43 protein-coding genes (1 of these 43 running past the window's edge) are annotated in these 57,671 nt (G+C 62.2%); 26 read left to right on the forward strand and 17 right to left on the reverse strand.

Annotated elements, in window-relative coordinates:
- Positions 1–380: 380 nt before the first annotated feature.
- Positions 381–1,217: a DUF2242 domain-containing protein gene (locus ACL9RJ_RS04635; protein WP_103033022.1), complete on the forward strand. Its 837-nt coding sequence runs from the start codon at positions 381–383 to the stop codon at positions 1,215–1,217.
- A 9-nt stretch (positions 1,218–1,226) separates the two neighbouring features.
- On the opposite strand, the gene aceE is transcribed toward ACL9RJ_RS04635, so the two are convergent.
- Complete coding sequence (gene aceE, locus ACL9RJ_RS04640) at positions 1,227–3,905, reverse strand: pyruvate dehydrogenase (acetyl-transferring), homodimeric type (protein ID WP_422764940.1); 2,679 nt, start codon at positions 3,903–3,905, stop codon at positions 1,227–1,229.
- A 179-nt stretch (positions 3,906–4,084) separates the two neighbouring features.
- Between aceE and ACL9RJ_RS04645 the strand changes: the two genes are divergently transcribed.
- Positions 4,085–4,555 (forward strand): MarR family winged helix-turn-helix transcriptional regulator, encoded by a 471-nt coding sequence (locus ACL9RJ_RS04645; RefSeq protein ID WP_422764941.1) that lies wholly within the window; start codon positions 4,085–4,087, stop codon positions 4,553–4,555.
- A gap of 22 nt (positions 4,556–4,577) precedes the next feature.
- Here the strand turns inward: ACL9RJ_RS04645 and ACL9RJ_RS04650 are convergent, their stop codons facing one another.
- The 3 genes from ACL9RJ_RS04650 to ACL9RJ_RS04660 all read right to left on the reverse strand — a co-directional run bounded on the left by ACL9RJ_RS04650 (position 4,578) and on the right by ACL9RJ_RS04660 (position 8,149).
- Positions 4,578–5,624 carry a transketolase-like TK C-terminal-containing protein gene (locus ACL9RJ_RS04650; RefSeq protein WP_422764942.1) on the reverse strand — a complete coding sequence of 349 codons (1,047 nt, stop codon included), beginning with the start codon at positions 5,622–5,624 and terminating at the stop codon, positions 4,578–4,580.
- 348 nt (positions 5,625–5,972) lie between these two features.
- The gene (locus ACL9RJ_RS04655) at positions 5,973–7,013 is read right to left on the reverse strand and encodes an AraC family transcriptional regulator (protein WP_422764943.1); all 1,041 of its coding nucleotides are present in this window, start codon (positions 7,011–7,013) and stop codon (positions 5,973–5,975) included.
- The gene (locus ACL9RJ_RS04660; protein WP_017127837.1) at positions 7,010–8,149 is read right to left on the reverse strand and encodes a nitrilase-related carbon-nitrogen hydrolase; all 1,140 of its coding nucleotides are present in this window, start codon (positions 8,147–8,149) and stop codon (positions 7,010–7,012) included. Before ACL9RJ_RS04660 ends, ACL9RJ_RS04655 begins: the two co-directional genes overlap by 4 nt.
- Before the next feature lie 211 nt (positions 8,150–8,360).
- Between ACL9RJ_RS04660 and ACL9RJ_RS04665 the strand changes: the two genes are divergently transcribed.
- Together ACL9RJ_RS04665 and ACL9RJ_RS04670 are read left to right on the forward strand one after the other, a co-directional pair.
- On the forward strand, positions 8,361–10,397 hold the full coding sequence (locus ACL9RJ_RS04665) for an NADPH-dependent 2,4-dienoyl-CoA reductase (RefSeq protein WP_017127838.1): 2,037 nt from the start codon (positions 8,361–8,363) through the stop codon (positions 10,395–10,397).
- An 80-nt stretch (positions 10,398–10,477) separates the two neighbouring features.
- Complete coding sequence (locus ACL9RJ_RS04670; protein ID WP_017127839.1) at positions 10,478–11,395, forward strand: 1-aminocyclopropane-1-carboxylate deaminase/D-cysteine desulfhydrase; 918 nt, start codon at positions 10,478–10,480, stop codon at positions 11,393–11,395.
- Here the strand turns inward: ACL9RJ_RS04670 and ACL9RJ_RS04675 are convergent.
- Positions 11,385–11,936, reverse strand: coding sequence for a cytochrome b (locus ACL9RJ_RS04675; RefSeq protein WP_017127840.1), 552 nt, complete (start codon positions 11,934–11,936; stop codon positions 11,385–11,387). The two genes, ACL9RJ_RS04670 and ACL9RJ_RS04675, sit on opposite strands and share 11 nt — an antisense overlap.
- Positions 11,937–12,126: 190 nt before the next feature.
- Here ACL9RJ_RS04675 and ACL9RJ_RS04680 point away from each other — a divergent pair, with 190 nt between their 5' ends.
- Both ACL9RJ_RS04680 and ACL9RJ_RS04685 read left to right on the forward strand, forming a co-directional pair.
- On the forward strand, positions 12,127–12,474 hold the full coding sequence (locus ACL9RJ_RS04680) for an ArsR/SmtB family transcription factor (protein ID WP_017127841.1): 348 nt from the start codon (positions 12,127–12,129) through the stop codon (positions 12,472–12,474).
- A 43-nt stretch (positions 12,475–12,517) separates the two neighbouring features.
- A complete protein-coding gene (locus ACL9RJ_RS04685; protein ID WP_422764944.1) occupies positions 12,518–13,804 on the forward strand; it encodes an arsenic transporter in 1,287 nt (428 codons plus the stop codon).
- Here ACL9RJ_RS04685 and ACL9RJ_RS04690 read toward each other — a convergent pair.
- Positions 13,725–14,765 (reverse strand): DUF1853 family protein, encoded by a 1,041-nt coding sequence (locus ACL9RJ_RS04690; protein ID WP_017127843.1) that lies wholly within the window; start codon positions 14,763–14,765, stop codon positions 13,725–13,727. The genes ACL9RJ_RS04685 and ACL9RJ_RS04690 overlap by 80 nt on opposite strands.
- A gap of 105 nt (positions 14,766–14,870) precedes the next feature.
- Between ACL9RJ_RS04690 and ACL9RJ_RS04695 the strand changes: the two genes are divergently transcribed.
- The 12 genes from ACL9RJ_RS04695 to ACL9RJ_RS04750 all read left to right on the forward strand — a co-directional run bounded on the left by ACL9RJ_RS04695 (position 14,871) and on the right by ACL9RJ_RS04750 (position 27,885).
- Positions 14,871–15,761: an NAD(+) kinase gene (locus tag ACL9RJ_RS04695; protein ID WP_017127844.1), complete on the forward strand. Its 891-nt coding sequence runs from the start codon at positions 14,871–14,873 to the stop codon at positions 15,759–15,761.
- Positions 15,758–16,732 (forward strand): metallophosphoesterase, encoded by a 975-nt coding sequence (locus ACL9RJ_RS04700; protein WP_177116378.1) that lies wholly within the window; start codon positions 15,758–15,760, stop codon positions 16,730–16,732. Before ACL9RJ_RS04695 ends, ACL9RJ_RS04700 begins: the two co-directional genes overlap by 4 nt.
- A complete protein-coding gene (locus ACL9RJ_RS04705) occupies positions 16,729–17,601 on the forward strand; it encodes a rhomboid family intramembrane serine protease (protein ID WP_017127846.1) in 873 nt (290 codons plus the stop codon). The genes ACL9RJ_RS04700 and ACL9RJ_RS04705 overlap by 4 nt, the downstream gene beginning before the upstream one ends.
- Before the next feature lie 31 nt (positions 17,602–17,632).
- A complete protein-coding gene (locus tag ACL9RJ_RS04710) occupies positions 17,633–17,893 on the forward strand; it encodes a YeaC family protein (RefSeq protein WP_017127847.1) in 261 nt (86 codons plus the stop codon).
- A complete protein-coding gene (locus ACL9RJ_RS04715; RefSeq protein WP_017127848.1) occupies positions 17,890–18,720 on the forward strand; it encodes a DUF2797 domain-containing protein in 831 nt (276 codons plus the stop codon). Before ACL9RJ_RS04710 ends, ACL9RJ_RS04715 begins: the two co-directional genes overlap by 4 nt.
- A gap of 12 nt (positions 18,721–18,732) precedes the next feature.
- Positions 18,733–21,402: an aminopeptidase N gene (pepN, locus tag ACL9RJ_RS04720; protein ID WP_178992267.1), complete on the forward strand. Its 2,670-nt coding sequence runs from the start codon at positions 18,733–18,735 to the stop codon at positions 21,400–21,402.
- A gap of 401 nt (positions 21,403–21,803) precedes the next feature.
- Positions 21,804–22,838, forward strand: coding sequence for a WD40/YVTN/BNR-like repeat-containing protein (locus tag ACL9RJ_RS04725; protein WP_370591033.1), 1,035 nt, complete (start codon positions 21,804–21,806; stop codon positions 22,836–22,838).
- A gap of 35 nt (positions 22,839–22,873) precedes the next feature.
- A complete protein-coding gene (locus ACL9RJ_RS04730) occupies positions 22,874–25,249 on the forward strand; it encodes an efflux RND transporter permease subunit (protein WP_017127851.1) in 2,376 nt (791 codons plus the stop codon).
- Positions 25,250–25,442: 193 nt separating this feature from the next.
- Positions 25,443–25,736: a DUF5629 family protein gene (locus tag ACL9RJ_RS04735; protein ID WP_017127852.1), complete on the forward strand. Its 294-nt coding sequence runs from the start codon at positions 25,443–25,445 to the stop codon at positions 25,734–25,736.
- A complete protein-coding gene (locus ACL9RJ_RS04740) occupies positions 25,723–26,898 on the forward strand; it encodes a lactonase family protein (protein ID WP_017127853.1) in 1,176 nt (391 codons plus the stop codon). Before ACL9RJ_RS04735 ends, ACL9RJ_RS04740 begins: the two co-directional genes overlap by 14 nt.
- A 155-nt stretch (positions 26,899–27,053) precedes the next feature.
- On the forward strand, positions 27,054–27,233 hold the full coding sequence (locus ACL9RJ_RS04745) for a hypothetical protein (protein WP_017127854.1): 180 nt from the start codon (positions 27,054–27,056) through the stop codon (positions 27,231–27,233).
- Between the two features lie 445 nt (positions 27,234–27,678).
- Positions 27,679–27,885, forward strand: coding sequence for a hypothetical protein (locus tag ACL9RJ_RS04750; RefSeq protein WP_017127856.1), 207 nt, complete (start codon positions 27,679–27,681; stop codon positions 27,883–27,885).
- Between the two features lie 14 nt (positions 27,886–27,899).
- On the opposite strand, the gene ACL9RJ_RS04755 is transcribed toward ACL9RJ_RS04750, so the two are convergent.
- From ACL9RJ_RS04755 to ACL9RJ_RS04805, 11 genes are all read right to left on the reverse strand, one after another.
- A complete protein-coding gene (locus ACL9RJ_RS04755) occupies positions 27,900–28,517 on the reverse strand; it encodes a glutathione S-transferase (RefSeq protein ID WP_177086768.1) in 618 nt (205 codons plus the stop codon).
- Complete coding sequence (locus ACL9RJ_RS04760) at positions 28,514–32,155, reverse strand: AAA family ATPase (RefSeq protein ID WP_422764945.1); 3,642 nt, start codon at positions 32,153–32,155, stop codon at positions 28,514–28,516. The genes ACL9RJ_RS04755 and ACL9RJ_RS04760 overlap by 4 nt, the downstream gene beginning before the upstream one ends.
- A complete protein-coding gene (locus ACL9RJ_RS04765; protein WP_422764946.1) occupies positions 32,152–33,396 on the reverse strand; it encodes an exonuclease SbcCD subunit D C-terminal domain-containing protein in 1,245 nt (414 codons plus the stop codon). The genes ACL9RJ_RS04760 and ACL9RJ_RS04765 overlap by 4 nt, the downstream gene beginning before the upstream one ends.
- Positions 33,397–33,546: 150 nt before the next feature.
- On the reverse strand, positions 33,547–35,190 hold the full coding sequence (locus tag ACL9RJ_RS04770; RefSeq protein WP_177129295.1) for a BatD family protein: 1,644 nt from the start codon (positions 35,188–35,190) through the stop codon (positions 33,547–33,549).
- Positions 35,187–36,953: a tetratricopeptide repeat protein gene (locus ACL9RJ_RS04775; RefSeq protein WP_212809887.1), complete on the reverse strand. Its 1,767-nt coding sequence runs from the start codon at positions 36,951–36,953 to the stop codon at positions 35,187–35,189. The genes ACL9RJ_RS04770 and ACL9RJ_RS04775 overlap by 4 nt, the downstream gene beginning before the upstream one ends.
- Positions 36,950–38,026 carry a vWA domain-containing protein gene (locus ACL9RJ_RS04780; RefSeq protein WP_017127862.1) on the reverse strand — a complete coding sequence of 359 codons (1,077 nt, stop codon included), beginning with the start codon at positions 38,024–38,026 and terminating at the stop codon, positions 36,950–36,952. Before ACL9RJ_RS04780 ends, ACL9RJ_RS04775 begins: the two co-directional genes overlap by 4 nt.
- On the reverse strand, positions 38,019–38,513 hold the full coding sequence (locus ACL9RJ_RS04785; protein ID WP_017127863.1) for a DUF4381 domain-containing protein: 495 nt from the start codon (positions 38,511–38,513) through the stop codon (positions 38,019–38,021). Before ACL9RJ_RS04785 ends, ACL9RJ_RS04780 begins: the two co-directional genes overlap by 8 nt.
- A complete protein-coding gene (locus ACL9RJ_RS04790; RefSeq protein ID WP_017127864.1) occupies positions 38,510–39,454 on the reverse strand; it encodes a DUF58 domain-containing protein in 945 nt (314 codons plus the stop codon). The genes ACL9RJ_RS04785 and ACL9RJ_RS04790 overlap by 4 nt, the downstream gene beginning before the upstream one ends.
- A gap of 8 nt (positions 39,455–39,462) precedes the next feature.
- Positions 39,463–40,422 (reverse strand): AAA family ATPase, encoded by a 960-nt coding sequence (locus tag ACL9RJ_RS04795; protein ID WP_017127865.1) that lies wholly within the window; start codon positions 40,420–40,422, stop codon positions 39,463–39,465.
- Positions 40,423–40,633: 211 nt separating this feature from the next.
- Positions 40,634–41,386, reverse strand: a complete 753-nt coding sequence (locus tag ACL9RJ_RS04800) for a CDP-diacylglycerol diphosphatase (protein WP_177086780.1) — start codon at positions 41,384–41,386, stop codon at positions 40,634–40,636.
- Between the two features lie 103 nt (positions 41,387–41,489).
- Positions 41,490–41,846, reverse strand: a complete 357-nt coding sequence (locus ACL9RJ_RS04805) for a hypothetical protein (protein ID WP_177086782.1) — start codon at positions 41,844–41,846, stop codon at positions 41,490–41,492.
- A gap of 306 nt (positions 41,847–42,152) precedes the next feature.
- On the opposite strand from ACL9RJ_RS04805, the gene ACL9RJ_RS04810 reads away from it, so the two are divergent.
- The 8 genes from ACL9RJ_RS04810 to ACL9RJ_RS04845 all read left to right on the forward strand — a co-directional run.
- Entirely contained in the window at positions 42,153–43,073 is a 921-nt protein-coding gene (locus ACL9RJ_RS04810) for a glycosyltransferase family 2 protein (RefSeq protein ID WP_281367731.1), read from the forward strand.
- A 168-nt stretch (positions 43,074–43,241) separates the two neighbouring features.
- Positions 43,242–44,570, forward strand: coding sequence for an ABC transporter ATP-binding protein (locus ACL9RJ_RS04815; protein WP_422764947.1), 1,329 nt, complete (start codon positions 43,242–43,244; stop codon positions 44,568–44,570).
- Positions 44,571–44,615: 45 nt separating this feature from the next.
- Positions 44,616–45,470 (forward strand): ABC transporter permease, encoded by an 855-nt coding sequence (locus tag ACL9RJ_RS04820; protein ID WP_422764948.1) that lies wholly within the window; start codon positions 44,616–44,618, stop codon positions 45,468–45,470.
- Positions 45,460–46,776 (forward strand): polysaccharide ABC transporter ATP-binding protein, encoded by a 1,317-nt coding sequence (locus tag ACL9RJ_RS04825; RefSeq protein ID WP_422764949.1) that lies wholly within the window; start codon positions 45,460–45,462, stop codon positions 46,774–46,776. The genes ACL9RJ_RS04820 and ACL9RJ_RS04825 overlap by 11 nt, the downstream gene beginning before the upstream one ends.
- A 24-nt stretch (positions 46,777–46,800) precedes the next feature.
- Entirely contained in the window at positions 46,801–47,538 is a 738-nt protein-coding gene (locus tag ACL9RJ_RS04830) for a glycosyltransferase family 2 protein (protein WP_422764950.1), read from the forward strand.
- Between the two features lies 1 nt (position 47,539).
- On the forward strand, positions 47,540–51,043 hold the full coding sequence (locus ACL9RJ_RS04835) for a glycosyltransferase (protein WP_422764951.1): 3,504 nt from the start codon (positions 47,540–47,542) through the stop codon (positions 51,041–51,043).
- A gap of 383 nt (positions 51,044–51,426) precedes the next feature.
- Entirely contained in the window at positions 51,427–56,289 is a 4,863-nt protein-coding gene (locus tag ACL9RJ_RS04840; RefSeq protein ID WP_017127874.1) for an NAD-glutamate dehydrogenase, read from the forward strand.
- Positions 56,290–56,558: 269 nt separating this feature from the next.
- A protein-coding gene (locus tag ACL9RJ_RS04845; RefSeq protein WP_422764952.1) for a dermonecrotic toxin domain-containing protein crosses the window boundary here: on the forward strand, positions 56,559–57,671 show its beginning. The gene runs 3,930 nt beyond the window's last position; only the first 1,113 of its 5,043 coding nucleotides appear in the window; it begins with the start codon at positions 56,559–56,561; its stop codon lies off the right edge, out of view.

Genomic DNA, 57,671 nt, shown 5'->3' on the forward strand with positions numbered 1-57,671 from the left:
AGCGGTAGTTCAGTCGGTTAGAATACCGGCCTGTCACGCCGGGGGTCGCGGGTTCGAGTCCCGTCCGCTGCGCCATACAAGGCTTCGAGGCCCTTGAACTCCTCGAAGCAACGAAAAATGCCCCGGCTTGCCGGGGCTTTTTTTTGCCGATGAAAAAGTGCTGTCGCCGGTCGACGATCCGCAGGGCAGTGGAACTTCTGCCAGTCATGGCCGTCCAGTCCTCATGCCCCTGCAAAACTGCGGGTACTGATCGAACCTCCGGGCGAAGGTCTTTTTCCTGAAAAATCGCTGTCGTAGAGTAGTTAAGACACTAAAGCGTGCGCTCTGGCGTGGCGATCTGATGCACAATACGCCCCGGACCGTTTTACTCAGGATTATCAATGTCGACATCATTCCACTTGCGTGCCGTGGTACTGGCCCTGGTGCTGGCGGGCGCCGCAGGCTGCTCCTCGCCCAAGACCGCCGTTTATGAACACGAAAATTTCGACGACTCCGGAACCTTCTCGCGCAATTACGCGGTGAGCGATACGGCGTCCTGTGAAGCGGCCCGTCGTGCCTTGCTCAGCCAGGGCTACATCATCACCAGCAGCGATCCGAAGCTGGTGGCCGGCAACAAGAGCTTCCAGCAGACCGGCGATACCCACCTGCAGATCAGCTTCAGTGTCGTGTGTGCGGCCGATGGCAGCGCCGATCATCGCTCGACGATGTTCGCCAACGCCCTGCAGGACCGTTACGCACTGAAGAAGGTCAACAACTCCGCCAGCCTGGGGGTGGGGGTGTTGGGTTCGGTGTCGATGCCGATCGGCTCGACCGATGATTCGATGGTCAAGGTAGCCAGTGAAACGGTGTCCTCGGCCAAGTTCTACGACCGTTTCTTTACCCTGGTGGAGTTGTTCCTGCCACCTGAAGTGAAGAAGGAAAAGCACACTGACGAGAAGCCCAAGGCCGATCTCGGCGTGCCTGAAACCGCTCCGGCGGCGATCAAGCCGGAAGCCGCAGCGGAGCCGGCAAAAGCCGCCGAGCCAAGCCATGTCGAGCCTGCGCATGTCGCTCCGGCCCTGACGGCTCCGGCTATTCCCGAGCCGGTAAAACCATTGCCGGAAGTCGCTCCGGCGACCCCGGCCGAAACGGCACCGGCGACGCCGGCCGCCAGTGACAAACCGGCCGAGCCGACACCGGCGCCGACCCCTGCCGAGCCGGCCACGCCGGCTCAGTAAACGCTCCCTTCAGATCGCCGCGGGATCGGGTTTGTCGACCTCGATACCGTAGCGGCTGATAGCCTGGGCCACGCTGCTGCGCGGGACCTGTCCATCATCGGCCAAGGCCTTGAGCGCGGCCAGGACGATAAAGTAGCGATCCACTTCGAAGAACTGCCGCAGGGTTTCACGGGTATCGGATTGCCCGAAACCGTCGGTGCCCAGGGCCACGAAACGCCTGCCGCTGACGAAAGGGCGAATCTGGTCGGCGAAGATCTTCATGTAGTCCGTGGCGACCACCAGCGGCCCGGCCCGGTCCTTCAGACAGCTTTCCACATAGCTGACCCGCGGTTCCTCCTGGGGATGCAGCAGGTTCCAGCGCTCCACCGTGTGCCCCTCGCGACGCAACTCGGTGAGGCTGGTGGCACTCCAGACATCACTAGCCACGGCGAAGTCATCCCGCAGCAGTTGGGCCGCCGCCATCACCTCGCGCAGGATCGAGCCGCAACCCATCAATTGCACGCGAGGTCGCTCCCCGGTCTGCGTGTCGTCGTTCCCGAGCAGGTAGAGCCCCTTGAGAATGCCTTCCTCTACACCGTCGGGCATGGCCGGGTGCGGGTAGTTCTCGTTGAGCAGGGTGATGTAGTAATAGATATCCTCCTGTTCGACATACATGCGGCGCATGCCTTCGCGGATGATCACCGCCAGTTCGTAGGCGAAGGTCGGGTCATAGGACACGCAGCAGGGGATCACCGACGACAGCACATGGCTGTGGCCGTCGTCATGCTGCAGGCCTTCGCCCATCAGCGTGGTGCGGCCCGAGGTGGCGCCCAGCAGGAAGCCCCGGGCCCGTGCATCGCCGGCCGCCCAGGCGAGGTCGCCGACCCGCTGGAAACCGAACATCGAGTAGTAGATATAGAACGGCACGGTCATCAGGCCGTGATTGCTGTAGGAGGTGCTGGCGGCGATCCAGGAGGAAATGCCGCCCGATTCGTTCAGGCCTTCCTGGAGAATCTGGCCGTCGCGGCTTTCCTTGTAGTAGCTCAGTTGCCCGGCGTCCTGCGGGGTGTAGAGCTGGCCCACCGCCGAGTGGATGCCGATCTGGCGAAACAGGCTTTCCATGCCGAAGGTCCGTGATTCGTCGGGCACGATGGGAACCACCCGCTTGCCGATATGCGGATCCTTCAACAGTGTGCCGAGGATGCGCACGAAGGCCATGGTGGTGGATATCGAGCGTTCACCGGTGTCCTTGAGCTGTGCGGCGAAGGTTTCCAGCGGTGGGATCCGCAAGCTCTCGCAGGCCGTGTTGCGCGCCGGCACATGGCCGCCGAGCTGTTGTCGGCGCGCGGCGAAGTAGTGCGCTTCGGGGCTGTCGGCGGTGGGCTTGAGGTAGGGGATTTCCTTGGCCAGCTGCTCGTCCGAGACCTCCAGGCCGAAGCGATCGCGGAAGGCCTTGACCGCGTCCAGGTCCATTTTCTTCAACTGGTGGTTGATATTCTGGCCTTCGCCGGCCTCGCCCATGCCGAAACCCTTGACGGTCTTGGCGAGAATCACCGTCGGCTGCCCGCTGTGGCGCATGGCGGCGGCGTAGGCGTTGTAGACCTTGTCCGGGTCGTGGCCACCGCGGGACAGCTTCCAGATATCGTCGTCCGTCATGTCGGCCACCAGCTCCAGCAGGGCCGGGTACTTGCCGAAGAAATGCTCGCGCACATAGGCGCCGTTCTGCGACTTGTAGTTCTGATACTCGCCATCCACGCATTCCATCATGCGTTGGCGCAGCAGGCCGCTGCGATCCTTCTCCAGCAAGGCATCCCAGCCGCCCCCCCAGATCACCTTGATCACGTTCCAGCCGGCGGCCCGGTACAGGCTTTCGAACTCCTGGATCACCTTGGCGTTGCCGCGTACCGGGCCGTCCAGGCGCTGCAGGTTGCAGTTGACGACGAAGATCAGGTTATCGAGCTTTTCCCGTCCGGCCAGGGAGATCGCCGCCAGGGACTCGGGTTGGTCCATCTCGCCGTCGCCGAGAAAGGCCCAGACCTTGCGGCCCTGGTGCGGCTTGAGGTCGCGATATTCCAGGTAGCGCATGAAGCGCGCCTGGTAGGCGGCGGTGATCGGCCCCAGGCCCATGGACACCGTGGGGAACTGCCAGAAGTCCGGCATCAGCCGCGGATGCGGGTAGCTCGACAGGCCGTCGCCGCCGGCTTCGCGGCGGAAATTGTCGAGCTGGGCTTCTCTGACGCGTCCTTCGAGATAGGCGCGACCATAGATACCCGGCGAGGAATGGCCCTGGATATACACCATGTCGCCCTCGAAGTTGTCGGTGCGACCGCGGAAAAAGTGATCGAAGCCAACGTCATACAGCACCGCCGCCGAAGCATAGGTGGCGATATGACCGCCGACTCCCGAATGCTTGCCGGCCCGCAGCACCATGGCCATGGCGTTCCAGCGGATATAGGCGTTCAGCCGGCGTTCGATGGCCAGGTTGCCGGGGTAGGGCTGCTGGCGGTCGACGGCAATGGTGTTGACGTAGGGCGTGGTGACCCGACCGTGGAAATCGCCATGGCGGGCGACATCGAAGTCCAGTAGCTGGTCGATCAGATAGTGCGCGCGCGGGCGTCCTTCGGTGGACAGAACGGATTCGATCGATTCGAGCCACTCGCGGGTTTCCTGCGGATCATCGTCGAGAATCAGGGCGTTGGGGTGAGTCATGCCGGGCTCCTGGGGCTGCCGATGGGCAGCGTGATGGCGGGACGGATGCGACGCGCAAACCTTGTGGGTGGGCGTCGGCAGCGCGTTGAAAATATAGTTGCAATTGCAACTACAAGGTCGAATCTATCCCGCCATGGGTTACCATTGCAACCCTCTTGATTTTTCTGCGGATGGTTTTCATGGCTGCCAACGAGCCCGATGTATGGTTCCGCTTCGTCAGGGCTCACCGTAGCGTTATCCGCGAGATAGAGCGGCGCCTGGCAACCGCGGGGCTACCACCCTATGCCTGGTACGATGCCCTGTGGGGATTGGAAAGCGGGCCGGACGGTACTCGGCGGATGCATGAGCTGGCGGATGTGCTGGCGATCGAGCGCTACAACCTCACCCGGCTGGTCGACCGGCTGGAGAAGGACGGCCTGGTGGTGCGCTCGCGTGCCGAAGGCGATGGGCGCGGGGCATTTGCCTCGATCACCGAGGCCGGCCGGGTCTTGCGCAAGAGGATGTGGGCAATCTACGAAGAGGCGGTCGCCGAGCTGTTTCTGTCGCAACTCGACGACAGCCAGCGGCGCGGTTTCGCCGACGCCCTGGAGCGTACCGCCGATCTGGCGCGCAATGCCGGTAGCGAGTCGCGGGGGCGTGGCAAGGCCTGACAGGGCGATAGCCGCGCGACGATCAACATAGCCCATAACGCGCAAGCGCCTGCCTGGCGAGCCCTGATGCGATCTGTTGTTCATCCGCCAGGGCACCAAGGGCCAGCGCGGCGATCCAGTGGCGATCAGGCGCCCCCGGCCCCATCGAGCCGGCTCCCAGCCCGACAAATCGTGCCGCGACATACCCGCCCAGGGGATCGACCACGGCCTGCGGGTAGCCGGTCACCGCGACGATCGGGGCGTTGCTGTCGCCCAGGCACTTCTCCAGATGCGAGCGGCGCTTCGTTGCGCCCGGGTGCAGGCGGTTCCAGCGTGCTGTACTCGCGGCGTTCCGCGCCAGCCGGGTATAGCTGGGACAGCTCCAGACCTGTGCGGTGATTCCCCAGTCCTGCTCCAGCAAACCGGCAGCCGCCTGCACTTCCTCGAGTGCCTGGCCGGCCCCCAGCAGACGGATGATCGCCGGGCGTTCCGGCGAGAGGCGGTACATGCCGTCGAGGGCGTCCTGTGTCTGCTCGGCAGTCAACGCCGGACCTTGCTCCCGATCGTGCAGGGCCAGGTAATAGAACCCCGGAGCGCCTTCGACATACAGCCGCTGCAAGGCGGCCAGGACAATCGCCCGGGCTTCGGCGCCCGAGGCGGGGTCGAACGGCTGGCAGCGCGGATTGCCCGCCAGCCACAAGGGCAATGAAGGCTGCGCACCCTTGGGCCAGCGCGAGGGCAGGGTCTCGATATCGTTGCACAGGATACCGCGTTGTAGGATTTCGTCGGCCACTGCACAGAGTCCGGCGGAATGGGCGGCGCTGAGCAGGTACAGCAAGGGTCTTTGCGCACGATGACGGGAGAAACGCATCGACCAGGCACTGATCCGGGTCGAACGCGGCGCATCGGGATGCCGATGATTGCGGATGACCCAGGCCCCATGGTTCGCGGCCATGCCGTGCTCCAGCCGCTCGGCGATCTCCAGCACACTGGACAGCGGTGATCCCGCTGTCGCGGGGGCGGCCTGCAGGGCCTTGATGCAGGCAAGGGCGGTGGCCCGGCTTGAGGGGCGGGGGGAGAGTGCGGTCATGGTCGGGTTCGCCTGGACGGGGTTTTCAACCCTAGATCAGTCGGGCATATGATTGCAAATGCAATTACATTTCAAGTGAATAAAAAATGACTGGAAAAAAACCTGACCCATCTGCTAGTTTTTCTACTCAGGAGAACGTCTGGTAAGAGGGCGCTTCATTTTTCCTTAACACGGGCAACTTAAGCTGGCCCTGCAGGTCAGTTGCACAAGCGCTTTTACCCACGAGCAAAAGGAGTTTCACAATGGACGATTATCAAGAAGAGCTGCTGGAGTTCCACGCTTTCGAGCTGGATCCGGTCGAACCGGCTGATGACGCTACCGAGCTGTAAACGGTGGCGTTTTTTTTGCTCAGGCGGAATGTCGCTGACTGCGGCGGAACTCGCCCGGGGTCTGGCCGTTCCAGCGCTTGAAGGCCCGTTGAAAGGCCTCGGCTGAAGCAAAGCCGAGCAGGTAGGCGATTTCGCCAAACGCCAGCTCAGTATCCCGAATGTAGGTCATCGCCAGGTCGCGGCGGGTGTCGTTGAGAATCGCGCGAAATTGCGTGCCTTCCTCGGCGAGTTTGCGACGCAAGGTCCAGGTCGGCAGTTTCAGGCGTGCCGCCACTTCTTCCAGGTCGGGTTCCCGGCCACCATTGAGCAAAGGCCCCAGCAACTGAGTGATGCGCTCACGCAGGCTGCGGGTGCGGGTCAATTGTTCCAGTTCCCGTTCACAGAGTTGCAGCAGGTGCCGCCAGGTACTCGGACAGTGTTCCGGGTTGCGCAGGCCGAGGCTGGCCTGGTCCAGGCGCAATTGATTGATCTCGGCACCGAAGTGCACCGGGCCGTCGCCGAGCAGCCGGTAGTCGGCGGCATAATCCGGCTCGCTGAACTCGATATCGATTCGTTCGGCCCGCAGGGCCTGGCCGGCGACGCTCGATAACTGCCTGAGCCAGCCGGCAATGATCGAGTCGACCACAAAACGGTTGTAGGCGTTGTACGGGCTGATGGAATAGAAGCGCAGCCAGGCTCCGCCGGCATCTTCGTGGAGGCTCGATTGACCACGGTAGTTGGAACCGTAGAGGGCTTCGAAGCGGGTCAGGGTCCGTGCCGCCTCGCGCACGGTCGGCGCCTGGGCCGCGGTGATGCCGGCCAGTCCGGCCTGGCTCAGGCGGCTGAGGCGACCCATGTGCAGGCCCAGCGCCGGGTTTCCGGTAAGCTGGATCGCGGCGTGGCCCAGGCGCATGTAGCGCGGAATCGACAACCGCGCCCCGGGCTCGGCCAGGCGCGCCGGGTCCAACCCGTACTGTTCCAGCAGTGCCTGGGGATCGGCGCCCGATTCACGCACCGCGTCGGCCAGGCTGTGGACGAAGCCGACGGACAAGTCGCCGAGGCGCATCGGCAGCGGCTTCATGGCAACCACAGGTTCAGCAGGCGGGCGCCACGCCCACCGGCGTCGTCCTGGGTGAGGGTCTGCCCGTTGTAGCTGATGAAACTCTGCCCCGAGCTGCGCTGGTCCCAGAGTTGACCACGCAGGAACACGCTGATCCCGGCGATGGACTGGCTGCCCGGAGCGCGACTGATCAGGGTCAGGCGGTGCCAGGCCTCGCCTTCGCTGAGTTCGCCGGGGCGCAGGCTGACATCAGGCGGGGTGACCGCGTTTTTGAAGCCGCGCCAGGGTTTGTCCCAACTGCCCTTGCCGGCGACAAAGGCCGGCACGGCAACCAGCTTCACCCCCAGGGCGTCGAGTTGGCCGTAGGCGCTCGGATACCAGCTGTCGCTGCCGATCAGGATGCCCAGGCGACCGGCCGGCGTGTCGACGACATTCAGTGGCTGGTCGGACGCCCCCAGGACATAGCCGCGTTGTTCGAAGGTCGGGTACAGCTGGCGTTGCGGCTGGCCCATGGGGCGGCCGTCGGCACCGAAGGCCAGGCTGGCGTTGTACAGCGAGCCACGGCCGACTTTCAGCGTGCCCTGTTCGACGATCGGCGTCGGCAGCAGGATCGAGCCCGCCACCAGGGTGATGCCGAACTCTTTCGCCAGGCCGCCGAAGAGCGCCTGGTAATCGCTGGCCATGGTCCGCGCCTTCATGCGCAGCCGGGCGTCGTCCAGACGGCTGCGGCCCTTGGCCTTGAACACCGCGCCGGTGAATTTCAGCGGGTTGCTGACCATCAGCCAGTTCATCGCTTCCTGCAGGTTGATGGCCTGGTAGAGGTCGTCCTTTTCACCGCGCAGCACCAGCCAGGTGCCGACATGTTCGGGCAGGACCACCACTGTCCTGGCGTTGAGCAGCCCCAGGTTGCGTGCCTGTTGCAGGTAGGCCGCGAGCTTGCGGTGCAGGCGCGGCAGGCTCTGGTAGTCGCTGGGGAACAGCTCCGGCTGGATGCCGAGCAGGTTGCCATGCTCGCCGGGAACCCCCTGGTTCACCGCGAGTTTGATGCGCAGGTCCGACAGGTAGTGGCCGGTCGTGCGCTGTTGGGTCCAGACGCCGTAGCTGGTGAGCGCGGCGATCAGGGCGATGAGAAAGGTGCCGACAAGAAGTTTGCGCATGGAAGGTAAAACGAACGGCCATTGGCGGGATTCGCCGACTAGGGTAGGGCGCACGACGGCGCTTGCCAAGGGGCGCTGCACATTTGGATCAATAAGTTGTCAGTTTCAGTCATTGAGCAGGGGTCGGCGGCTCTTTAATGTGCCAGTCATACAACTGACGGGAGCCGCAGAGCTTCCCGCATTCCGTGATCTAGCCTGTCCTGGAGTTACCATGACCGCCACTTCGTATCCGCACCTGCTGGCCCCGCTCGACCTGGGTTTCACCACGCTGCGCAACCGCACCCTGATGGGCTCGATGCACACCGGCCTGGAGGAAAAGCCCGGCGGTTTCGAGCGCATGGCGGCCTATTTCGCCGAGCGTGCCCGGGGCGGTGTCGGCCTGATGGTCACCGGTGGCATCGGCCCGAACGACGAAGGCGGGGTGTACTCCGGCGCCGCCAAGCTGACCACCCGCGAGGAAGCGGACCAGCACCGTATCGTGACCCACGCTGTGCATGAGGCGGGCGGCAAGATCTGCATGCAGATCCTCCATGCCGGGCGTTATGCCTACAGTCCGAAACAGGTGGCCCCGAGCGCGATCCAGGCACCGATCAATCCGTTCAAGCCCCGGGAGCTGGACGAGGAAGGGATCGAGAAACAGATCGCCGATTTCGTCACCTGTTCGACCCTGGCCCAGTACGCCGAGTACGACGGCGTCGAGATCATGGGTTCGGAAGGCTACTTCATCAACCAGTTCCTCGTGGCCCACACCAACCAGCGTACCGACCGCTGGGGCGGCAGCTACGAAAACCGCATGCGCCTGCCGGTGGAAATCGTCCGCCGGGTGCGTGAAGCGGTCGGACCGCATTTCATCATCATCTTCCGCCTGTCGATGCTCGACCTGGTGGAGGGCGGCAGCACCTGGGAAGAAGTGGTGCAACTGGCCAAGGCCATCGAGCAGGCCGGCGCGACCATCATCAATACCGGCATCGGCTGGCATGAGGCGCGGATCCCGACCATCGCCACCAAGGTCCCGCGGGCGGCCTTCAGCAAGGTCACGGCCAAGCTGCGCGGCGCGGTCTCGATCCCGCTGATCACCACCAACCGCATCAACACCCCGGAAGTCGCCGAGCAGATCCTGGCCGAGGGGGATGCCGACATGGTGTCCATGGCGCGCCCGTTCCTGGCCGATCCGGACTTCGTCAACAAGGCTGCCGAAGGTCGTGCCGACGAGATCAATACCTGCATCGGCTGCAACCAGGCCTGCCTCGACCACACGTTCGGCGGCAAGCTGACCTCCTGCCTGGTCAACCCGCGGGCCTGCCACGAGACCGAGCTCAACTACCTGCCGGTCAAGCAGATCAAGAAGATTGCCGTGGTCGGCGCGGGGCCGGCGGGTCTGGCCGCAGCGACCGTGGCGGCCGAGCGCGGACACCAAGTGACGCTGTTCGATTCGGCCAGCGAGATCGGCGGCCAGTTCAACGTGGCCAAGCGGGTCCCGGGCAAGGAAGAGTTCTTTGAAACCCTGCGCTACTTCAAGCGCAAGCTGCAGACCAGCCATGTCGAGTTGTGCCTGGATACCCGTGTGGATGTCGCGCAACTGGTGGCCGGCGGTTACGACGAGATCATTCTCGCCACCGGTATCGCGCCACGCCTGCCGGCGATTCCCGGAATCGACAATGCCAAGGTACTGAGCTACCTGGACGTGCTCCTGGAGCGCAAGCCGGTCGGGACCCGGGTCGCGGTGATCGGTGCCGGCGGGATCGGTTTCGACGTCTCCGAGTTCCTCGTGCACCAGGGCGTTGCCACCAGTCAGGATCGCGAAGCGTTCTGGCGCGAGTGGGGCATCGACACCCGGCTCGAGGCGCGTGGCGGCGTGGCGGGGATCAAGCCCGAACCCCATGCACCGGCACGCCAGGTGTTCCTGTTGCAGCGCAAGGCCTCCAAGGTCGGCGATGGCCTGGGCAAGACCACCGGCTGGATTCACCGTACCGGCTTGAAGAACAAGCGTGTGCAGATGCTCAACAGCGTCGAATACCTGAAGATCGACGACGAGGGGCTGCATATCCGCATCGGCGAGGGTGAGCCGCAGGTGCTGCCGGTGGACAATGTGATCATCTGTGCCGGCCAGGATCCGCTGCGAGAGCTGCAGGACGGCCTGGTGGCCGCCGGGCAGAACGTGCACCTGATCGGTGGGGCCGACGTCGCGGCCGAGCTGGATGCCAAGCGCGCGATCAATCAGGGTTCGCGGTTGGCCGCCGGGCTTTGAGGGCTGCCGATCGCCCCGGCGCGGAGCGTGGGGGCGATCGAGGGCTGGTAGACTGGCGGTTTCTCTCGATGGATGCGCCGATGCTGGCCCCGCTCGACTGGCGTCCCCACGCGCCCCTTGAACCCCTCCATTTCGACTGGCTGGCCCGGGCCGGCATCGAAGTGGCGATCCTGCGCCTCGACCGGATCGACCCACTGATCTGCGGCAACAAGTGGTTCAAGCTCACCGAATACCTCACCGCCGCCCGGCAAGCCGGGGCGGAGGGCCTGATCAGCCTGGGCGGTGCCTACTCCAACCATCTTCACGCCCTGGCCGCCGCCGGCAAGCGCTTCGGCTTCGCCACCGTCGGCCTGCTGCGCGGTCATTGCGTCGAAACCCCGACTGTCGACGATCTCCGGGCTTTCGGCATGGAATTGCACTGGCTCGGCTACGAGGGCTATCGCCAACGCCATGCGCCGGGCTTCTGGACGTCGTGGCAGGCGCGTTATCCGGGTTTCCACCCGGTACCCGAGGGTGGTGGTGGCCTGGCGGGGGCGCAGGGTTGCGGGATCTTGGTCGATCGGGTCGGCGAGCAGCTCGCGGCTATCGGCTGGACGGACTATCACGGTTGGTGGCTGGCGGCGGGTACCGGCACCACCGCCGCCGGGCTGGTGCTGGCCGAAGCCGGCCGGCGGCCGGTGTATGCTGCCCTGGCGGTGCCGGGCGATCATGGCGTGGCGCCATTGATGGCGAGGATTCTCGCCGAGGCCGGGGCCGCGGACGGTGGCTATGAGCTGATCGATGCCTGCCGGGGTGGTTTTGCCAGGGTCGATCCGGTATTGCTGGCGTTTATCGCCGAGAGCGAGCGGCAAAGCGCGGTGCCACTGGAACCGCTATATACCGGCAAGGCCCTGCTGGCGCTGCGGGAGCAGGTGGGGGCGGGACGCTTCGCGGCGGGGACGCGACTGGTATTCGTGCATACCGGCGGTTTGCAGGGCCGCCGGGGGTTTAGCGGTTGAGTCTGGGCATGATCCGCGCCAGGGTGTTGTCCCGCACGACGTAGTGATGATACAGCCCGGCCAGCGCATGCAGCCCGATCAGCCAGTAGCCGGTGGTGCCGGCCAGTTCGTGCCATGCCTTGATTTCCTTGGCCAGGGGCTTGTTCTCGGCGATCAGGAGTGGCAGGTCGATCCCGTAGAACATCACCGAGTGGCCCATGCCGCTGACCACCAGCCAACCGAGCAACGGGGTGCCGATCATGAACAGGTACAAGGCCCCGTGCATCAGCGTCGACAGCAGCCTCTGCCAACCCGGCGGCGTCGGCACGATCTTCGGCGCCACGCCGATGGCCCGGGCCAGCAGCCGAAGCCAGACCAGCACGAACACGGTCAGCCCGAGCATGTAGTGGGATTCCACGATCAGGGTGCGACCGCCGCTGCCCTTGGGAAACTGGCCGCGAAATTCGATGCAGCAGTAGACGAGGATCAATAGCACCAGCATCAACCAGTGCAAGGCGATCGACATGCTGCTGTAGCGGCTGTCGGTGTTCTTCCAGGGCATGGGCCGTTCCTCACTCATCAGGGCGTGAAGCTCCGTTCTTGAGCGACGGAGTCATTCCTACACTCTAATACGCTTTTGAACCCTCTGCCCGGGATAGGGCTGTCGACAGGAATTCGTGCGTGCCGAGAGTGGTTGCTGATATATATGGAAATACGTATATTCGACTTTCCGTATGTAAAGGCTTTTTATCATGTCCCATGCGATCTCTCCCGTGGAGCTCTTCAAATGCCTGGCCGACGACACCCGCAGCCGGATTGCCCTGCTGGTGCTGCGCGAGGGCGAGTTGTGCGTGTGCGAGCTGACGGCCGCCCTCGAACTGAGCCAACCGAAAATTTCCCGCCACCTGGCGCAATTGCGCAGTTGCGGCCTGCTGGCCGACCGGCGCCAGGGGCAGTGGGTGTTTTATCGCCTGCATCCGGAATTATTGCCCTGGGTCAGCACTCTGTTGCAGGGCACTCTCGTGGCCAACGAGGCCTGGCTGGCGGCGGATATCCAACGTCTGCAGGGCATGGGCGAGCGCCCGGCACGTTGCTGCTGATGACTTTCCAGAACCGTTCCGTCGAGCTGACAGGGTATTGTCCATGTTGATTGCTGCACTGATTTTCCTCCTGACCATCACCCTGGTGATTTGGCAGCCCAAGGGCCTGGGGGTTGGCTGGAGTGCCGTGCTGGGGGCTGTGCTGGCCCTGTTGAGCGGAGTGGTACAGCTCAGCGATATCCCGCTGGTGTGGCAGATCATCTGGAACGCCACCGGGACCTTCATCGCCCTGATCATCATCAGCCTGTTGCTCGACGAGGCCGGTTTCTTTGCCTGGGCCGCACTGCATGTGGCGCGCTGGGGACAGGGCAGCGGACGCAAGCTGTTCGCCGCCTTCGTGCTGCTGGGGGCACTGGTTTCGGCGCTGTTCGCCAACGATGGCGCGGCGCTGATCCTCACGCCGATCGTGATCGCCATGCTGCTGGCCCTGCGCTTTTCCAAGGCGGCGACCCTGGCCTTCGTCATGGCCGCCGGCTTTATCGCCGATACCGCGAGCCTGCCGCTGGTGGTCTCGAACCTGGTGAATATCGTCTCGGCGGACTATTTCGGCATCGGCTTCAACGCCTACGCGGCAGTCATGGTTCCGGTGAATCTGATCAGCGTGGCGGCGACCCTGGGCATCCTGATGTGGTTTTTCCGTCGCGACATCCCGGTGCAATACGACCCGGGACAACTGGATGTGCCGGCCAGCGCGATCCATGACAGGGCGACCTTTATCGCCGGTTGGTGGGTGCTGGGCATTCTCCTGGTCGGGTGTTTCGCCCTCGAGCCGCGGGGCATTCCCATCAGTGCCATTTCGGCGGTCTGCGCCGCGCTGCTGCTGGGGATCGCCGCCCGCGGCCATCGGATTTCCACGCGCAAGGTGTTGCGCGAGGCGCCCTGGCAGATCGTGATTTTTTCCCTGGGCATGTACCTGGTGGTCTACGGCCTGCGCAACGCCGGGCTGACCACCTGGCTGGCCGGCTGGCTGGACTGGTTCGCCGGCTATGGCATCTGGGGCGCGGCCATGGGGACCGGTCTGCTGACGGCGTTTCTGTCGTCGATCATGAACAACCTGCCGACGGTACTGATCGGCGCCTTGTCCATCGATGCCAGCCATGCCAGCGGCGTGGTCAAGGACGCGATGATCTATGCCAACGTCATCGGCAGCGACCTGGGGCCGAAGATCACGCCGATCGGCAGCCTGGCGACCCTGCTCTGGCTGCATGTGCTGGAACGCAAGGATATCCGCATCGGCTGGGGCTACTACTTCAAGGTCGGGATCGTCCTGACCCTGCCGGTGCTGCTGGTGACCCTGGCGGCGCTGGCGTTGCGCCTGTCCGTGGGCTGATGGCGACCCGGTCGAGGGTGCCCGGCACATTCGGCCAGAGGTCGGCCACCAGGAACAACCGCTCGGCTTCCTCCCAGTCGCCCTCGCTGTTTTTGCTCAGGCGTACCAGCAACTGGGCCGGGGCCAGGGGATCGAGCTGGTCCAGCCAGTCGTCCAGTCGTTCCTCGGTCCAGGCCTGGTCCTCGCTGTAGTGCGCCGGCGCCAGCCAGGCATGGCGGGGCAGGGGTTGCCAGCGTCCCGGCGGGCTCTGGGTACGAAAGTCGGCCCAGTCGCGCTGATGCAGCCAGCGCCCGTGCAGATGCTGCGGGTGGGCGCCGCGCGGCGCACGCGAGGTGCCGGGCCAGGGATAGAGCAGGTAGCCGCCGAGCCACAATTGCGCGCTGAAGGCCTGGATGCCCAGTGCCGCCAGGGCTTCGCGGCTTTCCGGACGGGCGGAAATCGGCAACTGGTGCTGGCTCAGGTGGGCCAGCTTGCGGTCCAGTCGATCATGGCAACCGGGGCCGAGCCAGTGCGCGGCGTCCTCTCCCTGGCCCTGCTGTGGCCCCAGGTAGAGTTTGATCGCCAGTTCCAGGTGATGCACGCCATCACGGTCGCGCAGCAGCATGTCGAGTTCGCCCAGGGTATGGCCTTCGCGCCGGATCGGCAGGTTGGCGCCGATCAGTTCGATCCCCGGGGCTTGCTGCACCGCGAATTGCCAGAGCCGTTCGTAATACAGCCCGAGCCGGCGCGTGGCCCCCAGGGCCAGCCAGTGCTGCAGGGCGCTGCTGTCGCGGTCCAGCTGCCGCAGCCAGTGTTCCAGCTGTTGCGGCGCCTCGACCCAGTCGCTGCCGGCCAGCGGATGGCGCTGCGGCCAGGGCGTATCGAGCAGCATCGGCGGCGCGAGGATGACCCAGGCCAGGTCGCGCACTTCGGGGTGGCGCAACTGTCGGGGAAGGTTGAGCAAGCCGGGGAACAGGATCATCCTGCGAGCATAGCCGTTTGGCTCGTGGCTGAAAGGATTTTGTCTCGGGCCGGCTTTCGCCCATAATCGTTCTTTTGCCTGCAGCAGAACCTTTTCAGGAGCCCCATGGAGCAATTTCGCAATATCGGCATCATTGGCCGACTGGGCAGTTCGCAGGTGCTGGATACCGTTCGCCGCCTCAAGCGCTTTCTGCTTGAACGGCACATGCACGTGATCCTCGAAGACACCATCGCCGAAGTCCTGCCGGGCCACGGCCTGCAGACCTCGTCACGCAAGATGCTCGGTGAAGTCTGCGACATGGTCATCGTCGTCGGCGGCGATGGCAGCCTGCTGGGCGCCGCCCGTGCGCTGGCGCGGCACAACGTGCCGGTGCTGGGGATCAACCGCGGCAACCTGGGCTTTCTCACCGACATCCGTCCGGACGACCTGGAAATCGAAGTGGCCAAGGTCCTCGACGGGCACTACCTGGTGGAGAACCGCTTCCTGCTGCAAGCGGAGGTGCGCCGCCACGCGGAAGCCATCGGCCAGGGCGACGCGCTGAACGACGTGGTGCTGCACCCCGGCAAGTCGACCCGGATGATCGAGTTCGAGCTGTATATCGACGGCCAGTTCGTCTGCAGCCAGAAGGCCGACGGCCTGATCGTCGCCACCCCCACCGGCTCCACCGCCTATGCGCTGTCCGCCGGCGGCCCGATCATGCATCCCAAGCTCGATGCCATTGTGATTGTGCCGATGTACCCCCATACCTTGTCCAGCCGCCCCATTGTGGTGGATGGCAACAGTGAGCTGAAAATCGTGGTGTCCAAGGACATGCAGATCTACCCCCAAGTCTCCTGCGACGGGCAGAACCATTTCACCTGCGCGCCGGGCGATACGGTGACCATCAGCAAGAAATCGCAGAAGCTGCGGCTGATCCACCCGCTGGATCACAACTACTACGAAGTCTGCCGGACCAAGCTCGGCTGGGGTAGCCGGTTGGGTGGTGGAGGCGACTGATGCTCGATCCCGCGCGTGGCTACGATCTGATCGGTGATGTGCACGGTTGCGCTCATACCCTCGAACATCTGCTGGACATGCTCGGCTATCACAAGCTGGGCGGCGTCTGGCGCCACCCGTCGCGCATGGCGGTGTTCCTCGGCGATATCATCGACCGTGGCCCGCGCATCCGCGAGGCGCTGCATATCGTCCACGACATGGTCGAGGCCGGGCAGGCGCTGTGCATCATGGGCAACCATGAGTTCAACGCCCTGGGCTGGACCACCGCGGCACCGCCGGGCAGCGGCAAGCAGTTCGTGCGCGAACACACGCCGCGCCATGCGCGCCTGCTGCAGGAAACCCTGACCCAGTTCGAACAGCATCCGGGTGACTGGCATGATTTCCTGCAGTGGTTCTACGAACTGCCGCTGTTCCTCGATGCCGGGCGTTTTCGCGTGGTGCATGCCTGTTGGGATGCCGGCCTGATCGAGCCGCTGCGCCCGCAATATCCGGACGGGCGTATCGACGAACATTTCCTCCAGGCCTCGGCGGTGCACGGCAGCTTTGCCAGCACCGTGTTCAACCGCCTGTTGCGCGGGACCGACATGCGCCTGCCGGACGGGCTGACCCTGACCGGTGGCGACGGCCTCACCCGTGCCTTCTTCCGCACCAAGTTCTGGGAAGACGATCCGCAGACCTATGGCGATATCGTGTTCCAGCCCGATGCGCTGCCCGAGCGGGTGGCGAGCAAGCCGTTGTCCTCCACCGAAAAGAACGCCTTGCTGCGTTACGGACTGGATGAGCCGATGCTGTTTGTCGGCCACTACTGGCGCAGTGGCAAGCCGGCGCCGATTCGCCCCAACCTGGCCTGCCTGGATTACAGCGCGGTGCTCTACGGCAAGCTGGCGGCCTACCGGCTGGACCAGGAGACCCGTCTCGACCCGAACAAATTCGTCTGGGTCGACGTCGAACGCCCCGAGGTCCTGAAATGAGTGCCACCGCTGTCCTGCGCCTGCCGTTGACCACCGACCTGAGTGGTTTCGTCCAGTTGCTGCAACGCCTGCAGGTTCCCCACCGGGTCAGCGAGGAGGGCGGCGAGCAGGTGCTGTGGGTGCCGGAGGCGGTCGGCGCCGATGTGTTGTCATTGTACCAGCAGTTTCCCCAGGGCGACCCGCACAACCAGCTGGAAGTGCCGCCCAGGGCGCTGGCGGCGAAACGCCCGAGCTTTATCCAGCAGGTGCGCCAGAGTCCGGTGACGGCGTTGCTCCTGCTGCTGAGCCTGGTCGTTGCCGCGCTCACCTTGCTCGGCGACAACCTGGAGACGCTGCACTGGTTCACTTTCCTCGATTTCCAGGTGCGCGGCGACTACATCCAGTTCACGCCCCTGGCCGACGGCCTGGCGGCGGGGCAGTGGTGGCGCCTGGTGACACCGATGCTGATCCACTTCGGCTTCCTGCATATCGCCATGAACGGCATGTGGTACTGGGAGCTGGGCAAGCGCATCGAGTTGCGCCAGGGCGGGATCAACCTGCTGGGGCTGACGCTGCTGTTCAGCCTGGTGTCGAACTTCACGCAATATTACGTCAGCGGCCCGACCCTGTTCGGCGGTCTGTCCGGCGTGCTCTACGGCCTGCTCGGACACTGCTGGATCTACCAGGTGCTGTCGCCGAACCCGGTCTATCGCCTGCCGCGTGGCGTGCTGGCGATGATGCTGATCTGGTTGCTGGTGTGCCTCTCGGGGCTGATCTCGCTGATCGGCTTCGGCGAAATCGCCAACGGCGCCCATGTCGGCGGACTGCTCATCGGATGTTTCACCGGTTTGTTGGGCGGGCTGTGGTCCCGACGTAAACTGGCCGCCTGATTCGAATGTCTTGAAAAATCTGGAGACTTTAATGTCCTCTTTCATCGAAATGATTGAAAACATCACCCCCGACATCTACGAGAGCCTGAAACTGGCGGTGGAAATCGGCAAGTGGTCCGATGGCCGCAAGTTGACCGCCGAGCAGCGCGAGCTCTCGCTGCAGGCGATGATCGCCTGGGAAACCCAGAACCTGCCCGAAGACGAGCGGACCGGCTACATGGGCCCGCAGGAGTGCGCCTCGAAGTCGGCACCGGTGCCGAATATCCTGTTCAAGTCGGATGCCATCCATTGATCGAGATTGGCCGTGGTGCAGTCAGCAAGATGTCGGTCCGCCTGGACGAACCGACTGCGCAATACACGTTTCGCCTGGGTGACAGCGAGGTGCCGGTCAATCCGCTGATCGGCCACAAGCTGCGCCTGGAGTTTCTCGGCGCCATCCATTGCACGCACTGCGGGCGCAAGACCAAGACCAGCTTCAGCCAGGGCTATTGCTACCCATGCATGACCAGGCTGGCGCAGTGCGACACCTGCATCATGAGCCCGGAGCGTTGCCACTACGACGCCGGGACCTGTCGTGATCCGGCCTGGGGCGAGCAGTTCTGCATGACCGACCATGTGGTCTACCTGGCCAATTCGTCGGGGATCAAGGTCGGTATCACCCGGGCCACCCAGTTGCCGACCCGCTGGCTCGACCAGGGCGCCAGCCAGGCCCTGCCGATCGTGCGCGTGGCGACCCGCCAGCAGTCCGGTTTCGTCGAGGACCTGTTCCGCAGCCAGGTGGCCGACAAGACCAACTGGCGCGCCTTGCTCAAGGGCGATGCGCCGGCGGTTGACCTCAAGCAGGTCCGCGACCAGTTGTTCGAGTCCTGCGCCGAAGGCCTGCTAGCCTTGCAGGAGCGTTTCGGCTTGCAGGCGATCCAGCCGGTCCGGGATATCGAGCCGCTGGAAATCCGTTACCCGATCGAGTCCTACCCGACCAAGATCGTCAGCTTCAATCTGGACAAGAACCCGATTGCCGAAGGCACGCTGATGGGGATCAAGGGCCAATACCTGATCTTCGACACCGGCGTGATCAATATCCGTAAGTACACGGCCTACCAGCTCGCCGTGCATCAGTAGAAGGACGCACCCATGCGCACCGAACAACCGAAGATGATCTATCTGAAGGACTATCAGGCCCCCGAGTACCTGATCGACGAGACGCACCTGACCTTCGAGTTGTTCGAGGACCACACGCTGGTCCATGCGCAACTGCTGATGCGCCGCAATCCCGTGTACGGTGAGGAGAACGCAGGCGGCCTGCCGCCGCTGGTGCTCGACGGCCAGCAACTGGAACTGCTGTCGGTGAGCCTGTCGGACCGCGAACTGGCCGCCGCCGACTATCAGTTGAGCGAGAGCCACCTGACCCTGCAGCCGACCAGCGCCAGCTTCACGGTCGATACCAGCGTGCGTATCCACCCGGAAAGCAACACCGCCCTGGAAGGCCTGTACAAGTCCAGTGGCATGTTCTGCACCCAGTGCGAGGCCGAAGGCTTCCGCAAGATCACCTATTACCTCGACCGCCCGGACGTGATGAGCCGGTTCACCACCACGGTGATCGCCGAGCAGCACCGCTACCCGGTCCTGCTGTCCAACGGCAACCCGGTGGGCAACGGCCCGCAGGAAGATGGGCGGCACTGGGCGACCTGGGAAGACCCGTTCATGAAGCCGGCCTACCTGTTCGCCCTGGTGGCCGGCGACCTGTGGTGCGTCGAAGACAGTTTCACCACCATGACCGGACGCAGCGTGGCGCTGCGGATCTATGTCGAGCCGGAAAACATCGACAAGTGCCAGCACGCCATGAACAGCCTGAAGAAGTCCATGCGCTGGGACGAAGAAACCTATGGTCGCGAGTACGACCTGGACATCTTCATGATCGTCGCCGTCAACGACTTCAACATGGGCGCGATGGAGAACAAGGGCCTCAACATCTTCAACTCCAGCGCCGTGCTGGCCCGCGCCGAAACGGCCACCGACGCGGCCCACCAGCGGGTCGAGGCCATCGTCGCCCACGAATACTTCCATAACTGGTCGGGCAACCGCGTGACCTGCCGCGACTGGTTCCAGCTGTCGCTCAAGGAAGGCTTCACCGTGTTCCGCGACGCCGGGTTCTCCTCGGACATGAACTCGCGCACCGTCAAGCGCATCCAGGACGTGGCCTACCTGCGTACCCACCAGTTCGCCGAAGACGCCGGCCCCATGGCCCACGCGGTACGTCCGGACAGCTTTATCGAGATCTCCAACTTCTACACCCTGACCGTCTACGAGAAGGGTTCGGAAGTGGTCGGCATGATCCATACCCTGCTCGGTGCCGAAGGTTTCCGCAAAGGCAGCGACCTGTACTTCGAACGCCATGACGGCCAGGCCGTGACCTGCGACGACTTCGTCAAGGCCATGGAGGATGCCAACGGTATCGACCTGACCCAGTTCAAGCGCTGGTACAGCCAGGCCGGCACCCCACGCCTGGCGGTCAGCGAAAGCTACGACGCGGCGGCGAAGACCTACAGCCTGACCTTCCGCCAGAGCTGCCCGCAGACCCCGGACAAGCAGGAAAAACTGCCATTCGTGATCCCGGTGGAACTCGGCCTGCTGGATGCCCGGGGCGCCGAAATCGCCCTGCAACTGGCGGGCGAGGCGGCCCCCGGCGCGACCAGCCGCGTGCTGTCGGTGACCGAGGCCGAGCAGACCTTCACCTTTGTCGGCCTCGCCGCCAAGCCGTTGCCGTCGCTGCTGCGCGGCTTCTCCGCACCGGTGAAGCTGAGCTTCCCGTACGACCGCGACCAGTTGATGTTCCTGATGCAGCACGACACCGACGGCTTCAACCGTTGGGATGCCGGCCAGCAACTGTCGGTGCAGGTGCTGCAGGATCTGATCGGCCAGCACCAGAAGGGCCAGGCCCTGGTGCTTGACCAGCGCCTGGTCGAAGCCTTGCGCAGTGTGCTGGGTAACGACCAGCTGGATCAGGCCATGGTTGCCGAAATGCTCTCCCTTCCGAGCGAGGCCTACCTCACCGAAATCAGTGAAGTGGCGGATGTCGATGCCATCCATGACGCCCGCGAATTCGCCCGCAAGCAACTGGCCGAGCAGCTGTTCGACGGCCTGTGGCAGCGTTACCAGGTCAATCGCGAGCTGTCGAAGAAGACCGCCTATATCGCCGAGAACGAGCATTTTGCCCGGCGCGCGCTGCAGAACATCGCCTTGTCCTACCTGATGCTCAGCGGCAAGCCTGAAGTCCTGGCCGCGACCCTGGAGCAGTTCGAGAGCGCCGACAACATGACCGAGCGCCTGACCGCGCTGGCGGTGCTGGTGAACTCGCCGTTCGATGCGCAAAAGGCCCTGGCCCTGGCGAGCTTCGCCGAGCACTTCAAGGACAACCCGCTGGTCATGGACCAGTGGTTCAGCGTCCAGGCCGGCAGTGTCCTGCCCGGCGGCCTGCAGCGGGTCAAGGCATTGATGGAGCATCCGGCGTTCACCCTGAAGAACCCGAACAAGGTGCGTGCGCTGATCGGTGCGTTTGCCGGCCAGAACCTGGTCAACTTCCATGCGGCGGACGGTTCCGGCTACCGCTTCCTGGCCGACCTGGTGATCCAGCTCAACGCCCTCAACCCGCAGATCGCCTCGCGCCAACTGGCCCCGCTGACCCGCTGGCGCAAGTACGACAAGGCCCGCCAGGCGCTGATGAAGTCCGAGCTGGAGCGTATCCGCGGTTCGGGCGAGCTGTCGGCGGACGTCTACGAGGTGGTCAGCAAAAGCCTGGCCTGATCCGATCTCTGTAGGAGTCGGGCTTGCCCGCGAAGCTTTTGGCGCCCTCAAGGCCACCTTCGCGGGCAAATCGGAGCGCCGGGCCGTCGGCTCCTGCAGTAGAGCGCATTCAGCCAGCAGGACCGCCGCTGCTCCGTAGACTTTCACCAAAGGCCACGCTCGTGGCCTTTGTTCATCATCCCTCCTGATGCCCCATCATTCATGCCACCCCTCGATACCCCCGGGTTAACAAAAGATAACGTGGCGTCGATTGTCAGACGATTCCAAAGCCCGATAGGATAGCTCCAGCTTTAGAAGGGGCTCTAGATTGCCGGTTTCAGACGAACCGACAACAATGAAAACGCCCTCGAAGGCGCCCTGAAAGGTTGGATGACCTAACAATAATAATGGGGGAAAGGTCTATGACGGGTTCTTGCCGTCCGCCGGTATGGCGTCGTGTGGTATTGCTGACCTCGCTGTTGTCACTGTCCGGGCTGGCGGCGGTGTCCGCACCGGCCTGCGCCGCCGGGGCAGGCGCTACCGACAGCGTCTATTCCATCGAATCATCCAAATCCGTGAAGGGCCTCCTGCTCGATGTGGTCCATGCCGGTGCCCGCCTGGTCGCCGTGGGGGATCGCGGGCACATTCTCTATTCCGATGACCAGGGCAACTCCTGGACCCAGGCCAAGGTGCCGACCCGGCAGATGCTCACGGCGGTCTATTTTGTCGACGACAAGCACGGCTGGGCCGTCGGCCATGACGCGCAGATCCTCGCCAGCAGCGATGGCGGCGCCACCTGGAGCAAGCAGTTCGAAGACCTCAAGCGCGAAGCGCCGTTGCTGGACGTCTGGTTCAAGGACCTCGACACCGGTTTTGCCGTGGGCGCCTACGGGGCGTTGCTGGAAACCACCGACGGTGGCCAGCACTGGGAAGATGTCAGCGACCGTCTCGACAACGAGGACCAGTACCATCTCAACGCGATTGCCGCGGTCAAGGATTCCGGGCTCTTTGTCGTGGGCGAGCAGGGCAGCATGTTCCGCTCGGGCGACTGGGGCCAGACCTGGGAACGCCTCGACGGTCCCTACCAGGGCTCGCTGTTCGGCGTGATCGGCACCGCCCAGCCGGCAACCCTCCTGGCCTACGGCTTGCGCGGCAACCTCTACCGCTCCAGCGATTTCGGCACGAGCTGGGAGCCGGTCGAACTGAAGGCTGCCCGTGGTGCGCTGGAGTTCGGCCTGTCCGGCGGCTCGCTGCAGGCCGACGGTTCGCTGGTGATCGTCGGCAACGGCGGCAGCGTGATTCGCAGCACTGATGACGGTGTGACATTCAGCGTCTTCAATCGTCCCGACCGTATTTCCTTATCGGCGGTCACCGCAGCCGGCAACGGCAACCTGATCCTGGTCGGCCAGGGGGGCGCCCACGTCACCTCGGCAACGGGCGGCGAGCAGGCCAAGTGAGCTGGGCAAAATAACAAGAAGGCGGGGAGTTTCACATGAGCAGTCATCATCAGGACAAGGCGACGTTTCTCGAGCGCCTGATTTTCAACAACCGCCCGGCAGTGATCGTGATCTGCCTGCTGGTCAGCGCTTTCCTGTTCTGGCAGGCGACGCTGATCCGGCCTTCCACCAGCTTCGAGAAAATGATCCCGCTCAAGCATCCTTTCATTGAAAAGATGATGGAGCACCGCAACGACCTCGCCAACCTCGGCAACACCGTGCGGATCTCGGTGGAGGCCAAGGATGGCGATATCTTCACCAAGGAATACATGGAGACCCTGAGACAGGTCAACGACGAGGTGTTCTACATCTCCGGCGTCGACCGCTCCGGCCTCAAGTCGCTGTGGAGCCCCAGCGTGCGCTGGACCGAAGTGACGGAGGAGGGCTTCGCCGGTGGTGAAGTGATCCCGCAGAGCTACAACGGTTCGGCCGACAGCCTCGAACAACTGCGCAACAACGTGCTCAAGTCCGGCCAGGTCGGGCGCCTGGTGGCCAACGACTTCAAGTCGAGCATCGTCGATATCCCGTTGCTGGAGTCCTACCCGGACCCGCAGGACCAGGGCAAGTTGCTGGCCCTCGATTACCAGAAGTTCTCCCACCAGCTTGAAGAGAAGATCCGCAACAAGTTCGAAGCGCAGAACCCCAATGTGAAGATCCATATCGTCGGTTTCGCCAAGAAAGTCGGCGACCTGATCGACGGCCTGATCATGGTGGTGCTGTTCTTCGGCGTGGCCTTTGTCATCACCCTGGTGCTGTTGTACTGGTTCACCTGGTGTATCCGCAGCACCATCGCGGTGCTGATCACCACGCTGGTGGCGGTGGTCTGGCAACTGGGGCTGATGCACGCCGCCGGCTTCGGCCTGGACCCGTATTCGATGCTGGTGCCGTTCCTGATCTTCGCCATCGGCATTTCCCACGGCGTGCAGAAAATCAACGGTATCGCCCTGCAATCCAGTGACGCCGACAACGCCCTGACGGCGGCGCGGCGGACTTTCCGGCAGTTGTTCCTGCCGGGAATGATCGCGATCCTGGCCGATGCCGTGGGTTTCATCACCCTGTTGATCATCGATATCGGCGTGATCCGCGAGTTGGCCATCGGTGCCTCCATCGGTGTGGCGGTGATCGTGTTCACCAACCTGATCCTGCTGCCGGTGGCGATCTCCTATGTCGGCATCAGCAAGAAGGCCGTCGAGCGCAGCAAGAAGGACGCGACCCGCGAACACTCGTTCTGGCGCCTGCTGTCGAACTTCGCCAGCCCGAAGGTTGCCCCGGTGTCCATCGTCCTGGCCCTGCTGGCCTTCGGTGGCGGCCTCTGGTACAGCCAGAACCTGAAGATCGGCGACCTCGACCAGGGTGCGCCGGAGCTGCGTCCCGACTCGCGCTACAACAAGGACAACAGCTTTATCATCAACAACTACTCCACCAGTTCCGATGTGCTGGTGGTCATGGTCAAGACCGCGGCCGAAGGCTGCTCGCGTTATGCGGCCATGGCACCGATCGACGAACTGATGTGGAAGATGCAGAACACCGAGGGCGTGCAGTCGGCGATCTCCCTGGTGACCGTGTCCAAGCAGATGATCAAGGGCATGAACGAGGGCAACCTGAAATGGGAAACCCTGTCGCGCAACCCCGATGTGCTGAACAACTCCATCGCCCGGGCCGACGGCCTGTACAACAACAATTGCTCGCTGGCGCCGGTGCTGGTGTTCCTCAACGACCACAAGGCCGCGACCCTTGACCGGGCGGTGCATGCGGTGCAGGACTTCGCCAGGGAGAACAACAAGGACGGCCTGGAATTCCTTCTCGCCGCCGGTAACGCCGGGATCGAGGCGGCGACCAACGAAGTGATCAAGGAGTCGGAGCTGACCATCCTGATCCTGGTGTATATCTGCGTCGCGACCATGTGCATGATCACCTTCCGTTCCTGGGCGGCGACCCTCTGCATCGTCCTGCCGCTGGTGCTGACCTCGGTACTCGGCAACGCCCTGATGGCCTTCATGGGCATCGGCGTGAAAGTCGCGACCCTGCCGGTGGTGGCGCTCGGCGTGGGGATCGGCGTGGACTACGGGATCTATATCTACAGTCGCCTGGAAAGCTTCCTGCGCGCCGGGCTGCCCTTGCAGGAAGCCTACTACCAGACCCTGAAATCCACCGGCAAGGCGGTACTGTTCACCGGCCTGTGCCTGGCGATCGGTGTCTGCACCTGGATTTTCTCGGCCATCAAGTTCCAGGCCGACATGGGCCTGATGCTGACCTTCATGCTGCTGTGGAACATGTTTGGTGCCCTGTGGCTGCTGCCGGCCCTGGCGCGGTTCCTGATCAAGCCGGAGAAACTGGCGGGCAAGGTGGGCGGCTCGTTGTTTTCCCACTGAGTGATCGACCTGTGGGAGCGGGCCTGTCGGGATGCCGCTCCGCCGCGAAGGCGCCCTCAAGGGCGCCAGAAGCTTCGCGGGCAAGCCCGCTCCCACATCGCTTCCACACAACCCCGCGCGCAAGAGGTATTGGGCGTTCACTGCCCGGCGATATCGCCTATCATTAGCCCTTTCCCAAATACGATAGAACGTTATGACCGTCGCCACCGACACCCTGCTCAATGCCCTCGCCACCTGTGACATGCTCGAAGTCGACGGCCTGCACGCCTTCGACTTCACCCTCGATGACAACCGCCTGCTGATCGAATGCATGGATGGCCGCGCCGAGAAGCGCTGGAGCTTCACCCAGGCCCAGCTCAAGGCCGCGACCTTCGACGAGACCCGGCAGCTCTGGACGGTGAGCGACGATTCCAGCGAGTACCGGCTGGCCTGCCTGAGCGCCTTCAGCGCCAGGGAACAAGAGGACGAAGAACATGATGATGCGTAAATTCTGGCCGTTGCTGATGGCCGGGAGTGTCGGGGCCATGCCGGTCCTGTCGGCAGCCGCCGACACCGAACAGTTGCTGGTGGGGTCCTACACCCAGGGCAAGAGCGAAGGCATCTATCGCCTGCAGTTCGACAGCCGCACCGGCAAGCTCGACGCCAGGCCGCTGCAGGTGGTCAAGGCCGGGAACCCGTCCTGGCTGACGTTGTCCGCCGACCAGCGCCGGCTGTACGTGGTCAATGAGAACGGTCCTGGCCAGAAAGACCCGGTCGGCCGCGTCAGCAGCTATTCCATCGATCCCAAGAGCCATCAGCTCAAGCTGATCAACCAGGTCCAGAGCCTGGGCAACGAACCGACCCATTCCAGCCTCAGCGGCGACCAGCGTTATCTGTTCGTCGCCAACTATTCGGTGCTGGAAGATCCGGGCGGCAGCCTGGCGGTGTTGCCGGTGGATGCCAAGGGCAAGCTGTCGCCGCCGGTCCAGCTCAGCAGCCATCCGGCCAGCCTGGTCAACCTGGAGCGCCAGGCGTCGGCCCACGTGCACTCGGTGGTGTCGTCGCCGGACGGACGCTTTGTCTTCGCCAACGACCTGGGGGCGGACAAGATCTTTGTCTACCGCTATGACCCCAAGGCCAACCCGGAAATGCCGCTGACACCGGCCGAACCGGCCTTCGTCCAGCTGCCGCCGGGCAGTGGACCGCGCCACCTGCTGTTCAGCGCCGATGGCAAGCACGCCTGGCTGACCACGGAAATGAGCGCGCAGATCACCGTGTTCGATTACCAGGACGGCAAGCTGACCCAGAAACAGCGGGTCGAACTGGCGGACCAGCAGCCGCTTTCGGACAAGGCCGCCGCAGCGCTGCACGCCTCGAAGGATGGCAAGTTTCTCTATGTCAGCAATCGCGGTACCGCCAACCAGTTGCTGGTGTTCGCCATCGACCCGGCCAGCGGCGAGTTGAAGGAAGTACAGCGGCGTTCGGTGGAAGGCGATCATCCGCGGGAGTTCACCCTGGATCCGAGCGGAAAATTCCTGCTGGTGGCCAACCAGAAGAGCAACGAGATCGTGGTGATCGAGCGTGACAGCAACACCGGCCTGCTCGGCAAGACCGTGCAGAACCTGCCGTTCGATGCCCCGAGCTACCTCGGTTTCCTGCTGCGACAATAGACCGCGGTCCCTGTGTTATCAGGGACTTGCACTTCTATTAATGACGCTGATATCCGCTACTGCTGCAATGAATTTCAACGAGGTCACCCTCGGATGTACTTTTGACTCACGGCCTGAAAGGGCAAGCAAGCCAACTGACATTCGAGGATTTACCCATGAACTTCAATCTCTTCTCCATCATCGCCGCTTCCGCTATCTCGGCTACCGTTGCCCTGCCAGCCAGTGCCAACAGCGAAATCACCGACAAAAAAGCCCACACCCAGAGCTACACCCCGAAATACCTGCAACAGAGCGCCAACTTCTACGCCGCCCTGGATCACAAAGCTCAACACTGAGCGCTGAACCACACTGCAACGCCGGATCGAATGCACTCATTCGGTTGGATGGTTTTATAACTGTCCGGTCAAAAGAGTGAATTCGCTCCGGCGTTGCCGTGTGCGTCATTGCGTTTGACGTGATGGATGGAATTTCTATCGTCATGTCATATGGCCATATGTTTAAATTTGACGCTGATTTATTGACTCCCACCCCACACAGGGATCAACACCATGGTTATGCGTCTGGCCGTCGTGCTGCTGTTTCTCTATTCCACGCCTATCCTGTCCGCCGCCATTGCCGAAACGGGCGAAAGCCTGCACGGACCTGCGCCTGTGCTATTGGACGACTGATCGTCACGCGCGACGATTAATATTGCTGATAGCGACTATTTAGATAGTTGGCTACTTATTTCAGCGGTTATGATCGACTCTACAGGCCTGCCATCCGCCTGTGGAGAAAACCATGGCCAGCACTCTTTTGACTTCCGCCAGACACGGCGCCTACCTCGCTATCGGCTTGTATGTCGCGATGGTCGTGATCGTCAGCCTGTCGTCCCTGACCCATGGCGCGGGCGAGACCTCGCTGCAGGTAGCGGCACCGGCCCTTCAATCCGAACACAAGGCCCAGTCCGTCGGCGCGCTTCAGCACAACGCCGAGTCCGGGGTATAGGGCGTCCGCCACCCTCAGTGATCGGCCGACGGCTTTACCATCACCGCGTTGAACAACTCCGAGGCGAGAAAGCGTTCCAGCCACGCTTGTAGATGGGGGTAGGGGGCTTGTGCAAACCACGCCGCGTCGACATGGGCGAACTGTCGGACGAAGGGCGCCAGGGCGATATCCGCCAGGCTCGGGTGAGCGCTTACCAGGTAGCCATTGCGCTGTAGCAGTCCTTCCAGCTTATCCAGGAACAGCGCCCCCGCGGCCCGGTAATGTTCCATGGAAAACTCCGGATAACGCACCGCGTACTTGTAGCGGTCCAGGCTCTGCTTGAATGTCCGGTCATTCTCATCGATCAGCGCGGCAGCGGTTTCGGCCGCCGCCGGATCGTGGCTGAGCAACCAGTCTTCGGGATCATGCTGCGCCAGGGCCCAGTGCATGATCTCCAGGCTTTCCTCGATCACCCGACCCTCCGCGCAGGCCAGCACCGGTACCGTGCCCTTGCCCGACAGCGCGAGCATCGCCGCCGGCTTGGCCTTGAGGCTGACTTCCTCGATGGTCACCGCCACCCCCGAGTAGCGCAGCGCCATGCGGGCGCGCATGGCGTAGGGGCAGCGCCGGAAGGAATAGAGGGTCGGCTTCATTTCACCTCCAGGGTGCTCAGCCCGTTGCCCTGGCGCCGTACCTGGATCTGCACCGGGATCCGTTCGTGCATTTCCTGTACGTGGGAAATCACCGCGACCTTGCGTCCCTGTGCCTGCAGGCCGTCGAGGGCATCCATCGCCAGTTGCAGGGATTCCGGGTCGAGGCTGCCAAAGCCTTCATCGATAAACAGCGATTCGATCTTCAGCGTGCTCGATGCCATGGACGCCAGCCCCAGGGCCAGGGCCAGCGATACCAGGAAGGTCTCGCCGCCCGACAATGAATGCACCGAGCGCAGTTCGTCGCCCATTTCGGTGTCCATCACCAGCAGCCCGAGCATGCTGCCACCGCGCTTGAGGCGATAGCGACGTACCAGTTGCCGTAACTGGGCGTTGGCGTGATGGACCAGCAGGTCGAGGTTATAAGCCTGGGCCAGCTTGCGGAAGCGGTCGCCGGTGGCCGAGCCGATCAGGGCATCCAGGCGCGCCCAGCGCTGATACTCGGCATAGGCCTCGGCGATCTGCCGGGCAAGGGCCTGGTTGGCGTTCTGCCGGCGCTGATCGTCGGCCTGCTCGGCGCGCAATTCGGCGCAGTGCTGTTCGGTCACGCCGAACTGTGCCTGCAACTCGGCGAGCGCCGCGGCCAGTTGCCCGGCGTCGAGGTTACCGTTGTGTTGCGCCTGATGGTCGAGCAGGCGCTGGTCGCGTTCCTGCAGCACGACCTTGGCCTGTTCGATGGTTTTTTCATTGTGCTGCAAGCGCTGGCGCAGTTCGCCGACCTGGCCGTCATCAAGACCGAGCAGGGCTTCAAGTCCCCCATCGTCCAGCTCGGGATGGCGAGTGCGCCAGTCGGCAATCCTGCCGGCCAGTTCACGGGCCTCATGCTCCAGCGTCTCCAGGCGCTCCTGTTGCGCCTTGAGTTCGGCGGTGGTTTGCACAAGCTGCGTGCGAACCTCCTGCAGTGCCTGGGCAGTAGCGGTTTCGGCCAGACGGGCCCGTTCCACGGCCTGTTCCAGTTGCTGCTGCCAGTGCTCGGCGCTGGTGTGCTCGCCGAGCAACTGGCCGAGCTGATGCTGGCTGGCCTGCTGTTGTTCGGCCAGGGTGTTGAAGTGCTGCCGGGCGGTTTCCAGTTGCTGTATGCGGGTCTGCTGGCGGTCCTGTTCCTTTTCCAGGGTCTGCTGGCGCTGTTGCTGCTCGGCGAGCTCGTCGCGCTGTTGCTCAAGCTGTTGCAGGCGCTCGGCAACCTGCCGGTCGAGCTGGATAAAGGTCGCCGCCGGTTCGTTGCGCAGGGCTTCCAGGATCGGTGCCGGCAGCAGCGAAGCGAAGGCCTGCAACTCTTCGTCCAGGCGCTGGCGGTCGTTGGTCAGTTCCCGCTGCTGGTTGCTCAACTGCTGGGCGGCCTGCTGATGGGCGGCTTCCGTCTGGCGCAGTTGCTGGGTCAGGCGGGCGGCGTCCTGTTGCAGGGTGAGCAGGGCATTCTGGCGTTGCTCGTCCTGGGTCAGGCTGTGGTTCAACTGGCTGGCCTGTCGGGCGAGCCAGGCGTCGCGCTGGTCGGCTTGCAGGTCCAGCAGTTGCGTGGCCAGCGGGTGGGCTTCGAGGCTGGGTGCCAGGGCCTGCTGCCGGGTCGCCAGTTGCTCCTGCTGCTGCAGCAGTTCCTTTTGCCGGGCAATCAGTCCGCCGACTTCGGTGCGCAGCTCGGTGAGCTTTTCCTTGAGGATGTCCACCGCGGCCTGGGCATTGGCCTGTTCGCTTTCGTCATGACGACCGAGGCTCTGCAGCAGCGCTTCGGGTTGATGATAAGGATGTTCATGACTGCCGCAGACCGGGCACGGCTGGTCATCCTGCAGCTGCGCGCGCAGTTCTTCGACACTGGCACTGCGCGCCAGGCGCTGACGCTCCAGCAGCTCGCGAGTGACGGTGAAGGTCTGTTCGGCCACTGCCAGTTCGGCCTTGGCCTTGACCCCGTCCTGGGTCAGGCGCTCGCGCTCCTGCTGGGCCTGGAGCTGGCGTTGCTGCAACTCGGTGGCGCGTTTATCCAGTTCCTGCTGGTCGGACCAGAGTCGTGTCAGGTCTTCGATGGCGCGCAGTTGCTTGCGGTTGTCCTGCAGCAGACCGCCAAGGATACCGATCTGTTCGGCGACGGCGTCCGGCTCGGCACTGGCTTCCTGGTACAGGACTTCCAACTGCTGTTTCTGTTCGGCCAGGGCCTGAGTGGCCTGCCGGGCCGTGTGTTCGAGGTTGGCCAGTTCCGCCTGGCCCTGGTTCAACCGGTTGCCGATCAGCATCAGCTGTTGCAGGCGATCGCGATAGGCGTTCCAGGCGTCGCTCAAGGGGGCCAGGTGGACGCTTTGCTCCAGCTCGCCGGCGATACGCTGCAAGCGGCCGGCAACTTGCTGTTGCTGGTCGAGCAGGGTTTGAATCGCCTTCTGGCCCTCGATGCAGGCCTGTTCGGCGGCTTCTTGTGCTTGCGCGCCCAGCAGGGCCTCCCTCGCCAGGCGCGTGAGGCTGTTCTGTTCATCGAAGGCCTGGCGCAGTAACGGCGCCGCGGCGCTTTGCTGTTGTTGCGCGGTGCTCAAGGCCTCTTGCTCAGCCGCGAAATTCTGTTCCAGCTGGGTCTGGCGCTGGCTCAGTTCGCCGCGTTGCTGGGTGTGGCGGGCGATCTGCGCCGCCAGGGGGGTCAGCAGTGCATCGACTTCAACCTTGCGGGCGAATTGATGCCGTTGCGGGGCGAGTTGCTCCAGGCGTGTCAGTTTCAGGCGTTCGTCGGCCAGGCCCTGCCACTGCTGTCGGGCGCTGTCCAGTTGCTCCGCGGCGGCCTGTTGCGTGTCCTGCAACTGGCGCAGTTCCTTGAGCCAGGCATCCTGCTGTTCAAGCTGGCGCAGTTGCGCCTTCTGCAGTTCCAGCTGTTGCTGCGCGGCGTTGAAGCGCTCATCGAGTTCGGCGCGGGCCTCGGGGGCCAATGGCGTGACGCCGCTGGCCTGATCCTGCAGCTGCTTGTGGGCTTCGCGGGCTTCCTTGCTCTTGTCGAAGGCGCGGCGACCAAGGCGGGTATACAGCGCCGTATCGGTGAGCTTTTCCAGCAGTTCGCTGCGTTCGTTGTCGTCGGCCTTGAGAAAGGCGCTGAACTCGCTCTGGGCCAGCAGCACGGCGCGGGTGAACTGTTCGAAGTTCAGCCCCAGGCAGGTTTCCAGCTGGGCCTTGTATTCGCCTTTCTGGCTGGCCAGCAACTGGTCGCTGTCGAGGTCGCGCAGGCTCTGGCGGCTGGCCTGCAGCTTGCCGTTGGCCTTGTCCCGGGCGCGGTTGGCTTCCCAGCGGGCACGGTAGCGGCGACCGTCGATACCGACAAAATCCACTTCGGCAAAGCCGGCGCCGGTGCCACGACGGAGCAGGGTGCGTGGGTCGCCGGTCGCGATCTCACCGTCGGCGTCCGGCACCTTGGCGTCCCGCGAGGCGTTGTTCAGGCGTGGCACGGCGCCGAACAGCGCCAGACAGAGGGCGTCGAGCAAGGTGCTCTTACCGGCGCCGGTCGGCCCGGTAATGGCAAACAGGCCGGCGCTGGCCAGCGGCTCGGCGGTAAAGTCCAGCTCGAACGGACCGGCCAGGGAAGCGAGGTTCTTCAGGCGAATGGCGAGGATCTTCATGGTTGTTCGCCTTCCAGCTGGACTTCCTGCAAGAGCACGGCAAAGTCGTTGAGGGTCTGCTCGTCGACGGCATTGCCATAGCTGTCCTGCCAGGCGCGGCTGAACAGCTCCTGGGGGCTGAGCTGGTCGAGATCGATCAACCGCCCGTCTTCGTCCTCGCCGTCGCGCGCACTGCCTGCGGCATATTCGGCGGCGATACGCACCAGGCGCACCGCCTTGCCCTGCAGGGCGGTTTCCACCTGCTGGCGCAGATCCGGTTGCGGCTCGTCGAGGCGCACCCGTACTTCCAGCCACGGCTGGCGTTGCAGGTCGGCCAGCAGGTCGATGTTCGGCAGCTCGGCGAGCTTTTCCAGCATCTCGGCGAACGGCAACGGGCCCAGGCGTTGAAGGTTCACTGCGCGCGGGATCAATCGCGGTTCGACGCTGACCAGGGTCTCGCCGTCGAGGACGATATCGAGGATCTGGTGCTGATAGCCGATTTCCGAGAACGACAGCGGGATCGGCGAGCCGCAGTAGCGAATGCGCTCCTCACCGTTGACCTTCTGCGGCTTGTGCAGGTGGCCGAGGGCGACATAGCTGACACTGGCATCGAACAGGCTGGCGGGCAGGGCTTCGGCGGTGCCGATGATCAGGCTGCGCTCGGAGTCTTCCGAGACCGAGCCGCCGGCCATGTGCGCGTGACTGATGGCGACCAGGGCCTGTCCCGGCTGGCGTCTGGCATTGGCCGCCGCGATCAGCCAGCGGTGGACCTGGCCGATGCCGCGCAGGTAGTCGTCGCCCAGTTGCGTACCGGTGACTTCGGCCGGGCGCAGGAAAGGCAGGGCCAGGCACCAGGCAGCGATGTCGCCGCTGGCGTCGGGCAACGGGATCAGCAGGCGTTCGCTGTCGAGCTGGCCGTCATCGAGCCACAGTACCCGGCCCAGGGCATGGGTGCGCAGGCGCCGCATCAGCGGTGCGGGCAGTTCGATCCGCGAGCCGGAGTCGTGGTTGCCGGCGATCATCACGATGGTCAGCAGCGGCTGTTGCTCGTGGGCGCTGACGATAAAGTCGTAGAGGCGTTCCTGGGCTTTGACCGGCGGGTTGACGGTATCGAAGATATCGCCGGCGATCAGCAGTACATCCGGCTGCTGGCTGGCGAGCTGGGCGAGCAGCCAGGTCAGGAAGCAGGCGTGTTCGAAATCCCGCTCCTGGCCATGAAGATTCTGGCCGAGGTGCCAGTCGGAGGTATGAAACAGGCGCAAGGCAAACTCCGCGAAGACGGTGGCGACCGCTCAAGACAAGGTGGCGGCGCGAAAGACCGTCAAGTCTACTGGTAAATACCGGAAGTTGCTGGATGGGCTTGGCACCGCCATCGCCGGCAAGCCCGCTCCTGCAACAGCCCGTTCGGCGGGTTATTTCGGGTAGAGCGGCGGCAGCCCGCTGTCACCCACCGGGTCCTGCACCCGTTCGGCCGCCGGGATGGCGCGGATCACCCGCCACAACTCCTCGCCCTGCCAGTGCAGGCCGGTTTCGCTGTACAGCGCACCGTTCAAGCCATCCAGCGCATCGGACAGCGGCACGAAGCGCGCGGCCATCTCGGCCAGGGTTTCCGGCTGCTGGCGGGCCCAGGCGTCGAGGGCCTGGCGTGTGGCCTGGGGGTCGTTGGCCAGGCAGGTGCGCTTGAGATCATCGAGCAGGGTACGCGGGCTCGGACCGGTTTGCGCGGCGCGGTGTACCGCCGGCTGCGAGCGTGCCCGCCACCAGAGGCCGAAGCCGAGCAGGGTGGTGCAGGCCAGCAGCACGGTGCTGAGCTTCCAGATCCACAGGCTCGCCGCATCCGCCGCGATGTTTCCCGGCACGCTGCTCACCGGTGTGTCCACCGCCAGGCTCGGGTTGTTGACCACCTGCAGGGTCCGCGCCGGCAGGCTGCTGCGTTCCATATGGTCTTCGTGGGTGTTCCACCAGACCACCGTCACCGCGGGCAATTCGAAGCTGCCGCTGTGGGTCGGTACCAGCGCCTCGCGCTCTTCACGGCTGCCGATCAGTCCGCGTTCGCTGTTCTGGTTGCTCAATTGCGGCTGGTCCGGGTAGCGCCGCAAGCCATTGACGGTGGTCGCCGGCAGCGGTGGCAACTGGGCGCTGGACAGGCCTTCGGCCTTGACGGTGAGGCTGCGGGTCAGGGAATCGCCGACCTGGCTGTGCTCGGGCTCCGGGCTCCAGCTTTCACTCAGGCTCAGGCTGCGGGCCGGCAGCCAGGGAATATCGGCAGGCCAGGTCGAGGGCTGCGGCTTGACGTCGAGGGTCATCTGCGCCGAGCTGACATGAATCAGCTTGCCGGGCTTGGGGGCGGTCGCGACCTGGCCCTGGTTCTGGCCGACGTCCACCAGCGTCGCGCTGAACACCTGCGCGGGGATGGTCAGTCTGCCGCTGTGCTGCGGGTAGAGCGCATAGCGCAACTCGATGACGCCATGGCGTACGCCATTGATCAGCTTTTCGTAGGTGCGCGATTCACCCAGTTGCTCGATGCGCACATCGCTGACCTGCAAGGGGCTCAGGCTGCTGTCGTCATACAGCGACACCGAATGGTAGATGCGCAGGGTCAGCACCGCCTGGGCCTGGACGTAGACGCTGTCCTGGTCGAGGCTGGCCTCGATGTACACCGGCGCCAGGCTGTTGGCCGCGTCCTGTTCCTCGCTCTGTACCACTTGCAGGGTGATGGGCTGGCTTTTCAGTTCGCCCAGTTGCAATGGCGGGATCACCACGCTGCCGTTCAGTTTCGGGGTCAGGGTGATGATCCAGCGCGTGGTCGCCTGCTTGTCGCCGCCCAGGGTCGTCAGCTGGTTGACCTGGCGCGTACCGCGCACCTCGAACTGGCTGGTCAGCGGCTCCAGGTCCGGCTTGCCGAACTGGGTGACATCGCTGGATTCCAGGGTCAGCTCCACCGACTCGCCGGAATTCAGGCGCGTGCGGTCGACGCTGGCGACCAGGCCATCGGCGTAGGCCGGCAAAATCCCGCACAGCAGCCACAGCAATAAAACGGAAAAGCGGGTGGTCATCGGGTCTTGTCCTGATGGAGCTGTTGTTCGTACCAGAATTTGCGCCGCAGCAGTTCGCCCGGATCATCGGGGATCTGCCGCAGCCATTGTTCGAGGGCCTGGCGCTGCTCGCCGTCGATATTCTGCGAGGCATTGCGCAGAGGTGGCCGGGTGGTCTGCTCGTCGCCCAGCTCGCTGCCCGGCACGTCATTATCACCTGTCGGCGAGGTCGTGGTCTCGGCTGATTCCGTGCCCGAGGGCGAGGTGTGGTCCTGGGGCGTCGCGGTGCTGTTGCTCTGCTGGCCGGGAGGCGCGTCGCCGGCCTGCGCATCGTGGGCGCTGGCAGGCGGTTCGCCGCCGGTTTCCGTGGTGTCGGCGGGCTTGTCCGCTTCCGCCGCCGCCCGGGCGCGTTTTTCCTCGAGCATCTGCTCCACCAGGGCCTTGTTCCTCAGCGCCGGGCGCAAGTCCGGCTGACGCTCCAGGGCCTGTTCGTAGGCGTCCAGGGCGGCATCCAGCTCGCCGCTGCGGGCCAGGGCATTGCCACGATTGTAATGGGCATTGGCATCGTCGCCCTCGGCGAACTTGCGCGCGGCGGCCACGTAGTCGCCGGCCTCGTAGAGGGCCAGGCCCTGCCACTGCGGGTCGTCGAAGTGCCTGACCGCCTCCAGCGGGCGCTGCTGTTCCAGCAAGCGGAGGCCCTGCTGGTCCGGGCGCAGCCACAGGTCGCTGAACTCGAAGGCCTGGCTCGGCTGCGGGAACAGGAAGAACAGCGGCAGGCAGAACAGCCAGCCGCGCCGACCGGCACAGGCGGCCAGCAACAGCAGGGGCAGTAGCAGCCAGTAGCCCTGGTCGGCCCAGCTGTCGAGCTGCACGACCTGGCCGTCGTCGCGCAAATGCCGCGGGCCGTCGAGCAGGCCCAGGCCGCGCAGATCGCTCTCGTCCAGGCGTGCCTGGCGATAACGTCCACCGACGTCGCCGGCAAAGGCCTTGAGGCTCTGGCCGTCGAGGCGCGGGACATGGATCGCACCCTGGGCATCCTTGAGGAAACCACCGTTTTCCTGGACGACCGGTGCCCCGTCACGGGTGCCGATGCCGAGGATCAGCAGGCTGTGACGCTGGCCGTCCAGTGCCTGGCGAATGCCTTCGCGTTCCTGTTCGCTGAGGGAGGAGCCGATCAGCAGGAGGCGTCCCTGGCCCAGCGCGCCGCGTTCGAGCAGGGTCAGCGCCTTGACCACGGCGAGATCGGCACGATGGCCCTGCTGGGGCATGATCGACGGCTTCAGGGCGTCCAGCAGGTTGCGGCTGGTGCCCATGTCATCGGACAGCGGCACCAGGGTGTGGGCACTGCCGGCATAGACGATGATCGCCGTCTGCGCGTCGCTGCGGGCCCGCAGCAGGTCGAACAGCTTGCGCCGGGCCTGCTCCAGGCGATTGGGCAGGACATCGGTGGCGAGCATGTCCGGGGTCAGTTCCAGCAGCACCACCAGCGGGTCCGAGGGTTTCTGGGTCGATTGTTCGACCCGCTGCCAGCCGGGCCCGAGCAGGGCCAGCAAGGCCAACGCCCAGCCCAGCCCGAGGGCGATCCACGGCAGTTTGCTCTCGCGCCCGCTGCCACCACCGAGCAACACGCGGTGAAAGGCCGGCGGCAGGATCATCTGCCAGCGTCCGGCACGTTTCTGCCGATGCCAGAGTTGCCACAGCAACCAGCCGAGCAAGGGCAGGAGCAACAGCCACCAGGGGCGGAACCAGTGTGGCCAGAGTACTGACCAGAATTCGGCGGTCATCGACGCCTCCGCAAGCGCAGGCGCTTGAGACGCTGGCGCCATTCCGGGTGCTGCGGCAGAAAGCGGCGGCGCGCCAGCCAGCGCTGGAGCGGATTGTCCGGCCAGTGCTCGCGGATCACCAGCAGCACGCTCAATGCCAGTGCCATGGCCAGCGGCCAGTGATACAGAGCACGGGCGGGGCGGGCCTGGGTCGGTTGCTGGGCCACCGGTTCGAGTTTGTCGAGGGTGCTGCGGATCACCTGCAGCTCATTGCCGTCGCGGGCGCGGAAATACTGGCCACCGGTGATCTGGGCGATTTCCTTGAGGGCCGGCTCGTCCAGGTCCATGCTCGGGTTCAGTCCCAGCATGGACAGGCTGCCGCTCTGTTCCGGATCGGCGCCGATGCCGATCGGGTAGATCTTCACCTGTTCTTCGGCTGCCAGGCGGGCGGCGGTGATCGGGTCGATCTCGCCGCCGTTGTTGGCACCGTCGGTGACGAGGATCAGTACCCGGCTCTGCGCCGGTCGCTGGCGCAGGCGCTTGAGGGCCAGGCCGATGGCATCGCCGATGGCGGTGTTTTTCCCGGCGATGCCGATCTTCGCTTCGTCCAGCCAGATCCGCACGGTGCGTCGGTCGAAGGTCAGGGGCGCCTGGACATAGGCCTTGCTGCCGAACAGGATCAGGCCGACGCGATCGCCTTCGCGGCCTTCGAGAAAGTCGCCGAGCAGGTGCTGGACCAGGCTCAGGCGGCTGACTTCCTCGTCCTGCCAATGCATGTCGGGAAACTCCATGGAGCCGGAGACATCCACCGCCACCAGCAGGTCGCGACCACTGGCAGCGATCGGCAGCGGTTCGCCGAGCCATTGCGGGCGGGCAGCGGCCACCAGCAGCAACAGCCAGAGCAGCAGGAAGGGCGCCTGCTGGCGCCAGCCCGGCAGGTTGATCCGGGCGCGACGGCGGGCAAGGGTTTCAAGGTCGGCGAGAAAGCTGATCTTCAGTGCCGCTTCGCCGCTGTCGGCCACCGGCAGTAGCAGGCGCAGCAGCCAGGGCAGCGGCAACACGGCGAAGACCCACGGCCAGGCGAACTCAAACATGTTTGCGAATCCACGTGTCGATGGATTGGCTCAGGCCGGCGATGGCCTTGTCGTCGAGTTTGCATTCGGGTTTGTAGGCGCCTTCCACCAGCACCATCCAGCGCGTCAGTCCGGCGGCCGGGCAGCGGTTGTCGAGAAACGCCAGCCATTGGCGACCGTTGAGGGTATGGCTCTGGCTGTAGGGGTAATCGTTGCGGCACAGGCGCTTGAGCAGGGCGTTGAGCTGTTGCAGCCAGGCGCCGGCCGGCGCGCCGTCATAGGGCTTGGGCAGGCGCGCGAGTTCTTCCAGTGCGGCCAGCCGCAGCGGGTCCAGTGGCTGTTCGGCGCGTGGCAACGGGCGCTTGCCTGGCAACCAGCGCCGCAGGTACCAGAGGCCGACGCCCAGCAGCGGGAGCAGCAGCGCCAGCAGCCACCAGCCCGGCGCCGGTGGCCAGAACCCCTGGACCGGCGGGCTGATCAGCGGCTGCAACTGGTCCAGGCCGCTCATGGCTGTTTCCCCGGGCGCTGCGGGTTGAGGTATTCGCGCAACTGTTCGACCATTTCGCTTTGGGTGCTCAAGGGCATCAGCAGCACCCGCAGTTTCTGCGCCAGCAACTCCCAGCGGGCCACCCGCGCCTCGCCCTGGGCACGATAGGCCTGGCGCAGCTCGGGGTTCAGGGTGTCGAGTTCCAATTGCGCGCCGCGCTCGGAAAAGCGCAGCAGGCCGGCGGCGGGCAGGGCGTGATCGAGCGGATCGGACACCGGCAGCATCAGCAGGTCGCAATGACGCGACAGCAGGCTCAGCTGTTGTTCGGCGGCATCGGTCAGCGCCCGTTCGTCACAGATCACGATCACCAGGCTGCCCGGACGCAGCACTTCGCGCGCCCGGATCAGCGCCAGGCCGAGGGCATCGCGGTCCGCCGCGGTTTCGGTATGCAGCGACTGGTTGACCCGCACCAGTCGGTTGAGCAACTGCAGCAGGCTCTGCTTGCTGCGCCGGGGCTTGATCTCGTAGTGCTCGTTGTCACCGTAGACCAGCCCGCCGACCCGGTCGTTGTGGCCCAGGGCGGCCCAGCCGATCAGGCTCGCGGCCTGGGCGGCGAGCACCGACTTGAAGGTCTGTCCGGAGCCGAAGAACAGTTGCCGGCTCTGCTCCACGAGAATGAAGATCGGCCGCTCGCGTTCTTCGTGGAACAGCTTGGTATGGGGTTCCTGGGTGCGCGCGGTGACGCGCCAGTCGATGGTGCGCACATCGTCACCGGCCTGGTAGACCCGCACCTGGTCGAAGTCCACCCCGCGCCCACGCAGTTTCGAGTGGTGCAGGCCGATCAGCGGGCTGCGCTGGCTCGGCGTCGAGAACAGCTGCACTTCGCGCACGCGATGGCGCATCTCGATCAACTCGGCGAGTGTGGTGCGGATGCCGGGCTCGGCGGGTAGGGGGGTGATCATTGTCGGGGTCAGGCGACGGCGACGACGTCGAGAATCCGCTGGACGACCCGGTCCTGGTCGATCCCCGCCGCTTCGGCTTCGAACGACAGGATGATGCGGTGGCGCAGTACGTCGAACAGCACCGCCTGGATATCTTCCGGGCTGACGAAGTCGCGTCCGGCCAGCCAGGCGTGGGCGCGGGCACAGCGATCGAGGGCGATCGAGCCGCGCGGGCTGGCGCCATAGGCGATCCATTCGGCCATTTCCGGGTCGAACTTGGCCGGCGTACGGGTCGCCATCACCAGTTGCACCAGGTATTCCTCCACGGCATCGGCCATGTACAAGCCGAGGATTTCCTTGCGGGCGGCGAAGATCGCCTGCTGGCTGACCCGGCGCTCGGGCTTGGTTTCGCCGTTCAGCGCCTCGCCACGGGCCTGTTGCAGGATCCGCCGTTCGACGGCGGCATCCGGGAAGCCGATCTTGACGTGCATCAGGAAGCGGTCGAGCTGGGCTTCGGGCAGCGGGTAGGTGCCCTCCTGCTCGATCGGGTTCTGGGTCGCCATCACCAGGAACAACGGGGACAGTTCGTAGGTGCTGCGGCCGACGCTGACCTGGCGCTCGGCCATGGCCTCGAGCAGGGCCGACTGGACCTTGGCCGGGGCGCGGTTGATTTCGTCCGCCAGGACCAGGTTGTGGAAGATCGGGCCTTGCTGGAACACGAAGCTGCCGGTTTCCGGGCGATAGATCTCGGTGCCGGTGATATCGGCGGGCAGCAGATCGGGGGTGAACTGGATGCGATGGAACTGCGCTTCGATACCTTCGGCCAGCTCCTTGATGGCCTTGGTCTTGGCCAGGCCGGGGGCGCCTTCGACCAGCATGTGACCGTCGGCCAGCAATGCGATCAGCAGGCGCTCGATCAGCTTTTCCTGGCCGAGAATCTGCGCTGAGAGAAAGGTTCGCAGCGCCAGCAGCGCTTCACGATGTTCCATCGATGAGTGTTCCTGGAGAGGGTGGCCGACGGCATTCGAATAATGTCGTGGCTGGGGGCGTTACTTTAATCCATCGGGGGTGGTGGCGACTAACGGCTATGGGGAATTTTATGGATTTTGAAGAAAAGTCCTACGTTGTTGAGAAACATATCCTGTGAATAGGCCCCGTCCTGTCACTTTCGGCAGGGGCGGGGCCATACCGCTCTCCGGCTTATCGGGCCAGGGCGCAGCCATAGTCCTGGATCTCGCCGGCGGAGCCCAGGTTGAAATCGCCGAGGCTCAGGCGGTTCGCCAGCAACAGCAGGTCGCCGCCGGGCGCGACCACCAGGGCCAGGCCGTAGCGGGACATGCTGTCATCCTGCTGGCGTACATAGTCGCCCAATACCTTGAACGGGTTTTCCCGAGCCAGGTCCTGGCCGTCAAGGCGTTTCGCCAGGTATTCATGTCCATTCAGCCTGGCGCCCAGCGGCTGCCAGTCGCCGGTGACCTGTGCGCCATGCTGGTCCAGCAGCGTGCGTACCTCGGGACGCAGGCAGGCCAGGTGGATATGCAACTGGCCCTGGGAGCGGCCATACCGGGAGTTGACGGCCAGTGACAGGAACTCGTCCTTGATCGGCTTGCCCGCTTCGGCGGCCAGGCGCCCACGTTGTTGCCAGGCATTGGCGAAAAACGCGTAGGCGTTGTCTTCGAGCAGCAGCGGGCTTTCGATACCGGTGATCCGGTCCGTGGGAATGGTCAGGTCATGCAGGGGCCCCAGGCGATCCTTGAACAGGACATAGTGCTGTTCAAGGTCCACCACCAGGCAAGGCGCGGGATTTTGCGTGTTGCGCTGATCGGGCACGCATTGCTGGCTGACAATCCGCCACAGGGCGTTGCCGTTGCCGTGCCCCCAGATCAGCCAGGGCACCACCACCAGTACCGCTGCGATCACCAACAGCGCCAAGACTTTAAGCCACTTGCTCATTCAGGGTTCCTGATCAGAAATAAAAACCGGAGCACTCTAAACCAGTAACACTCCATTTTTATGTCTGTGCCGATCAGGGATGTTTCAGGCCAGCGGGGAATGCTCAGCCCAGTTCGCTGATGTAGGTGCCGGTGCCGTCGAGGATGTTTTTCAGCGTCAGCTCGACTTCCGCTAGGTCGGAAGCGGCGGTGGCGTGCAGGATCTCGAGGTGATCGTCGCCATTCAAGGCATCGGCATCGCCGGGGGCGATTTCGATCAGCAGGCGCGTGGCACTCAAGGTGACCTTGACGCCGTCGAGGGTGGAAGGCTCGCCATCGAGGGTGATCTCCAATTCATCCTCGTCGGGATAGCGGGTCATCAGGAACATCTCCCCCTTGTCGCTATGGCAGCAAAGCATGGCCATGTCGTCTTCTTCATCGTCGCAAGGGTTGGCGATGAGATGGGCGGTACTGAGCTGCATGGCGGAGTGTCCTGTCTGGGCGGGGAAGTGGCGGTATTTTGCCTGCATTCGGGATATTTTTCAGGAACAGGTGATTGCAAGGCTTGAATCGGGCCCTGGCCTGGCTTCGACGGATGATCGGGCCATGTAGGATATTTCCTGGCGCAAACTTTATTGATTCCATATTGGCTTCGGATTTCTCGTATATACCTGTCATTTCTGACAGTAGACGATGTCATCCGAAGTCTTGATAATCGTCGCCAAGCCGAGTTCCAGCGTTGTCCGGTTCAAGATTTTTCATAAATCTTATGGCGGAGGAATAAGGCCTTGAAAGTCTCGATCCTGATGTGCACCTACAATGGCCAACGTTTTCTGGCCGAACAGATCAACTCCTTTGAGCGTCAAAGTCACTCCAACTGGAGTCTGGCTGTTTCTGACGACGGTTCCCATGATGCGACGCTGGCGATAATCCAGGATTGTGCCAGTAGTTGGCCAGTAGAACGCCTTAAAGTATTTTCCGGTCCGAGGCAGGGTTTTGTCGCCAACTTCCTGTCATTGACCTTTCGTCCTGAAGTTCAGGCGGATTTTTATGCCTGGTCGGATCAGGACGATATCTGGAATGAAGACAAGCTCGAAACGGCACTGATGTGGCTGCAAGATGTTCCTTCTCACGTACCGGCGCTTTATTGCGGGCGTACCCAGTTGATCAGTGAGTTGGGAATAGGCGCCGGCCAGTCCCCCAGGTTTTGTCGGCCGCCAAAGTTCGCCAATGCGTTGGTACAGAGTATTGGTGGTGGCAATACAATGGTATTTAACCATGCTGCCCGAGAACTTCTACGGGAGGCGGGTTCCCATATATCCATCCCTTCCCATGACTGGTGGGCCTATCAACTGGTATCCGGTGCCGAGGGCGGCGTGGTCTTCTACGACCCGCAGCCCAAGACCCTCTACCGTCAGCACAAGGCCAATCTGGTCGGCAGCAATGCCGGTTGGTGGGCTCGTCTTTATCGCGTGCGCATGCTGGTGCACGGCCGTTTTCATGAATGGAACAGACAGAATATCCGTGCGCTGGAGTTGATGAGTCATCGCTTGAACAAAGAAAGTGTCGAAGTGCTTTCGAGTTTCAAAAGTGCCAGGGAACAACCTCTCTTTCATCGGCTTGCCGGTATCAGGCGCTCCGGTGTGTACCGACAGACGCTCGGTGGCAATCTCGGATTGATGTTCGCGACCTTGATCAGAAAAGTCTGATCACCCATTACAGGCGCGTTGTTTTTGGCTGTTTTCTTAAGGCCGGTTTCTTGCTTTTTCATATCAGGAGTGTCGATTGAATGTATGAGATCACGGACGACAATAGGCGTATGCCGGGAACCAGGTTGGGTGGCCGCGCATTTCAAGGTCTCGCTGGAGGGCTGTTCGATGTCCTCTGATGTTGCGATTTGTGCCGAGGGCCTCAGCCATTGTTATACGATCTACAACAAACCCAGTGATCGGCTGTTGCAAATGTTGCCGTTGGGAAAAAATTGTCGCCATAGAGAATTCTGGGCACTGAAGAATCTCTCTTTCGAGATAAAAAAGGGCGAAGCCGTTGGTGTTATCGGTAAAAAAGGGGCCGGCAAGTCGACTTTGTTGCAACTGATTTATGGGACCTTGAGCCCGACCTCCGGAGTTCTCCGTGTGCAGGGACGTGTTGCGGTATTACTGGAGTTGGGGGCCGGTTTCAATGCCGAGTGCAGTGGGCGTGAAAATATCTATATGGCGGCTTCGCTGTATGGATTGAGTCTTGAGGAAATCAATCTGCGCTTTTCCGCGATAGCCGCGTTTGCCGATATTGGCGGGCTTATGGAGCAGCCCCTCATGACCTACACGAGCGAGATGTGCGTGCGCCTGGCTTTTGCGGTGAGTGCTCACGTGGATGCCGATATTCTGCTGGTCGACGAAACACTGTCCCTGGGCAATGCCGGTTTTTTGCAGAAGTGCATGCATTTCATGCATAGGTTCAAGCAAGACCATTCGCTTGTTTTTGTCAGTCACGATATGGATGCGGTCATCAGTCTGTGTGATCGGGTGATCTGGCTGGAGGGTGGGCAGGAAAAGCAGGTGGGTCCATCCAGGGCGGTCTGTGAGTCTTACCTGGACGATGTATCTGGCTCGATGAAAACCGAACAGGGCTCGTCTTCGGACGTTCATGGCGATGGGCGCGATACTCCGCAGTGGCGTGACCTGCACGCCGGCACGATCAAGTCGCATGATCTGGAAGTCTCCCGGTTCGACCCGCAGGCTCCTGGCGCGCAAGCATTTGGTGGGGACGAGGCAAGGATCGTCGACGTCAGGCTCAACGATGCTTCGGGTGTCGGCGTGACCTGGATGCTGGCTGGCGAGCGTGTGACGCTCGAAGTCAACGCGCAGACGTCCATTGTTCTGCAAAGCCCCATTATCGGTTTTTTTCTCAAGGATCACTTGGGGCAGACCCTGTTCGGCGACAACACCTATGGCTATCAGGCCGGTCGGGAGCGTGCAGTGCCTGCAGGTTCGACGTTGTTGGCCAGGTTCGAATTCTCCATGCCATGGCTGGCCAAGGGAGATTATGTCATCCAGGTCGCCATCGCCGACGGCGAGCAACACGATCACAAGCAACTTCACTGGTGCCACGAAGCACTGTTGATCAGGTCGAATCACGATCCTGTCGCGAGCGCAATCAATGGCATTCCTCTTATCGATAAAAGTCTCGATGTGACGGGCCGGTAAGCGGCCCTATGCACCGAGTCCCGGGGTTTCCAGGCAGGAGTCTTTATGAAAGTGTTGGTTGATGCAATCAATCCCCATGCCAGACGCCCGGCAAGTCTGCGAGAGCTGATTGCCAGCGTATTGCGCAATAAACAACTGATCTGGCAGATGACGAAGAGAGAGGTGGTCGGGCGCTATAAAGGTTCCACGATGGGCTTGGCGTGGTCGTTTTTCAATCCCGTTGTCATGCTGCTGATCTACACGTTCGTCTTCTCCGAAATATTCAAGGTTCGCTGGGGCGGCACGGGTACCGAGGACAGCAAGACCCAGTTTGCAGTCATATTGTTCGTCGGAATGATTGTTCAGGGGATCTTTGCTGAAGTTTTCACCCGGTCACCGGGATTGATTGTCGCCAATGTGAACTATGTCAAAAAGGTGGTTTTCCCCTTGGAAATACTTTCCGTCATAGCGATGGGCACTGCATTGTTTCACGGAGTTGTAAGCCTTCTTGTGCTGTTGATTGCGTTCTTCGTGTTCAATGGTTTTGTTCATTGGACGGTTGTATTTATGCCGATCGTTATTTTTCCCTTGATTGTCCTGATACTGGGATTTTCTTGGTTTCTGGCTTCATTGGGTGTGTTTGCGCGGGACACGGGACAGCTTGCGGTGATCATTACCACGGTCCTGACATTTTTATCCCCGATATTTTATCCGATCTCCGCGGTGCCCGAAGGGTTCAGGCCATGGATGATGGCCACGCCCCTGACTTTCATCATTGAGCAGTCCAGGGCGGTGCTCATATGGGGGCGAATGCCTGACTGGCCTGGCCTGGCCCTCTATATGTCGGTGGCAACGGCTTTCGCCTGGGCGGGTTTTGCCTGGTTTCAGAAAACGAGAAAAGGTTTCGCCGATGTCCTATGAGCAGATTGCCATACGGGTCTTGAATGTCAGCAAGCGCTATGAAGTCTATAAGGCACCCCTGGATCGCCTGAAGCAGTTTGTCCTGCCCCGTATCGGATTTCGCAAACAGGAGGGCGCTCCTCATAATTATTTCAATGAGTTCTGGGCGCTGCGCAATGTTTCCTTTGAAATCAAGCGTGGCGAAACCATTGGCGTGATCGGTCGTAATGGCAGCGGGAAGTCCACATTGTTGCAAATGATCTGTGGGACGCTCAGTCCCACCGGTGGAGAGATAGAGACACGTGGTCGGGTTGCCGCTTTGCTGGAACTGGGGTCCGGTTTCAATCCCGAGTTTACCGGGCGCGAAAACGTCTATTTGAATGCCGCAATCCTGGGTTTGACCAAGGGAGAAATAGAAAGCCGCTTTTCGGATATCGAGTCATTTGCCGACATCGGGGATTTTCTGGATCAGCCGGTAAGGACCTATTCCAGCGGCATGCTGGCGAGGCTGGCTTTCTCGGTCGCAGTCCAGGTTGATCCCGATATTCTGGTTGTCGACGAAGCGCTCAGTGTTGGCGACATGGCTTTCCAGGAGAAGTCCTTCACACGGATGAAAAAAATCCGTGAAGGCGGTACCTCTATCCTGTTTGTCTCGCATTCCACGCCGGCGGTTCGCAATTTCTGCGACAGAGCCATCTGGCTGGACAGGGGAAGTGTCCGGGCAATCGGTGAGCGTCAGGGCATATGTGATAGCTATCAGGCGGAGATGGAACAGGCGATTCGCCAGGGCAATGCGCCCTTGCAAGCCCCGGAAAGTGGAAAACCGCCGGTTTCAATCTTCAAACCGAAAGCCAGGACAATCGCGATCGAGTCGGTTGTCGCTGATAGACAAGTTTACAAAATGGGCGATGAAATACGTGTTGAAATAAAGTTGCGGTTTGCCGGTGTGCCGCCTGTATATGGTATCGGCCTGATCATTTATGACGCTGACGAGAAAGTGGTGACAATTTTCAGCACCCTGAGAGACGATATATTTTTCTCTCAAGCCAATGAGAGCGTTTCTCTGGTTGTCAGGAATAATAATTTTGTTCCTGGATCTTATCGTGGCGTGCTCTCTGTTTCGGATGAGCATGGGATGTTCTCATACGACAAACTGGAATCGTGCTTTAAGTTTGATATCAAGATGGAAAGAAGCATACGAGGTTTGGCAAAAGTCGACGGTGTGTTGAGGTCCGATCATGAGTGGACCAACAGTGTCTGTTGGGAGCTCAATAGCAGCGAACGCTTGTGGATACGGCCCGGGCTGCCGGCGAAAGCTGATTGTTGAGTACCGCTGCTGGTACTGCTCCGGGTGCGCAATGAAGAGCTTGTTCTCCCGGATACGCTCGATCACCTCTCGACGTTCGCTGATTATATCTGTGTCTATGAAGATGCCAGCGATGATGGCACCCGTGAGTTGTTGAAATCGTGCGAGAAGGTTGTATTGATCGTGGAGAACGATCAGTGGCAGTCCGGCGCCGATAATCGACTGTTGTCTGAAACCCGACATCGGGGATTATTGCTGGAAATGGCACGACGGCATTTCGAGTTTTGCTGGTGCATGTGCTGTGACGCGGATGAACGATATATCGGGCGCATCCGGGAGTACGTGACATCATCATTGGATTGCAAGCCCGAGGCAGTCAGGGTCCAGCTGTTTGACGCCTATATGAGTCGAGGAGATGACGCTCCGTATATGCCGGGAACACCACTCTTGAATTTCAGACGCCTGTTTGGCGTGGAGCGGCGGGACATACTCATGCTCTGGCAGAATCGTGAAACGGTGAAGTTTGTCGGGTTGGATGCCAGGGAGCCCGTGGTCACTGGTCGTATCGATGTCAATTTTTTCTGCCAGCATTACGGTAAAAGTCTTTCGTATGAGCACTGGGATGCCACCTGCGACTACTACAGTACTCACTTTCCCTGGGTGCCCTATGGGGAAAAATGGTCAAAGCGCAAAGGGCGGGCGCTTCATGAACTGTCTGATTTTGGTCGTGAGTTACAGGCGTGGAGTGGTGCGCTATTCGAAAACTCAATAAAGATCAACTGATATGAAATGCACTGAATTCAAGGGGCAAAAGGCGCTGGTCGCGTGTTCCCGATTGGTGGATTTTGCGGGTGCCGAGATGGCAACCCTGGAAGTTGCCGCAGCCTTGGCGGACCTCGGGTATGAGGTTGTGCTCGCGGCGATGGAGGTGGGTGGTTTCATCGAGGCCGAGCTGAACGCGAAGGGGCTGTATTTTGTCGATCTTTCCGTTGTCAGTCTGGCCGACAAGGACTTTGACCTTGTATGGGTCAGCCATTATGTGGTGGCGTATCATTTGTTGGTGCGTGACCGGATTTCGGCCAGGCATGCTTTCTATTCTTCCTTGTCTCATTTCGAACCGCTCGAAACACCGCCGCTGCCGAATATACTTTTTTCACAGTACCTTGTTCATTCTCAGGAAAATTTCGAGCATTTTTCCGCGCGCTATCCTCACCTCGTTGACCGTCTTGGTATTTTTCCCAACGCCGCACCCGCAGAGTATTTTGAGGTAATCAGGCATTCGGCCCGGCCCGAACTTCGGTCCATAGGGATTGTTTCAAATCATGCTCCCGATGAATTTCTTGAACTGTTGGCATTGCTCGAAAACCGTGGCATCAATGTCGAGCTGATTGGCCTTCAGGGGACACCGAAAAGAGTGACCCCTGAATTGATCCGTCAGTACGACGCTGTCATCAGTATCGGGAAAACTGTGCAGTATTGTCTGGCTGCTGGTATCCCCGTCTATTGCTACGATCGTTTTGGTGGCCCCGGCTGGATTACCAGCAGTCATTTTGAGATGGCATTCGCAAAAAACTTCTCAGGTCGATGTACGCCCAGAAGGCTTTCAGCAGCCCAGATCATTGAAGAGATGGTCGCCGGGTACGAAGCGACTTTGGCGCAGTCCCGTTCGTTGAGGGACCTTGCTCTTGATCGGTTTTCGCTCAAGCGGAATTTGATAGCGGTTCTTGACCGGTGCAAGAGCTTTCCTTTGCTCAGGAAGTTTTCCAAAACTGAAATCGAAATATTGTCCAGGGAGTCAGAAGTCTTTCTGGCACAACGACGGGTGATAAAAAACTACCAACAGGCTGTCGCTGAACGCGATGCCCGACTGGCAAACATCAACCCATCTGAAGCTGAGCAAGACGTGGTGGATAGGGATGTGAACAAGGTATTGATCGCACGTGAAGCCCAAGTCGAGCTCTTGAATACCGAACTCTCGAATTGTGTAGGTCGGGTGGCCCGGTTGGAGGGGGAACTCGAGAGCTGTTCTTCCAATATGGAAACATTCAACATGACCCGGGCGGATTGGGAAGCCAAGCTGGCCGCAGCCCCTGTTCGCACGGTAAAACAGGAAGAAAAGGCGCCTCATGCCAATCTGGACTCCAAAGGACAGCGAGCGCGGCTGGCAGTTTCCAATGGCTTGCTTTATGAGCAAGAGGCCAGGATCGCCCGGCTGAGTGACGAATTGGCCTTGGCCAATCAGGAGCTACAGGATGCTTCATATTCCAGGAGGCAAGTGACGCAGGAGTCGGCTCGGCGGATTGCCGAACTTGAGAGACTGTTGGCGTTGTCGCCTCAAGAGTTGATGTCGACACTCGATTCGACCAGTTGGAGAATCACTGCTCCATTCCGGCGCCTTGTGGGGTGGTGCAGGCTGCAAGCGGCCTATATGAAGGTGCTACTGGATAATTCGGTTTTTGTATTGCGCCAGCAAGGTGTTGTGCCATTTGTACGCAGGGCAACCGGCTTTCTGCTGCGTTGGCGACAAAGGAAGACGGCGTCGCTGAAACTGGCGAGATTCAACAAGGCTGAAAGCTCCGTGTTGGCGGTGGATGCGCCTTTGGTTTCGTTTGTCATCCCTATCTATGATCGGGTCGAGGTGTTGCGTGAAGCGGTGAATTCGGCCCTGGCCCAGACGCAACAGGTCTTCGAGGTCATCCTGATTGCCGATGGTTCTCCCCCCCAGACCTTGGCGGTAATCGAGGAGTTTCGCGACAACCCATTGGTCAGGATCTTCAAGTTCCCCACCAGTTCGGGCAACGCTGTGCGAGGTCGAAACAAGGGGATTCTTGAAGCGAAAGGTAAATACATCGCTTTCCTCGACAGTGACGATATCGCTGCCGTCGATCGCCTGGAGGTTTGCCTGCCGGTCTTGGAAAGTGGCGTGGATGTGGTCTATGGCGGTTGGCGCGCGTTACTGGATGGCACTCGCGCAATCGATGGATTGGTCAATGGTCAGGTGGTCTATAGCCCCGATTGCAGCCTGGAGATGCTGGAGAAAACCTGTGTGCCTTGCCAAAGCACCGTCATGGTCAGGCGAGATACGCTTCTGCGCTGTGGGTTACTGAAACATCGGATGGAATACAGGGAAGACCATGAGTTATGGCTGCGGCTTGCCTATCATGGCGCGAAATTCAAGGCCATTCCCTATGTTCTCACCGATCTGCGCTTGCATGCCGGCAACAATGAACTGAACTTCAAGAACGACGATAGCCACTGGCAATCCCTGCTCAGGGACGAATACCGCAAAAAGGGGCCCAGCCCCAAGAAAATCGCCTTTCTCCTGGCCGGCTTGGGTATATCCGGGGGCGCAGCCGTCGCGCTGAAGCATGTCAGCCTGCTGCTTGACGAAGGTCACGATGCTTTCGTGATTGATCTTGGCGGACAGGGAGATATCGATTGGTATGGAAATCCTGCGATCCGCGTGTACCGGCTGAATGAGTTATCAGCCTGTGGGATTGATAACATCGACATGCTTTTTGCGACGTTCTGGACCACCGTCGAATGGCTTGAAAAAATTCCGGCTGGAAGAAAGCTGTACCTGGTTCAGTCGGATGAGCGACTTTTTTATGAAGATCCCGCATTGAAACGTCGCGTCGCACAAACCTATGGCAAGGATATCGAATATATCGGCATTGCGAATTGGATCGTTGATTTCCTGCGGGACGAGTTTGGGCGTTCGGTCGTTTATCTTCCCAATGGCATTGATGCTGCTCTGTTTTATCCGGATGTTCCGCTATCAGAAAAGAACCCGCAGTGCCCGCGGGTTCTGATCGAGGGACCTGTTTCCGTTCCTTTCAAGGGGGTAGCGGATGCATACGCCGCGGTCAGCGAGCTCGATTGTGAGTTGTGGGTCGTCAGCAGTGACGGTGTTCCGGAGCCGCATTGGCGCGTCGATCGTTTTTTCCAGAAGGTCAGGCAGGAGGATATGCGCAGGATTTACTCGTCGTGCGACATTCTGCTGAAGATGAGCAGGATAGAGAGCTTTGCCTACCCACCGCTGGAGGCCATGGCCTGTGGCTGCTCCGTTGTCGTCATGGAGGTGAAAGGCGGGATTGAGTATGCGGTGGATGGAGAAAACGTATTGAAGGTGGGCTCCGGCGACTTGTTGGCCGCGAGATCGGCTGTCAGGAGGCTGATGGATGACGATGGCTTGCGTGACAGGTTGAGAAATTCCGGCTTCAGGACGGTAAGGAACTGGAGCTGGGAGCCGGCAAGAAAGGTCTTGTCGCAATTGACCGAGTCCTGAGTCGATCAGGCACGCTTCTGTCCTGCTTCGGTCGCGACATGGCGGGGCGGGCAACCCGCTCCGTACCGGGCTGAAACGCATCGTTTCCCCCTGCGCTACCTGCCAATGTCCGAATATGTCGCAGCGCCGCAAGCACGGGCGTTCGCCCACTCGTTAAGCTGCGCAACGGATAGTTTTCTCCCCGGGCCCGGCCTGTAGAATCGGCGGCGGCCCCCGAAGAAGCTAATCTTCGAACGTGAATGTGACCCCTGGGTCGCGGCCAGCTTCATCAACCTGTCACTCTGCACTGCCCAGATATACCCTGCAGAGTGATGCAGGACCCCTTTTTACGGGGAAAACGCGCGACGCTTCTCTCTATAACAAGCCCAAGCGGAGTACCACAGATGGCGTTCTTCACCGCAGCCAGCAAAGCCGACTTCCAGCATCAACTGCAAGCGGCACTGGCGCAGCACATCAGCGAACAGGCACTGCCACAAGTGGCGTTGTTTGCTGAACAGTTCTTCGGCATCATTTCCCTGGACGAGCTGACCCAGCGTCGGCTCTCCGATCTCGCCGGCTGCACCCTGTCGGCATGGCGCCTGCTGGAGCGCTTCGATCACGCCCAGCCACAAGTCCGGGTCTACAACCCCGACTACGAACGCCATGGCTGGCAATCGACCCACACCGCCGTCGAAGTCCTGCACCACGACCTGCCATTCCTGGTGGATTCGGTGCGTACAGAACTCAACCGCCGCGGCTACAGCATCCATACCCTGCAAACCACCGTGCTCAGCGTGCGCCGTGGTAGCAAGGGCGAACTGCTCGAAATCCTGCCAAAAGGCACCCAGGGCGAGGGGATTCTTCACGAATCGCTGATGTACCTGGAGATCGACCGTTGTGCCAACGCCGCCGAACTGAACGTGCTGTCAAAAGAACTGGAACAGGTTCTGGCGGAAGTCCGGGTCGCGGTCGCTGACTTCGAGCCGATGAAGGCCAAGGTCCAGCAGTTGATCGAAGGCATCGACAACAGCCAGTTCGCCATCGAAGCTGATGAAAAAAGCGAGATCAAGAGTTTCCTGGAATGGCTGGTGGGCAACCACTTCACCTTCCTCGGCTACGAAGAGTTCGTGGTCCGTGACGACCAGAACGGCGGTCACATCGAATATGACCAGAATTCCTTCCTCGGCCTGACCAAGCTGCTGCGTGCCGGCCTCACCGCCGATGACCTGCGCATCGAAGACTACGCCGTGAACTACCTGGCCGAGCCGACCCCGCTGTCGTTCGCCAAGGCCGCGCATCCGAGCCGCGTGCATCGCCCGGCCTACCCGGATTTCGTTTCGGTGCGGGTGATCGACGCCGACGGCAAGGTGGTCAAGGAATGCCGCTTCATGGGTCTCTACACCTCGTCGGTGTATGGCGAAAGCGTGCGCGTGATTCCGTATATCCGCCGCAAGGTCGAGGAAATCGAACACCGCTCCGGCTTCCAGTCCAAGGCCCACCTGGGCAAGGAACTGGCCCAGGTGCTCGAAGTGCTGCCGCGCGACGACCTGTTCCAGACGCCGGTGGACGAGCTGTTCAGCACCGTGATGTCGATCGTGCAGATCCAGGAACGCAACAAGATCCGCGTCTTCCTGCGCAAGGACCCGTACGGTCGCTTCTGCTACTGCCTGGCCTATGTGCCGCGTGACATCTACTCCACCGAAGTGCGCCAGAAGATCCAGCAAGTGCTGATGGATCGCCTGAAAGCCACCGACTGCGAGTTCTGGACTTTCTTCTCCGAGTCCGTGCTGGCCCGTGTACAGCTGATTCTGCGGGTCGATCCGAAGAACCGCCTGGACATCGATCCGGTCCTGCTGGAAAAAGAAGTGGTCCAGGCCTGCCGCAGCTGGCAGGACGACTACGCCAGCCTGGTGGTCGAGAGCTTCGGCGAAGCCCACGGCACCAACGTGCTGTCGGACTTCCCGAAAGGCTTCCCGGCCGGCTACCGCGAGCGTTTCGCCGCGCATTCGGCCGTGGTCGACATGCAGCACCTGCTGAGCCTGACCGAAGCCAACCCGCTGGTCATGAGTTTCTACCAGCCGCTGGGCCAGGTGTCCGGCCAGCGCGAGCTGCATTGCAAGCTCTACCACGCCGATACCCCGCTGGCACTGTCCGATGTCCTGCCGATCCTGGAAAACCTCGGCCTGCGCGTACTGGGCGAGTTCCCGTATCGCCTGCGCCACAGCAACGGTCGCGAGTTCTGGATCCATGACTTCGCCTTCACCGCTGCCGAAGGCCTGGACCTGGATATCCAGCAACTGAACGACACCCTGCAGGACGCCTTCGTCCACATCGTCCGTGGCGATGCCGAGAACGATGCGTTCAACCGCCTGGTGCTCACCGCCGGCCTGCCATGGCGCGACGTGGCGCTGCTGCGTGCCTACGCCCGCTACCTGAAGCAGATCCGCCTGGGCTTCGACCTGGGCTACATCGCCAGCACCCTGAACAACCACACCGATATCGCCCGCGAACTGACCCGGTTGTTCAAGACCCGCTTCTACCTGGCCCGCAAGCTGAGCGCCGACGACCTCGACGACAAGCAACTGCGCCTGGAGCAGGCGATCCTGACCGCCCTGGACGACGTCCAGGTCCTGAACGAAGACCGCATCCTGCGTCGCTACCTCGACCTGATCAAGGCGACCCTGCGGACCAACTTCTACCAGACCGACGCCAACGGCCAGAACAAGTCGTACTTCAGCTTCAAGTTCAACCCGCACGCGATCCCCGAGCTGCCCAAGCCGGTGCCGAAATTCGAGATCTTCGTCTATTCGCCACGGGTCGAGGGTGTGCATCTGCGCTTCGGCAACGTCGCCCGCGGCGGCCTGCGCTGGTCGGACCGCGAGGAAGACTACCGCACCGAAGTCCTGGGCCTGGTAAAAGCCCAGCAAGTGAAGAACTCGGTCATCGTGCCGGTGGGCGCGAAGGGCGGCTTCCTGCCGCGTCGCCTGCCCCTGGGCGGCAGCCGTGACGAGATCGCGGCCGAAGGTATCGCCTGCTACCGCATCTTCATCTCCGGCCTGCTGGATATCACCGACAACCTCAAGGACGGCGCCCTGGTGCCGCCGGCCAACGTCGTGCGTCATGACGACGATGACCCGTACCTGGTGGTGGCGGCGGACAAGGGCACCGCGACCTTCTCCGACATCGCCAACGGCATTGCCATCGACTACGGTTTCTGGCTCGGCGACGCCTTCGCTTCCGGCGGCTCGGCCGGCTACGACCACAAGAAGATGGGCATTACCGCCAAGGGCGCGTGGGTGGGCGTACAGCGTCACTTCCGCGAGCGCGGCATCAACGTCCAGGAAGACAGCGTCACCGTGGTCGGCGTCGGCGACATGGCCGGCGACGTGTTCGGCAACGGCCTGTTGATGTCCGACAAGCTCAAGCTGGTCGCGGCCTTCAACCACCTGCACATCTTCATCGACCCGAACCCGGAGCCGGCTTCCAGCTTCGCCGAGCGCCAGCGCCTGTTCGACCTGCCGCGTTCGGCCTGGTCCGACTACGACACCAGCATCATGTCCGAAGGCGGCGGTATCTTCTCGCGCAGCGCGAAGAGCATCGCGATCTCCCCGCAGATGAAAGAGCGCTTCGACATCAGCGCCGACAAGCTGACCCCGACCGAACTGCTCAACGCCTTGCTCAAGGCGCCGGTGGACCTGTTGTGGAACGGCGGTATCGGTACCTACGTCAAGGCCAGCAGCGAAAGCCACGCCGATGTCGGCGACAAGGCCAACGATGCACTGCGCGTGAACGGTAACGAACTGCGCTGCAAGGTGGTGGGCGAGGGCGGCAACCTGGGCATGACCCAGCTCGGTCGCGTCGAGTTCGGCCTCAATGGCGGCGGTTCCAACACCGACTTCATCGACAACGCCGGTGGCGTGGATTGTTCCGACCACGAAGTGAATATCAAGATCCTGCTCAACGAAGTGGTGCAGGCTGGCGATATGACCGACAAGCAGCGCAACCAGCTGCTGGCCAGCATGACCGACGAGGTCGGTGGCCTGGTGCTCGGCAACAACTACAAGCAGACCCAGGCCCTGTCCCTGGCAGCCCGTCGTGCCTACGACCGGATCGCCGAGTACAAGCGCCTGATGAACGACCTGGAAGGCCGTGGCAAGCTGGACCGCGCCATCGAGTTCCTGCCGTCGGAAGAGCAGCTTGTGGAGCGTGTGGCGGCCGGCCAGGGCCTGACCCGTGCCGAACTGTCGGTGCTGATCTCCTACAGCAAGATCGACCTCAAGGCTGCCTTGCTCGACTCCAAGGTGCCGGACGACGAGTACCTGACCCGCGACATGGAAACCGCGTTCCCGCCGACGCTGGTGAGCAAGTTCGCCGATGCCATGCGTCGTCACCGCCTCAAGCGTGAAATCGTCAGTACCCAGATCGCCAACGACCTGGTCAACCACATGGGCATCACCTTCGTGCAGCGCCTGAAGGAGTCCACTGGCATGAGCCCGGCGAATGTCGCCGGTGCCTATGTCATCGTGCGTGACATCTTCCACCTCCCGCACTGGTTCCGTCAGATCGAGGCCCTGGACTACAAGGTCTCGGCCGAGACCCAACTGGAACTGATGGACGAACTGATGCGCCTGGGCCGTCGCGCCACGCGCTGGTTCCTGCGCAGCCGTCGCAACGAGCAGGATGCCGCCCGTGACGTCGCGCACTTCGGTCCGCACCTGGCAGCCCTGGGCCTCAAGCTCGACGAACTGCTGGAAGGTCCGACCCGCGAAGTCTGGCAGACCCGCTACCAGGCCTATGTCCAGGCCGGTGTACCGGAGTTGCTGGCGCGCATGGTGGCCGGTACCACGCACCTGTACACCCTGTTGCCGATCATCGAAGCGGCCGATGTCACCGGTCACGACGCCGCCGAAGTGGCCAAGGCCTACTTCGCGGTGGGCAGTGCCCTGGACCTGACCTGGTATTCCCAGCAGATCAGCGACCTGCGTGTCGGCAACAACTGGCAGGCCCAGGCCCGCGAAGCGTTCCGCGACGATGTCGACTGGCAGCAGCGGGCGATCACCATCTCCGTGTTGAAACTGGCCGACGCGCCGGAAGACATGGAAGCCCGCGTGGCCCTGTGGTTGGAGCAGAACGCGAGCATGGCCGATCGCTGGCGTGCAATGCTGGTGGAAATCCGTGCCGCCAGCGGCACCGACTACGCCATGTACGCAGTGGCCAACCGTGAGTTGATGGACCTGGCAATGAGTGGTCAACCCGTACTCGCATAGCCTGGAACAAGTGGTAACTGAAAGCCCCGACTCGTGAGAGTCGGGGCTTTTTTATTGATGGCGGTACATGCGTATTTGCACTTTATGAAAGGAGTTTGCGATCAGCCGAAAGGCTGTTTGCTGGTTTTATTGTGGGAGGGCGTTAATAGATATTTCATGGGTGGATAATATAGATGGAAGGAGCGCGGAAGCGATTGGCTATTTGAACTTTTTATCAGGGCGATGAAGATTAGTATAAGGCGATTGAGGTTATTCAAGGTTTTTTGCTGATGACTGTTTCTGCTTTTGAAACATCGAATGTCGCCGTGGTACTTGATGGCGAGGGCTATCATGCCCTGGTGGCCAGCCGGCTGCCGGCCTGGTTGAAGGATGCACCCTTCGCGACCCGTAGCGCCTACGCCGACAGCCTGCGGCGCCATCAGTCGGACAAGGCTCGCCTGGCGTCTTATCTGCGCGGTTTGCAAAGCCCGGAGGCGTTTGCCGCGCCGCTTCTGCAAGGCGCCCTGGACAAGGAATTCGGCCCGGGCCTGGACGTGCATGAGGACCAGCTCAGGCATGTTCACATACTGGCGGCGCAAACACTGTCCACACCCTATCAGCAACGGTTGACGCAACAAACACTGTTGCAGGCCGCATTGCAGAACTTCGAAGAAAGTGAAACGACCTACTTTGGTTTTGATAGAGGCTCGCAGATATTGCGCAAGACTCAAGGCGTGTTGCTGAAGGAGTTTACGCCGCGGGTATTTGCCCGGTTATGTCGCGAGCTGGACCTGGGCGGTAAATATAAAGAGCATATCGAGTCTTTCCTGTTGCGCAAGAATGCCTCCGGGCAACGCGATGACGAGTTTCGTCGATTGTTCATGACCAACGAAATCTCCGAGTTGGCGCTCCAGGCCGATATTGCCGTGATGAAAGGGCATATCGACGACTCGGCCTACCGGATGCTCAAGCAGTGGGTCGGTGGTAACGCCAATCCCCTCTGGAGCCTGCATGCCGTGCAGTTTCATGAAATCAAGATGCTCGATGTGCGCATCCCTGACGGTGGCTATCGGGGGGCCTTGCTCAAGGGCGTCCTGTTGATCCGTTTCGACGTCCCGAGCAGTGGTGAATCCTGTCCCTGTGTGGTGTACCTGTCCGGTGATGGCGAACAGGCGCTCAAGCAGTATTCGAGCCTGGCGGCCTTCGAGGACGATCTCCGGCGCCGGCTGCGTGACCCGGGGTATCGGCACGAGTTTCGGCGCTACCTTCATTTGCGTTCTCAGCCGGTGTTTTTCACCGTGCTGAACGAACGCCTGAATCCCGTGAGTGGCGAAACCGGCCGGCGTGTGCCTGATGAGCAGGCACGCTTGCAGTTGCAGCTCGCGCGGATCAGCGGGGATCCC

Origin of the sequence: Pseudomonas sp. Mn2068, assembly GCF_049319725.1 — a bacterium.
GTDB classification, from domain to species: Bacteria; Pseudomonadota; Gammaproteobacteria; order Pseudomonadales; family Pseudomonadaceae; genus Aquipseudomonas; species Aquipseudomonas gingeri.

What these genes read in the sequence shown, in the direction of transcription:
- ACL9RJ_RS04675 (WP_017127840.1), bottom strand. Translation starts at nt 11,936, where the DNA reads ATGCCCTGGAAGAACACCGACAGCCGCTACAGCAGCATGTCGATCGCC.
- ACL9RJ_RS04660 (WP_017127837.1), bottom strand. Translation starts at nt 8,149, where the DNA reads ATGCGCAAACTTCTTGTCGGCACCTTTCTCATCGCCCTGATCGCCGCG.
- ACL9RJ_RS04835 (WP_422764951.1), top strand. Translation starts at nt 47,540, where the DNA reads ATGAAATGCACTGAATTCAAGGGGCAAAAGGCGCTGGTCGCGTGTTCC.
- ACL9RJ_RS04760 (WP_422764945.1), bottom strand. Translation starts at nt 32,155, where the DNA reads ATGAAGATCCTCGCCATTCGCCTGAAGAACCTCGCTTCCCTGGCCGGT.
- ACL9RJ_RS04670 (WP_017127839.1), top strand. Translation starts at nt 10,478, where the DNA reads ATGCTGGCCCCGCTCGACTGGCGTCCCCACGCGCCCCTTGAACCCCTC.
- ACL9RJ_RS04795 (WP_017127865.1), bottom strand. Translation starts at nt 40,422, where the DNA reads ATGGAACATCGTGAAGCGCTGCTGGCGCTGCGAACCTTTCTCTCAGCG.
- ACL9RJ_RS04770 (WP_177129295.1), bottom strand. Translation starts at nt 35,190, where the DNA reads ATGACCACCCGCTTTTCCGTTTTATTGCTGTGGCTGCTGTGCGGGATT.
- ACL9RJ_RS04690 (WP_017127843.1), bottom strand. Translation starts at nt 14,765, where the DNA reads ATGATCCTGTTCCCCGGCTTGCTCAACCTTCCCCGACAGTTGCGCCAC.
- ACL9RJ_RS04785 (WP_017127863.1), bottom strand. Translation starts at nt 38,513, where the DNA reads ATGAGCGGCCTGGACCAGTTGCAGCCGCTGATCAGCCCGCCGGTCCAG.
- aceE (WP_422764940.1), bottom strand. Translation starts at nt 3,905, where the DNA reads ATGACTCACCCCAACGCCCTGATTCTCGACGATGATCCGCAGGAAACC.
- ACL9RJ_RS04650 (WP_422764942.1), bottom strand. Translation starts at nt 5,624, where the DNA reads ATGACCGCACTCTCCCCCCGCCCCTCAAGCCGGGCCACCGCCCTTGCC.
- ACL9RJ_RS04840 (WP_017127874.1), top strand. Translation starts at nt 51,427, where the DNA reads ATGGCGTTCTTCACCGCAGCCAGCAAAGCCGACTTCCAGCATCAACTG.
- ACL9RJ_RS04705 (WP_017127846.1), top strand. Translation starts at nt 16,729, where the DNA reads ATGAGTGCCACCGCTGTCCTGCGCCTGCCGTTGACCACCGACCTGAGT.
- ACL9RJ_RS04735 (WP_017127852.1), top strand. Translation starts at nt 25,443, where the DNA reads ATGACCGTCGCCACCGACACCCTGCTCAATGCCCTCGCCACCTGTGAC.
- ACL9RJ_RS04815 (WP_422764947.1), top strand. Translation starts at nt 43,242, where the DNA reads ATGTCCTCTGATGTTGCGATTTGTGCCGAGGGCCTCAGCCATTGTTAT.
- ACL9RJ_RS04775 (WP_212809887.1), bottom strand. Translation starts at nt 36,953, where the DNA reads ATGACCGCCGAATTCTGGTCAGTACTCTGGCCACACTGGTTCCGCCCC.
- ACL9RJ_RS04780 (WP_017127862.1), bottom strand. Translation starts at nt 38,026, where the DNA reads ATGTTTGAGTTCGCCTGGCCGTGGGTCTTCGCCGTGTTGCCGCTGCCC.
- ACL9RJ_RS04820 (WP_422764948.1), top strand. Translation starts at nt 44,616, where the DNA reads ATGAAAGTGTTGGTTGATGCAATCAATCCCCATGCCAGACGCCCGGCA.
- ACL9RJ_RS04725 (WP_370591033.1), top strand. Translation starts at nt 21,804, where the DNA reads ATGACGGGTTCTTGCCGTCCGCCGGTATGGCGTCGTGTGGTATTGCTG.
- pepN (WP_178992267.1), top strand. Translation starts at nt 18,733, where the DNA reads ATGCGCACCGAACAACCGAAGATGATCTATCTGAAGGACTATCAGGCC.
- ACL9RJ_RS04825 (WP_422764949.1), top strand. Translation starts at nt 45,460, where the DNA reads ATGTCCTATGAGCAGATTGCCATACGGGTCTTGAATGTCAGCAAGCGC.
- ACL9RJ_RS04695 (WP_017127844.1), top strand. Translation starts at nt 14,871, where the DNA reads ATGGAGCAATTTCGCAATATCGGCATCATTGGCCGACTGGGCAGTTCG.
- ACL9RJ_RS04800 (WP_177086780.1), bottom strand. Translation starts at nt 41,386, where the DNA reads ATGAGCAAGTGGCTTAAAGTCTTGGCGCTGTTGGTGATCGCAGCGGTA.
- ACL9RJ_RS04635 (WP_103033022.1), top strand. Translation starts at nt 381, where the DNA reads ATGTCGACATCATTCCACTTGCGTGCCGTGGTACTGGCCCTGGTGCTG.
- ACL9RJ_RS04790 (WP_017127864.1), bottom strand. Translation starts at nt 39,454, where the DNA reads ATGATCACCCCCCTACCCGCCGAGCCCGGCATCCGCACCACACTCGCC.
- ACL9RJ_RS04710 (WP_017127847.1), top strand. Translation starts at nt 17,633, where the DNA reads ATGTCCTCTTTCATCGAAATGATTGAAAACATCACCCCCGACATCTAC.
- ACL9RJ_RS04665 (WP_017127838.1), top strand. Translation starts at nt 8,361, where the DNA reads ATGACCGCCACTTCGTATCCGCACCTGCTGGCCCCGCTCGACCTGGGT.
- ACL9RJ_RS04745 (WP_017127854.1), top strand. Translation starts at nt 27,054, where the DNA reads ATGAACTTCAATCTCTTCTCCATCATCGCCGCTTCCGCTATCTCGGCT.
- ACL9RJ_RS04680 (WP_017127841.1), top strand. Translation starts at nt 12,127, where the DNA reads ATGTCCCATGCGATCTCTCCCGTGGAGCTCTTCAAATGCCTGGCCGAC.
- ACL9RJ_RS04750 (WP_017127856.1), top strand. Translation starts at nt 27,679, where the DNA reads ATGGCCAGCACTCTTTTGACTTCCGCCAGACACGGCGCCTACCTCGCT.
- ACL9RJ_RS04805 (WP_177086782.1), bottom strand. Translation starts at nt 41,846, where the DNA reads ATGCAGCTCAGTACCGCCCATCTCATCGCCAACCCTTGCGACGATGAA.
- ACL9RJ_RS04755 (WP_177086768.1), bottom strand. Translation starts at nt 28,517, where the DNA reads ATGAAGCCGACCCTCTATTCCTTCCGGCGCTGCCCCTACGCCATGCGC.
- ACL9RJ_RS04685 (WP_422764944.1), top strand. Translation starts at nt 12,518, where the DNA reads ATGTTGATTGCTGCACTGATTTTCCTCCTGACCATCACCCTGGTGATT.
- ACL9RJ_RS04655 (WP_422764943.1), bottom strand. Translation starts at nt 7,013, where the DNA reads ATGAAGCCGCTGCCGATGCGCCTCGGCGACTTGTCCGTCGGCTTCGTC.
- ACL9RJ_RS04730 (WP_017127851.1), top strand. Translation starts at nt 22,874, where the DNA reads ATGAGCAGTCATCATCAGGACAAGGCGACGTTTCTCGAGCGCCTGATT.
- ACL9RJ_RS04645 (WP_422764941.1), top strand. Translation starts at nt 4,085, where the DNA reads ATGGCTGCCAACGAGCCCGATGTATGGTTCCGCTTCGTCAGGGCTCAC.
- ACL9RJ_RS04740 (WP_017127853.1), top strand. Translation starts at nt 25,723, where the DNA reads ATGATGATGCGTAAATTCTGGCCGTTGCTGATGGCCGGGAGTGTCGGG.